Raw genomic sequence first — 46,959 nt, forward strand, 5'->3', positions numbered from 1 at the left:
GTTGAACGGTAACGATACCCTGGACGGTCAGGGCGGTAACGACACAATGGTGGGTGGCAGAGGCAATGATCTGTATATTGTAGATTCGGTCTCCGATACCGTTACAGAACAGGCCAGTCAAGGCATCGATACAGTTCAGAGTTCAGTGACATTCTCGCTCAGTTCTTCAATTAATGTGGAGCGCCTGACCCTGACCGGAGCCAACGCAATCGACGGTACCGGCAATAACCGACTCAATACGCTCATCGGCAACGATGAAGACAATACGCTGACCGGGCTGAACGGGAACGATACGCTCGATGGGCAGGGCGGTAACGATACAATGGTGGGTGGCAGAGGTAATGATCTGTATATTGTAGATTCGGTCTCCGATACCGTTACAGAACAGGCAGGTCAAGGCATCGATACAGTTCAGAGTTCAGTGACATTCTCGCTCAGTTCTTCAATTAATGTGGAACGCCTGACCCTGACCGGAACCAACGCAATCGACGGTATCGGCAATAACCGATCCAATACGCTTATCGGCAACGATGGAGACAATACCCTGACCGGACTGAGTGGTAAAGATACGCTCGACGGTCAGGGCGGTAACGATACATTGGTTGGGGGTATGGGTAGCGATATTTATATTGTTGACAGCGTGACCGATACAATTATCGAATTATCAGCTCAGGGTGCTGACACGGTTCGCAGCAGCGTGACCTTTACGCTGGGTCTGACATCGAATCTTGAGCATCTCACTCTGACCGGCTCGGACGATATTAATGGCACAGGTAATAATAGGCGCAATATCGTCACTGGTAATGATGGAGACAATACATTAACAGGAAACGGTGGTCCTGACACGCTCAGTGGCGGTCTTGGCAACGATACCTTGATCGGTGGTGGGGCAAAAGATACCTTAACCGGTGGCGGCGGAAACGACACCTTCCTGTATCAAGCACCAGTCTTTCACTCCAATGGCGGATCGCGCGATACGATTATGGATTTTGTGAGTGGCGTAGACACCATTGATCTCAGCGCGATTGATGCCAATAGAACTGTGGGTGGTAATAATGCCTTTGTCTTTATCGGTGCAACAGCATTCAGCAGCGCCGGTCAGGTGCGTTACGTTCCCGCAACGGGTTTGTTGGAAGCTAACGTGAATGCAGGTCTGGCTGCAGATTTCCAGATTTCATTACTGGGAGTGCCAACACTCGTTGCAACTGATATCGTGTTGTAAAGAGTAGTAAGCAAGAAATGACACTCATAACTAACTGCTTAGTTTAATGAGTGCCATCATTAGCTCTCTATCGTCCAAAGTTTCATAAAATAGAGGAGATAGAATCCGGTCGCAAGTAAACGAATTTTAACTCGGAGGTAAGCTCGCGAGATTCATACTATACGATTTAAATAGTTTGTTCAGGATTAGAAACCTATGCCGACATAATCTCCCACCGTCATGCGGCCATATTTTGCACCATCCAGAGAGCCAAGGGTCAATATAGGTAATGGACTCAGAGGGCGGACTGATGACATGTATTGCTAAACCGACAGGAATAATCCAAGGTCTTATTTTATAGGCCGCAAAATGCTTGAATTTAATCTTAGGCGATGCGTTCAGGGTGAATTGATTAATAACTCTGTCACACCCTGAGGATTGTTAGCGTCGCCCGCCATTTACGTAGATGCATTTGCCAGCACATTACCCTGAACGCCATGGCCATATCTGCAGATATTCAAACATCAGCTCCGCATGGATTTCGGTTTCGGGTATACAACCCCAGGTATCTTTGGTCAATTGAAAATCAAACCCTGCGCCGGTATACCAAGCAGGCCGGCATGCTTGTTTCTGTGCGCCAATCGGTGCGACACGTCTTTCGATTGATACGCCATTACGATGCTCATCACTTCTGCCATAGCTGCCGCGAAAAAACAACATGATATTTTATTACTCATGCCCTCTTCTCTAGCCTTTTCTCTGGTGGCTCTGGCTTCCTCAATCTGTTCAATTTTCTGCGTGGTTCCAGCCGATTCTACCCTTACTCTATTCAATTCAAATTGCATTTCTTGCGTCCGGGCCGACTCCGTTTTAATCCTGTTCAATCCATTCTGAATTTCTTGTAGTGTGTGTTTCAACTGTTTAATGCGTTGAGCTGCTGCATCCTAGGCATACGCCTGTGATACGGCCGTACCAGTTAAACATGCGCAAATAATAAGTTTAAAAACGCAGTTTCTCTTGAATGAGTAGTTCATATATATTCCCTTGTCGTTTAATTGACGTGCATTCATGAAAGAACTCGGGGAATGCGACAGAAAATCAATAAATTAACATAACAGTCAGCAAAATATTGTTGATTGGCGAGAACGGAACAATGTATTCGAAGCCAGAAAAAGTGATGGAAGAGCCCTGCTCCAATCGTGGCGGCATAAACTGTGAGGGTTTAGGGGTTTCTTCCCAGAGTACAGGCAGGAAACCTGTCGGGCTGTTGTTTCTTTGGGCCGGCGCTAAATAGGCATTGAATAACTTGAATATGTTCTCGGTTTGATAAGCTCAATCAGAACGAAATCAAATTTCCTTGTTCTTCATGAGCTTATCGATATACTCGAGCTAGCAAATCACTTAACTCATTACACTGACATCATCCCAGCTGATTTGATCAGACGCGACGCCAACCAGCGTGACTGATGCGGTAGAACCAAAATCCACTATGAAATCTTGACCATCATCACTACGATGGATATCCGTGACGAAGCCTTGCAAATGTTCTTTTGAAATAAGGCCCAGACCGGTATCAAATATAATGAAGTCATGTTCGCCTGAATTAAAGTCTGCAATGCGTAAATGCGCAGCTTCGCGGATCACGAAATCATCCGCGCCCTGCCCGCCATGGCAATCTTCACCACCACGTACTCCAATATGGTCGTCACCGTCAGTTGGAGCATAGACGAGTCTGTCTTCAAACTTAAACGGACCGGCTCCCGGTGAATCAGGAGTCCATTGTTCTGAAATTCTAAAATAGGTACCATCACCATCTGCATCTGCGTAAACAGTGATTTCTGAGCCAAGGCCAAGTTTATGTTCGGTTCTGACCACCTCGCCATTATCGTTGACTACATAGGTCTCCGTGCCGTCATCATCGATGGGTTTTAGTTCGGGTACACCATCTTTAATTTCAAATACTTCGACTACCTCATTACTTTCATTTATTGTAAATTGAAAGCCTTTGTGGTTTCCACTGCTTGGTGAATCGTCATTTGAATTGTTATGTCCTGAGCTCATTTTATTTCTCCTCATATCATCAATGAAATTAATGCTACATTTGGTTACAGAAATTATGCCTGCATTTAATAAGACTATTTACAGACCTGAAAAATCCGTCGTAGCCTATTTAATTGGATTCAATTGTGCTGCAGTGAGCTGGCTCGACCAAGAAGCCGGCAGATTCTGAACCCAACCGTTATACACTAGCGGAATCGGCAGTATGCCTTGCCCACCCATGCCTGGATTAGCTGATACGGTGTCATCGTGCTGAGTTGTGCTCGCAGAAAACAATCCTACTGTACCCGCAATTTTTGCATCGGATGGATCGCCATCATTGTTTGGATCAGGATCCACGATCAACAATCTGTTAGAAAATTTGCTGGATACATACGCGTAATAACCACCACCTTGTTTCGCACCGTATTGCACCCCGTGACAACCGGGATCGCATGGTAGCATCGCTACCAACTCATCCGTGATTGTATTGACAATGGTTATCGTCCCGGTGAGCGTATTGGCAGTGACCATATTCTTACCATCCGGGGACACCGGGGTTTGGATTGGTAGCGCGCCCACAGGACCGGTAATGGTTCCTGCAACCGGATCATAATTTTCAATCAGGTTGATGTGTTTGGTTACCGTGTGGGTATCCATATTCACAACCGCGAGAGTGCTATCGAGAAAGTTAGCCGCGTAATATTTGGTGGCATCCGGCATCATGCCCGTTGCTATAGGGTGGCCGAAAGGACTGCCCACTGGGACAATGGCCTCAATCGCATTGGTATGAAAATTGTACTGTGTGGAATCACCCGAAAAGACATTGGGTGTTACCATGGTTTTGCCGTCATGGCTCATCCAGTGTGCGTGCGGGTTGCCGCGTCCAATATCCACTCTTCGCAACACTCCGTCTGCCAAGGGCGCTAATTCCATTACAGAATCAGTCCGCGTGTCTCCATTATTCGTAACGTGAAGACGATCAGAGTCAGTCAGTGTCATCACATGTGCAGGTGATTCACCCACGGATACATTGCGTATCAGCGCACCCGTTAAACGATCAAATACAGTCAGTTTACTGTCAAACCATTGGGTAGCGTAAATTACAGTCTGATCTTTATCGGTCCACATATTGTGTGGATTGTTCATCTCAATGGAAGGTAATGCTACTTTCCGGGTCACCTGCCAGGAAGAACCATCTATCGCTGATATCGTACCCGGTTTTTCTTTACTCTGAGTGTTTTCAAATTGCGTGGCAACCCATATTTCACCGACAGCAGAGGTTTTAGGGTTTTCAAGTGCGACTAATGGAATGTCATTGCCATAACGTGCATTAAGAACTGCTGGCAGATTGACAACACCGATATCTACGCGCACATCAACATCCGGATAGGTAATATGCCATGGCTGATTACTTGCATAGTTCTGCCAGTTAGCAGGGTTGGTAGCAATAAAGAAAGTGCGTAAGAGTCGTGTCGCCAGATCGCTGCTGGTTGGAACGGTGATTCCGTTGATCAGGCTGATTGATGTGCCCAGATCCAGTCCGCTGGTTTTAGGATCATCAACAATCACTGCGCCAAACATGTAGGGATGGATACTGCAGGTAAAAACATACAAACCCGGTGTTGTCAGTATTACATCATCTCCGCCTTTTCTGGGCTCCGTATTGAAGGGCATGTTGGCGGCACCGGTTGGGAAAATTAAACTGGTTCGGGTATGCACCGTATTGGAATTACCGGAAAACTTAACCCGCACGCCGGGTGTAGCAATGGCAATTGAGCGATTCCCTGCAACAGACGTTCCGGTGTCAAACCATCGTCCGGGGTTATCCGTAAGTTCAAATTTGATTTCGTTATCACGTGCAGAGACACTGCCTACTGATAACATCAGCAGCACAGTGGAACAAATCCCCAATTGTACTGCGTGCTTTAAAAAAGTTTTCGTAAACATCGAATATTCTCCTCGGAGCAATTAACAATAATGGTTTTTTATATTATTTTTTCACTCAGTTTGGCCTTTGGCGGGCGTCATTGAATTTTACTGCTTTACATTATTTAACGTTGCGGCCTCCTTGTGCACGGTCATTTTTCATAATAATTTCAGATTCGCCTGACTTCGCGATCATCGGCATTTTGCCCAACGCGAGCGGTGATTGAAGCAGCATCCTTATTGTTTTCTGAATGCGCAGTTCTGTTAGAATCATTGATACTGCGGTCATACCGAATCTGGTCGAGCTGATGGTTCATTTTATTCGAGGATTCAAGATAGTCTTCAGCTGTTTTTTCCGCAGAGAAAGACGTAAATGCAGACCCCATGCTAAACATTAGAATAGTGATAATTGAGAGTCTTTTCATGATATTTCTCCTTAATTTGGATTGATGCACCATCAGTAAGCCTCCTAATGCACGTGTGAATTATCCTCGCACAAAACCAACTATACGTGGGATTTTTTCCCATGTCAATATATTGTGTGATTATTTCCCACGATATGCTACAATGGCTTGTATTCATTAACTTTCTGACTAATTTATTCGTGGATAGGCTTTATGCCCAGTATTCAAACACCTAATTCAACGCTCCCGCCCGTGCTCATCACTGCACTCCGGCGCGTACTTCGCCCAATAATCAAGTTAATGCTTGCTAATGGAATTACTTATCCTTCTTTGTTGGAATTACTGAAGGAGTTATTTGTCGAGATTGCAGATAAAGATTTTAAGATTGATGGAAAATCTTCGACAGACAGCCACTTAAGTCTACTGACAGGTGTTCATCGTAAAGATATCAAGAGATTGCGACATGAAAATCATTCCGATGCCGAAACAATTCCGCAAGCAATTTCGCTGGGCGCTCGACTGGTGAGTCTTTGGACCAGTGACACACGCTATCTAGATGAAAACAATCAACCTAAACCGTTACCTAGATTTATCAAAGAAGGCGGTGAAATTTCTTTTGAAAAACTCGTTGCTAATGTGAGTTGTGATATTCGCTCGCGGGTTGTATTGGATGAGTGGCTGAGACTAGGCGTGGCGCATTTTGATGATCAGAAACGAGTATGCCTTAATACTTCGGCATTTGTTCCGGCAAACGGTTTTGATGAGAAAGTATATTACTTTGGCCACAACTTACATGATCATGCCGCCGCTGCAACTAACAATTTATTAGGAGAAAAGCAGCCTTTCATTGAACGAAGTGTTTCTTATGATGAATTGACCTTTGACTCGGTGCAGAAGTTGGCCGAGAAATCTAAACATCTTGGGATGGAGTCATTGCTTGCCATAAATAAAGATGCGATGGAATATGAAAAAAATGATGCATCTGGAAGCGAGTCGCGTTATCGTATGACATTCGGTATTTATTTTTACAGTGAACCGGCAGAATTGGAGGAATTGCCAAAGAAAGATAACGATTTGACACACAACTAACCATTCAAGATATTTTTTAAGCGAAATGACAAAAAATTCATTGGTCGCCCTATGCCGTTACGGTGCTTACATATTGGGTGTTATCGCTCTGATGTTTCTCTATTCTGCCAGCCTGCTCGCTAAAAACAATTGCGATGTCAGAGCTTCGCTGATCAATCCTTTACTACAACCTCAATCTGGAATCGGTGGCACAGGCGTGCACGATGGAGGAATGGGTGGTACCGGCATTTCAAAAGGCGGCATTGGTGGAACTGGTGCGCCATTAGCTGAATCAGGTATGGGTGGCACAGGTGTGGTCGATGGAGGAATGGGTGGTACTGGTGCTCCGGAAGGCGGCATTGGAGGAACTGGATATGTCGCTCACGATGGGGGCCTCGGTGGAACGGGAATTATCGGTATCATCACCGGATTTGCGAGTATTTGTGTCAATGGCATCGAGGTTCACTATGATAGCAACACTCCCGTTTTCATTGACGGCAGACCTGCTACAGTACGTGATCTTACAGTAGGTCAGGTAATTGCGGCACGTGCGCAGGACACTGGTCACGAACTTATGGCTCGAAACATTGCGGTAGTGCATGCAGCTATTGGGCCGATCAGTAGTTTTAATTCTGAAACCGGAGAAATGCGTGTATTAGACCAGACTGTGCATATTGGAACATCTACCGATCAGAACTATGTTTCAAACATGAAAGAAGGCGATTGGGTGCAAGTCAGTGGTCACAGGCTATCCAATGGTACGATTGTAGCATCGCGAATTGAAACTACGCCGTTGCATGCACAAGCCCAAATAAATGGTCAGGTTACCCAAATTGATCGACAAGGTTTTGTCGTTAATGGCACGCGCGTTCAACATGATGCTAAATCATTGCCAACGGATATTTCTCAAGGTATGGAAATTGAGGTTAGGGGACAATGGGATGGCACCCATCTACACGCACAGCAAATACAGGTTGAACCAATGCTTCGGAGTATTGGCAATGTAGAACATCTTGTGATCGAGGGGTATATCCATGCCCTGGGTGGTAAAGAATTAAACGTAAGTAACCGGATAATTACCATTGAACCTAATACGCATTTAACGGGAACTGCGAAAGATGATCTCAAGTTGGATCAACGTGTGCTGATCAGTGGAAAGCTTGGTGCAGATCAGCGGATTACTTCCGAACGCATTGAAGTGAGAAACATACTGCCCATTCAGATACAGGAAGGAAACGATAGGGCTTTTATTGATAACAGCGGCAAAGGTAGAAATAATACGAACAATGAATCGGAAGTCAAACCTTCCCAGAATGGTAAGAATAGTCATGGTCACGGCAGTGGCCATGACGGCATCAAGCAGAATCCTAGCGATTTAAATAGAGGACGTGACCGTGACCCAGGCAATAATCAGTCGCCCGGCAAGGATTCACGTACCGAGCATTCGCCCCTTATTGGAGGCGAGAGAAGAATTGATCATTCTGGCTCTGCAGGACGGGATCATATAGAAAAATCATCCGATATGCGCGATACGAATGCATCAGATAATAAGCTTATAAGGCTTGAGAATCCGAGAGATTCCGTCTCAGATGTGCGGGACAGGGCAAGTGATCATAAAGATGGTGTGCGTGATACTGATCACTCAGACAGACTGCGTGATCATGCGGAACGTTATGACAAGCACTTAATCATAGACAGGCACGAAAGACCGGACGGATTAGATTTTGACTCGAGGGATCGGATCGGCGACCATAGAGAAAGCATACGGGATATTGATATTCCAGATCGCGCTGGTGACCATAGAGAAGGCATACGACACATTGATGTTCCAGATAGAATTCGCCATTAGCTTCTCAAATTTTTAGAAATCAAAAAAACTAAGTATGGCAATAATTTATTGCCCAGCTGTAAAATTTATCCTACATAAGGAAAAAGAAGAATAATCCGTGAGCTCCGAACATAAAACAAGATGTGTCCGCACAGGGAATCAGCATTAACTAAAAAGGACATGAGCCGTAATTTATTAATTCGCACAATTGAATCAGATGATTGCGCTGAATTTAGTTAATACAAAAAAGGCTCTCATGTATCCATTTTTTTCTTTCAAACAAAAAAGCTTAGCGCTGTTGCTGCTAACGCTTGTCATCAATTCTCCCGATGTCCTTGCCAATAGATTAAGCTTCAGTACCACAACTGATTTCACCACAGGCAAATACGGCGGGACTAGTTCAACGGATATCTGGTATGTACCTTTCACAGCTCGCTACGACAATGGTCGAGCATCTTTCAGGGTGATTGTTCCTTATCTCAATATCACCGGACCAGGCAATGTACTCGGTCCGGGGATTGGAGGTATTGTTGACGGTGGAGGCCCCATTGTCGGAGGAGGTTTTGGTGGCGGTAGTCCAGGGAGTTCTAGCGTCATAGTTGTTTGCGATGAAAATACGCAAAATTGCTCAGGTGTTAATCCAGGACGCGAAGGAAGTAATTCAGGTTCAGAAGGCGGAAGGGGAAGTGGCGGCGGCGGTGACAACAGAGGGAGTGGTGGTGGTGGCGGTGGCGACAACAGCGGGAGCGGTGGTGGCGGTGGCGACAACAGCGGGAGCGGTGGTGGCGGTGGCGACAACAGCGGGAGCGGTGGTGGCGGTGGTGACAACAGCGGGAGCGGTGGTGGTGACAACAGCGGAAGTAGCGGTGGTGGTGGCGGTGACAACAGCGGAAGTGGCGGTGGTGGTGGCAACAACAGCGGAAGTGGCGGCGGTGATGACAACAGCGGGAGTGGCGGTGGCGGAACTGGCGCTGACAGCTTAAGCGATGTGATAAATTCATTGAGATTGAGTAAAACTAGCGCTGCTGGTTTTACAGGCGGCATTCCATTGGGTGGGTCATCGCTGAGCAGTACAACCAAATCTGGGTTGGGGGATATCGTAGCCGCATTCAGTTATAATTTGATTGATCATGCGCCTACAGGCATTGCCTTTGATATTACAACCCGTATAAAAATACCGACTGCCAGTGCTAAGCAGAATATGGGAAGTGGTCAAGTCGATTATGCTATTCAAGGTGATTTGTTTAAAACAGTTTCCAAGTTCACACTAAGCGCAACTTTCGGCTACAGAATATTGGGCAACCCGTCAGGGATTATTTTTCATAATGTGCTCTATGGTGCCGCAGGTGCTGGATATCAATTGTCCCCCAGTATCGCTATAGGGACAAATTACACAATGGGACAATCGCCTGTGCGCTTGGAAGACAGTAGAGACCTCACTTTATATCTTTCGCAGCGAATTACAAATAGTTTCAGACTGAATGCCTACGGGATAAGAGGTTTTTCCGATCGCAGTCCTGGTTGGGGAGGTGGTATCAATATGCGTTATATCTTTTAGAAATTAGGTGCTTGCCAAGTTATCGATATCGAAACTCGATGCCAATGACAATCCTCAATGATTTATTTTCACAAGTATTGTCATTTTTTCATTTATATTTTTGCCAGCAAACATAGATGATCGCGAGCAACATGAACAGCAGTCATTGCAGTAATCTGACTAGGGCTCAATGCAAGCGTGACTTCTAAATATCCATTTCGATCAGCATACCTCAATGTGTCTAGCCATAAAGTCGCCGTTCCAAGGGTGAATCCCAGTTTGCATTGAATATCAGTGATCAATAATCCATCTATTTGATCCTATAGTAGTAGAATGCTCTCATATCGCTTACAATATTCCTTTGTCTATAATCAAAACATTAAAATCCCGTGATAATATGATGCGGGTTACAACAGATTCAGGTATTGTCAATTAATTAACATATGCGACAATTGATCTTTGCAGGCAGATCCGATTATCCTCAGATGCAGATGCAAATATAAAATTAAGCTGTGTTTTAAAAACGCTATGCAACCGACAGTTTATTGCAAGCAAGTTAGTATGATGATGTTGATCGCTGTCTTGATCAGCGGTTGCGCTTCAATGTTCTCCGGTCATCCGTCGCGCCCCTCAGGGGTTTCTATTCAGCGTGCGCCCAATCTTGCTGCGCCGTACAACAAGCCATATAAAGTACGCGGAATCACCTATTATCCGATGCGATCAGCAGTTGGATATCGAGAAGTTGGCCATGCATCCTGGTATGGTACAGAATCGGGCAATCGCACGGCAATGGGAACACGCTTTGTTCCGCATGGTCTGACTGCTGCTCACAAAACACTGCCCCTGCCATCTAGAGTCAGAGTTACTAATCTGAAGAACGGTCGTCATGTTGATGTACTAGTTAATGATAGAGGACCTTTTAAGAAAGGCAGAGTCATTGATCTATCACATGGTGCAGCAAAGAAAATTGGCTTGCATGGGGTAGATAAAGTAAAAATCGAGCATCTCAACGACAATATCAGCAAGAAGTAGGTAATAACCCGAAATTATTCCGATCCGGTGGCTTAATCGCCTCTTTGCAAACGCGCGCATCAATCTAAATCTGATATATCATTACCTTTACATGAAGAGGTAGAATCTTAGAGAATGATCGGATACTGTCAACCAAGACTATTTTGAAAGACAGCAAGAAATGACCACACGAAACATCTCGACTGACCGTGCAATCGCCATGCTGTCTGTGATTAAAGGATTTCAATCTCTTTCGCCGCGAGATATTGAAATAATTGCAGCTGTTTGTCACTGGCACCGCTATGAAGCGGGAAATGAAATTGTGCGTTATCACGATCAGACCAACAGCGCATTTTTTATTGTACAGGGTGAAATTCGAGTAATGTTTCACAGCTTATCGGGGCAGGAAGTTATCTTGTGCGATTTGCCAACGGGTGAAATGTTTGGTGAATTGACAGCAATAGATGGCCATCCCCGTTCGGCTACTGCAATTGCCAAGAGTAGTGTATTGCTGGCATCAATGACTGCACCGGAATTCCAGAATCTGGTTTATAGCAATCGTCAACTCGCGGAAATCATTCTAAAACGCCTAACCGGGCAGGTGCGACGCCTGACCGAGCGTGTTTATGATTATAGTACGCTAGCGGTACGTAATCGTATTCAGGTAGAATTGTTACGCTTGGCGAGGAATCACATGATATCCGCAAATGCCGCGGTTATTTCTCCGGCACCCACCCAAACTGAAATCGCCAATCTGGTTAGCACACACCGTGAAGCCGTTTCGCGCGAACTGAATATATTGATCAGAAGTAAATTGATATTGCGCCAAGGTCATAATTTGCATGTGCTGGACATTGCAAAGCTAACTGAAATGGTCAACGAGGCGCGTGGCAGCTTTTGACGGAAACTCTTGCAGCAATAGATCCTAATCACAATTTCAGATTATTTTGTTAAGCTGCTTGTAAATGTGGCAAACTTCATAGTCAAACTTATTACAGGTATTATCATTTGTGTCTCCCTATGAACTTTTCATTGGTTTGCGCTATACGCGTGCCAAAAAACGCAATCATTTCATTTCGTTTATATCTTTAATCTCCCTAATGGGCATAACACTTGGGATGACAGCATTAATTACTGTGATGTCAGTGATGAACGGTTTCCAAAAAGAAGTGCGTACTCGAATTTTGGGTGTTGCCTCGCACGTTCAGATTGGTAGCATTCACGGTAATTTGAGCCATTGGCAGCAAACAGCAGAAGAAGCAGCCAAGCATCCAGCGGTAGAAGCCGCCGCACCCTATGTCAGTGCGCAAGGTATGCTGTCACACAATCAAGTTGTACAGGGCGTCCTGGTGCGCGGCATCTTGCCTGCAATGGAAGATCAAGTGGCCGATTTCTCGAAAACAATGATAAGTGGCGATTTAAATCATCTGGTACCAGGAGAATTTGGTATCGTGATCGGTATGGAATTGGCTCGTGCGATGGGTACCTTCCTCGGTGATAAAATTGTTCTGATCTCACCCCAAGGACAAGTTACACCTGCAGGCATTCTACCGCGTTTGAAACAATTTACTGTCGTTGGAATCTTCGAAGTAGGACATTTTGAATATGATTCCGGATTGGTTCTAATTCATATGTTTGACGCACAAAAATTGTATCGTATGGAGAACGACGATGTTTCGGGTGTACGCTTGAAACTGAAGGATTTGTTTCAAGCGCCCAAAGTGGTGCAAGAGTTGCCTGCAATGTTGACGATTGACAGTTATATCAGCGACTGGACCAGACAGCACGCTAACTATTTTCGTGCGATTCAAATCGAAAAACGCATGCTGTCCTTAATTCTGGCCCTAATTATTGCAGTTGCAGCATTCAATATTGTTTCCACACTGGTAATGGCTGTGACTGACAAAGAATCTGACATCGCAATTTTACGCACACTCGGCGCAAGCCCACGCAGTATTATGAAGATATTCATCGTCCAAGGAACGTTTATTGGGGTCTTTGGCACTATCCTCGGCGTAGCCGGCGGTATGCTGTTAGCTTATAATGTAGGGGAAGTGGTAGCATTTATTGAAGGTTTGTTTAATATTCAATTCCTTTCGCGGGAGATTTACTACATCAGTAAGATCCCAACCGATCCGCAGATGACGGATATCACAACCGTTGCCGTAACTTCCTTTGTTCTCAGTTTGCTGGCAACGATTTACCCCAGCTATCGTGCATCCAAAGTGAACCCGGCGGAGGCATTGCGCTATGAATGATGTGGTTCTTTCCTGCCGTAATCTGATCAAGCAGTTTTCGCAAGGAGAATTAGCCGTTCCGGTATTAAAGGGTATTAATCTGGATCTGGTCAAAGGAGAAATGCTGGCGATTGTCGGCGCGTCAGGTTCGGGCAAAAGCACTTTACTGCATGTGCTTGGCGGGTTGGATGCACCGACTAGCGGGAGCATTCGGATTCTCGGGCAAGATATCGCCCATATCACCGAAGAAGAACGTTGCCGGTTACGCAACGGTTCGCTTGGTTTTATATATCAATTTCATCATTTACTGATGGAATTCAGCGCATTGGAGAATGTAGCCATGCCGCTGCTGATTCGCCGTTTGCCGAATCGAGAGGCCTATGATCGCGCAGCCGAAATGTTACGGCTGGTTGGTTTGAGCCATCGCTTAACACATACCCCGGGCGAATTATCTGGCGGCGAGCGCCAGCGCGCAGCTGTTGCGCGTGCCTTGGTTACACAACCTGCCTGCATTCTGGCTGATGAGCCGACAGGAAATCTTGACCGGAAAACGGCTGAGCATGTATTTGATTTGATGCTGGAGTTGAATCGTAAGATTAATGCCAGTCTGATCATAGTTACACATGACACAAGTTTGGCTAATCGCGCACAGCGTATCCAGCAACTAATAGATGGAGTTTTATGCGATGTGCCGAATGCATAATGTTTATCTAAGCGAATCTATGTTTTCTGATCCTTTTTTATAACTGACTTATGCGTACTTTATTCACGTATATCATGGTCTTTCCCCGCCGCAGTACGTTTGTTCTGTTCGCATTATTGATTGCGGGTATCGCTGAAGGATTGAGTCTGACTGCATTACTACCGCTGCTATCAATTGCTGTTGGCGATTCAAGCGGATCAGGTGATTCCGGCATCGGTAAATTTATAGAAAACACACTGCAAGACATCGGTATTGAACCAACATTGGATACGATCTTGATCATTATCGTCGGCGGCATGTTTTTTAAGGGATTGGTGCTGTTGCTGGCGAATCGCCAGGTAGGCTACACCGTTGCGCATGTCGCTACAGCATTACGACTGGATTTGATTGAAGCTTTGCTAGCTAGTCGCTGGTCGTATTATTTACGGCAGCCTGTCGGAGCACTTGCAAACTCGGTTGCAACTGAAGCCTACCGTGCTGCTAATGGTTTTGAGCACAGTGTGAACGTGTTGGCGTTAGCCATTCAAGTGCTGGTATATTCAATTGTGGCACTATTCATCTCATGGGAAGCGACGCTGGCTTCGCTAGTGATCGGTTTTTTTTTACTGATTGCGTTGAATCGCTTAGTCAGTGCAACCCGTCGTGCAGGCACAAAACAAACTCATTTGTTGCGCAACCTACTTACTTATTTATCTGATGTGCTCGGCTCTGTGAAATCGCTAAAAGCTATGGCGCGAGATAATGTGGCCGATGCCATTTTGCATGAACAGACGCAGCATCTGGAAAAAGCAACGCGCCGGGAGGTAATGAACCGAGCAGCTCTGACTGCATTGCAAGAGCCCATACTTGCTGCGCTGACCGCAGCCGGTTTGTACTTTGCGTTAGTGGTGTGGGAATTATCGCTACCAGAAGTGATGTTGATGGTATTTTTGCTAACCCGTATTCTGGGACTGTTAAACAAGGCACAGCGCAGACATCAGCAGCTTGCTGCACAAGAAAGTGCATATTGGGCATTGCGCAAAGCTGCCGAAGAGGCACGCGCAGCGGCGGAAAGATCGACCGGAACAAAACAACCAACACTGCAGGAGGGCATTGTCTTGCAGCATGTAAGATTTAGCTATGGACAGAAAACCATTTTCAATGATTTGAATATCGAAATTCCGGTCAATTCATTTACAGCTGTGATGGGCCCATCCGGTGCTGGCAAAAGTACCTTGCTGGATTTGTTATGTGGATTGACCGAACCACAGTCCGGTGAGGTCCGGATTGACAACACATCCTTACACGATATTAATCTGCGTCAATGGCGCCACATGATCGGCTATGTCTCACAAGACACGGTTTTATTGCACGATACTGTCATGAATAACATACTGGTTGGAGAACCCACCTTAACAGTCGATGACGCAGAGCGGGCGCTGCGTCAGGCCGGAGCCTGGGATTTTGTAAGCGCTTTGCCGGAAGGGTTGCAAACGGTTGTGGGTGAACGCGGCGGCTTACTTTCAGGGGGACAACGGCAACGTGTCGCGATTGCGCGAGCATTGGCTCATAGTCCGTCTTTCTTGATTCTCGATGAACCTACCAGCGCATTAGATCCCGAAAGCGAACGTGCTATCTGCGAAACGTTACAAGACCTGGCCAAGAATCTAACCATTATTGCTGTTTCACATCAACCAGCGGTCATAAACGCAGCAGATCGTGTTTTTATACTTTCGAATGGAGTCGCAGAACCTTTATCGCAAGAATCTCAGAGTCATTAGCGCGCAGAGCAATAAGTCGATCTGAGAGGGTTTTCTAGACGAAAAACCCGAACTCAGGTGATTGATTATTTCTGTCTCCATTGTCCGTTGATTTGAATCCAGGTTCCGGGCGGAACTTTCTGGATAATTTCTTCAGCATATACTTTGCCTACCTGGTTAATATCAACGCCCTGTGCAGCTGCTTTTTCCTGATAGATTGCTTTGCGTTTAGCGTTAATTGTATTGACTTCAGCCTGAGCACTTGGCTCTCTGGCGACGACATAGCCAGTAACGCTTTCACCAATTGCACCGGAGGCGCGCAAACTTTCCAGACTCTCGGCCCATGATGGTATTGCATAAAGTGCAAACGTCAGAAAAACAGCTCCAAAAAATCTGGGTAGAGGGTTCTTAGTAATCATCTTTAGAATACGCTGCATAATGTTTTCCTTGTCTCGTGAACTATTAGAAGATGTCAGGATTGGCGACGATATCTTTTTTGGCTTCTTCTTCTAGTTTTACCCGAATATCAGCGTCAAGCTTAATATTGAGATTTATTGTAATTGGTTCCTTGGGTGATTCCACTTTAACCGTGGGCGCACACGATGCGATTGCCACGCAATAAAAAATTAAGATTGCTTTGATAAGTAGAGCGTTTGATACTCGATCAATTTTACACATGATAGCACTCCTTTTTTCTGGTAAATTTCCGAGCTTCATTTAAGCTGAAAATCTGGTAATGAGCATTACAGTGCCCTGTATCTACAATCTAGCGCAACCAAACTTAATGGAGTCTGAATGAGCCGCGCAGAATTTCATGGGATAAATTGTAACCGTAATTAATTTCTTCCAAGATTTTGTCTATATCAGTTTCAAGCCTAATATTCAAACGAAAATCCTGTCCCTCTTTGACCATAGGATTATTCCCCAATAAAGAAAGTTTGGCTACCAAATTATGTGTAACCGATTTATCGAGATTCAATGATAGTTCAGTGTAATGAAAATCCTGCATAGCTTGCAGCAATAAATTCATCTCTTCTCCGGCGGAAGCAAGCCATTGTGAAGCTTTTGCGGATTGGAAATGCAGGGTTCCTGGCGCCTTGGCAGTAAGCTGGCCGTTCTTTATCGTTAATTGATTACTTTCTACTGACAGCGGGATCTGACCATCAAGATGACCGCTTCCAGTAAGTCCCTCGACTTTGATTAGGTTAAAGAATGACTCCAAGTCGATATTACTAATGCCTATCAGCATGTCGGAACGTTTAGCTACAGGATCAATGATGACGGGCGCAACCGATACCAGCCCATTCATCAAGGAGAATTGTACTTTTTCAAGTGCGACCTGAGGGGGAATCGTATCCAGGATTTGAAAGGAAACCAATAAATTTTCCAGCGGAATTCCGTAATCAATCTGCCGGGCCGTGATTTTTTGCCCGGGAGAACTGCTGAGAGATATCAAATTATTCAAACTCAGCGCGATATTCAGATCCATTATTTTTGTTTTTTCCCGTGCAAACGAAATATTGCGCATCTCAAATGAGCCCTGGCTGCTGCGTATGCCTTCTGTGGACCATTTTAATTGGGCCATTGCACTAGCCTGACCGCTAACATTATCTAACTGTGCCAGCAATGGGAAGAGAGTACTGGGTTGCAAACCGCCTGCAAAGAAATTTAACGGAATTATCTCCGCTTTGAGCGCTCCATTACCGCTATTCAGCGCATGCGTGCCTTTAATTTTTAGAAACTGTAAACCTGGAATACCACCTGTAATTCTTAGTGCATACTCTGCTGATTCCCCCTGTTTGGCTCTATTTCTGATGTCACCAGTGATGGATAGAGCTGCAAACAGAGGCTCAGGCACCTGATGTCGCAGTTGGCCTACGGCAAAAACAGCGGCATTACCAATTTCACTATCATTCAAGTGTAAAGTGGCTGAAATATCCTTCAACTGTATCTGAGAGTTTGGCAGATTAAAGGAGGTATCACTAATAGTCACCTGTCCTTGATAATTTCCGTCCGCATCAATTTCTCCCGTTGCCGTTATTTTTCCCGGATGAAGGTTAATTTCAATTTCAGGAGATTCCTTGCGCTTAACCAGCAGAGTAAGGTCGGCAGGCATCACCGTGATATCGTTTTTAAGTACCAGACCTTGTGGGCTTTTTATTAGCTCCAGATCAGCTTGAGGAATAGTAAAGGCTGGAGAGGTGCGGAAACGTAAGGGATATTGGGTACTGATCTTTCCCAGCGAGACCTTTCCATGACTTCGCAATCCGATGTGCCAGTTATCCGAATTGAACTTAACCTGCATCGGTAAGTTTACGGATAACTGCTTTATTTTTACAGGTCCAGCAATCATTTTTACTCCATCAATGCCAAGATCAATCTCCCCTTCCCAGTAATTCGATAACTCGCGAATGACTCCTTTAAAGCTAATGTGATCAATGGCTGCATCTCGCAGTGCCAATGCATCCGGCTTCTCACCAATCAGCTCAGGCACTGGTTTTGCTGATGTTTTTCTTGGAAGTTTAATACCTGATAGCGCGAATTCAGTCTGGACATGTTGCAATTGCAATGCTGCAAGTGCAAAAGCGGTTTGACCTGAGAAGCTCGAAATTTTGGCCTCAGGGAGGCTCAGCATGCCATTCGTAACAGTAAGTGTGCCTTGTATTTTCCCCTGCGCATCCAGGGTTGCAGTCAATCCGGTCTTAGCCCGACCCAATGAACTGGAGATCATGGTATTGAGCTGTATCAACTGAGTACCCGGTAGGTCTTGCGCGATGCTGCCCGACAAGACAATTGTCACACTACCCGCAGCCAATTGGAGTTGAATCGCTGAATCTTTCAGTTCGAGTAGAGGCAACCACGGTATGTTGAAGTCTTTTCCAGGTGACGCAGTCACGAGTTGCATGGAATTCAAAGCAGAGCGTTCTCCAGCCAAATCGAGTGCCACTTGCAAGCCGCTGATTTCAACCGAAACAGGTTTTCCAGCGAGCAGATCACTCATTTGCCAGGTCACCAGAACTTTGCTCACATGCAATTCGTCATTTTTACCCGCCTTTAGATCCCTCAGGTGGAAGGAGTTGAGCGAAATGTCGAGAAACGAAATAGACTGTAACGGAAGATCTTGTTTACTTAACTGATCATTGATAAGCATTTCCAATAAGGAATTGCGGAAAGCATAAAGACCCACCCCAGCAAATATGATGAGACTCAAGAGAACCAGCAATCCTGTTTTTAATTGCTTTGCCATTGGAGCAATCGATAGTCTTTATATTGGCTCATTCTATTTCTTAATTGGTATTATGAAGTTAAAATAAACTAAAACATAACCACTCAGATCTTTCAAAGTAGAGGTTATCACGCCAGCATTTAAAACGAAATTCAGTTTTTCTCGAGCACAAATAAAAAACACTTTTGAGCCTAACAACCTCACTTGTTAGTTTTCCTTATATTTCAGGTTTGCGTAGCAGTAAAATAATTAAGATTAGTCATGCGATTCGACTATTAGTAAATACCGCCATTAGCATTCAAGAGGAGGTCTCTCATGTCTCTAATAATTGTGATATTTGGAGCCTCAGGATCTGGAAAGTCAACTCTCATGGAGTTGTTGATGCGATCTGGTGTGCAATATTCGTTGCATTTCAAAGGAACCGATCGTCCTCCTCGTCAGTTCGACGGTATCGAAATACGCTGTGTCGATCGTATCGAATGTTCAGAATATGACTACATTTATCAGTCATATGGCTTCCACTATGGGATTCAGCGATCCCAGATAGATTCAGCCATTAGAGAAAATCGTCATCATTTCATTATCTGCAACAACGTGGTAGTAATTCGAGCGCTCAAGCATGACTATCCGAATCGTGTTCGCGTGATCTTCCTTGACTTCGATGCCTCCAGTGAAACACTGCATGCGATACAGACAGCTCGAAAAATACCTGACAACGAAATTAAGCTGCGATTGTTAAAAACAGAAGCTCTCTACAAGACTTTTTTACAAGAGCGGGAGCTTTTCGACGATGTTCTCTTCAATTGCTATGGCGATAAACCGGAGAAGTTACAGTTCAAGATCGAACAAATTATTGGACATCTTGATGTCCCAACTACGTCACGCTCACCCTATGCGCTAAAGCGACTCGACCAGCTCGCCAAAGAAATTGACACTCGATTGTCGACGTATATAGAGCTTACTCAAAAAGTATAAATATCTTATTTAATTATATAATTTTGGTAAAATAATGCACGTGAATATGTGAATTAACCCCAATAGCCGTGCACTATGTTTTGTTATATCAGTCAAAAACACCTGCCACTCGAAGGATTTGATACACCGCCGGGCATGATACTTGATTCCAATAAACTCTGGGTAAAACTGACAGATTGCCTACGTGGGATGAGATGTCCGCGAGTTACTATAAGACGGTATGCTCAAGATTAGGTCGCCCAGAAATCTGATCAAGCAACCCTGTCATCCGGCCAGATGACCATAATCCTGAATGAAATTGCCACCGTGATCATTAAAGAAATAGCAGACTCTGACGGAAGATTTATGAAGTGAAGGAATCTGAGTTGGGATAATAGGCATTCATTCCTTTCTAATAATCAAAGATCAGGATTTAGTCGCCTTTTAGGTACATATAGCTGTGCCATTGCATCTTCAATTGCTTTTCCCGGCAATAACTGATGAATACTGTTCCGATAGAAATTTCAAACATAGCAGCACCTCATTAAATACTGGTCTCTCAATGCAGCTCAGAACATACTACACGCACACTCAACCACCCGCCACAGTCATACGATCAATTAGGATAGAGCCGCACTGTTTTGATCCGCGCACGATCACGTCGCCTCCAATTGCCAGAATTCCCTGAAACATGCCTTTCAAATTACCCGCAATGGTGATTTCCTCGACCGGATGGCTGATTACACCGTTCTCAACCCAGAATCCGGATGCCCCGCGTGAGTAATCTCCGGTAACTGCATTGATGCCATGTCCGAGTAATTCCGTAACCAGTAAGCCGGTGCCCATTTTTTGCAGCAAAGCATCAAAACTTAAGGCAGTATCGTCTTGCATGATCAGGTTATGTGTGCCTCCTGCATTGCCGGTTGTGCGCATACCCAGTTTACGCGCGGAATAGCTGCCCAGAAAATAGCCTTGCACCACGCCATTTTCCACTACATTACGCTCAACCGTGGCAACGCCGTCATCGTCGAATGCGCTGCTAGCCAGACCTTTGTGCAAATGTGGCAATTCAAGAATCTGAATATTGGGCGCAAAAACCTGTTGACCGATACTGTTCAGCAGGAAAGATGATTGACGGTACAAATTACCCCCACTCACCGCAGAAGCAAAATGCCCGATCAAACTGGAAGCGATCGGTGCCTCAAACAGCACTGGTACTTCACAGGTATTGATCTTGCTTGCTCCCAAGCGTGCAACGCTGCGCTTGCCTGTTTTCTGTCCGATATTTTTTACGGCTTCCAGATCCATGGCGTCGCGCGCGATGCTATACCAGTAATCGCGCTGCTTGCTGTCACCTTGCTCGGCGATCATGGCGCAACTGATGCTATGACGCGAAAGCGGATATCCGCCCACGAAACCCAGGCTATTGGCATAGATGAATTGCGATTCACTGACCGAAATCGTCGCACCTTCTGAATTGGTAATGCGTTTATCCACTGCATACGCCGCTTGCTCGCAGGTTTGCGCCAGCTCAATAGCTTCTTCAACCGAGATTTGCCACGGAAAATACAAATCTAAGTTCGGATAGTCTCTTGCCAGTAATTCTGCTTCCGCCAGTCCTGCACAATCGTCATTCGCAGTATAACGCGCGATCGACAGCGCGGCTGCGACCGTATCACTGATGGCTTGCGGCGAAAAATCGGAAGTACTGGCATGGCCACGTTTCTGTCCAATATAGACGGTCACGGACAATCCTTTATCGCGATTGTATTCAATCGTTTCCACCGCGCTCTGGCGCACTGTGACGGTTTGGCCGAAACCATCGGAGACATTGGTTTCGCAGGCAGTGGCACCGCCTTTTTTCGCATGTGCCAGAATATCCTGGCTAATTTGCTGTAGGGTGCTGATAGGATATGAGAATCTGGTTTCGGAAATGGTTAAATTATTCATGACTTGCACTATGGAAAAAATATTAGCGAATTTCAAATGAGATAAAGCGCTATGATAACAGCTTATTGATACCGCATTACACAGGTTGCCGTGCAAAAAGAACTGGAAAACGAGATCGAACAAGATACCGCGCCAAGCAAAACGAAGCGCAAGAAAGATATGCATGCATTGCAGGAAATCGGCGAGCAACTGATAGAACTCGACTCCAAAAAGCTGGATGAATTTGATTTGCCGGAAATTCTGAGCGAAGCGATTAAGCAAGCCAAGGCTATACACAAACACGGTGCACGCCGGCGCCAGCTGCAATATATTGGCCGCTTGATGCGCGAAGTGAACGCACTGCCGATCCAGGAAAAGCTCGACTCCTGGCGTCAAGTATCGGTACACCAAACTGCCCGGTTGCACCAGATGGAACGCTGGCGCGAACGACTTCTGAGCGATGAACACGCCCTCACTGAATTTGCCCAGAAATATCCGGCTGCAGACTTACAGCGTCTGAGATTGTTGATACGTAATGCGCACAAGGAAAAAACTGCTGAAAAGCCACCCAAAAGTTTTCGTTTATTGTTTCAGGAATTGCAAGGGATCATTACTGATGTTTGATTAGCTATGTAGCAAGCCGTTGAAAAACTATCTGTGCTGCGGCTACGGGGCTAAAAACAGACTCAAAATGCTCATTTATTAAGTATAAACTACACTTTTTCGCCTGTTTTTGCATTGTATCAGCTGCCTCGAGAACGTTTTTCAAAAGCCTGCCAGGTAGCGTTATGGGAGAAATTGTTAGTTTATTGAGCTTCCTTTCAGAAATTCTTTTTTTTGAGCGCCTTAAGAGGTGATAAATGGCTATTCTAGAATTTAAAGGCTTGATAACCATTCTCGGCGTTCTGATCGCTGCAACCTCGCTCGTGTTCACCGCTATTAACACGCGCATCAACATGAGAACGAATCGTGCACGTTTCTGGCTGGATTTGCGCGACCGGTTCGAGCGGCATGATGAGGTGCATCACCAGTTACGGCCGGGTGGAGCATGGACTGGCGGAAAAGGTCCGGAAACTTCGGAGGAATGGGCCAGCCTGGAAGCATATATGGGGCTGTTTGAACACTGCGAAGTGATGCTGGCGCAGCATCTGATCGATGAAGCCACTTTTCGCGATATCTATGCCTACCGCTTGCGCAATATCGTGGCTAACGTCATCGTTCGACGCGAGAAACTGCAACGGTTGGCATCTGGTTGGATGCGATTCCTGTCGCTGCTAAAGCGTATGGATATTGAATTTACAACGTGATGCGAAGCACTGCCGAGTTCATTAGGCAGAGTTATATCACACAAAAATAATAGAAGGTTGTGTCGAAGAACTTTTAGCCTATTCGCATTATAGTGAATGATAGTAATCCCTAATTTTTAGACACATGAGTTTACGCCTCAAGATCAAAAAATCTTGATAGTCGTCTGCATCCATTGCCATTAATTCTGTCGGAACGCAATTCATCTTTAAGTTGTTTAAAAGATCTTGTTCTGTTGATAAACCAGTAACTTGTTTATGATTCTCCTGCATTTGATTTCTTATCAATTCAAAGTAATCTTTGGGTGGCTTATTGCCAACCTTGATGTTTATTTCTGATTGCATATAGACATAGTTAGCAATTTGGTTATATCTGCTTCGGTCAAGCCCATTTTTCTTCAGGTAGCCTTTCGGAAATAAATGATGGATACCTCCACGTAGTGAAATCAAATCACTTACTAGAATGTCTCTTGATAAAAACCCCTTGTCATGAGCCTTTACTTGTGAGGCAAGAAACACATGAAAATATGGACTACTTGCAACGGATGTATCCAAACTTTGAGGAAGCGAAGCATTCCAATAAGCTTCTGAAAGGCTATGTAGTGATGTAGACAAATAAAAAGATATCTGAGATAAAGCAAAATAATCGTTAAAGAAAACTCTGGAATACCGCGACAAGATTGTATTTATCATATCAATCAATAAACCCATCGCCCGATTAAATGTCCATACGGAGGCAACAGCCGCAACCGTGGATCATCTATCGGTCCACCGACAGTAAAGTGATACAGCGATTGCCAAGCATGACTGGATAAGCCCAGCATTTCATGTAGAGCATCGTCGAAATAGCAGCCGATGCCAGTACCGCGTAGTCCTACGGCTTCAGCTTCCAGGTACAGCACTTGCCCCAGCAGGCCTGCTTCGTAGAACAGTTCGCGATAATGCCAGGCACCTTCGTTCAATGCGACCCCGAATTCGGCCAGCATGCCGAGCGAAAAGCAGCTATCGGCGGCGATATTTTGATGGCAACTGATCTGACGCGCCACATCCCGGGCATCGGCGGCAAATAATCGATACAAGCCAAGATGCTCGGGTGCATCGGGTACGGTAGTCCATTCAGCGTCCGCACGGATTGCCTGCTGTAATTTGGATTTGACGGATGGGTCTCGCACCAGTAGGTAGACGCCGGGTGTTATCCCATTGATGCGATGCACGAACAGCACCGGATGAATACACGCTGGGCGCTGCCAGGATTTCCAGGGTGGTAGCTCGGAACGGGGTAGCAGCGCATCGAGCAATGCAAACCAGCATTCAATCGTGATACTGGTCACTCTATCAAAATCAACCGCACTGCGGCGTTGACGGATTAGCGCGCTTGCGTCTTGCGGGCAATCAATCCCTGCTAGCGGCGGCCATGATATTGACTGAATCAACCCTGCAGCAGGTGGAGAAGGACGCTCTGTTGCATGATGCACGGCATTGATTCCGGTCCAAGGAACATACTGGGCACTTAAGCGATTGGCTTGCCCGGTAAAATGCAAACCGTTGGTGAGAGCCACTGCAGCCTGTAGTGAATCCAAATATTTTGGAGGATTGGCGCAACCGACCCATAGCGCGACATCGACTGCCTCGGTTTCTTGTTCGGCAAAATCACTACTGCGCGCAACTCCCGTTAGCGCAGCAAGTAAGGTATCGCCCCAGCTTTCCAGCAACTGCGCATGCCAGCCCAGCGCAGCGGCGGCATAACTGACTGCCGCAATGGCATGACCGCAATCGTGTTGACAGTAGCGGAAGGCACGCAGACCGTATTTCCAGGCTTCACGCCAGTAAATCGAGGTGAGGATCAGCACGAAGCCACCCGTTAGCTCGCTTCCCCAAGTGGCATTAGCCTCGGCGCGGTGTTCCAGGGTGTGATCGTGACTTACGTAATGGTACACGCCGGTGCGAAGGCCGTCGCATGTGGGAGTGAGTACATAGCATTCTGTAGGATGCAGATTGCCACTGGAAGGATTGCAGCGTAACGCCCAGCGCGATTCCCCATGTTCTTTCCATGCCGATAAACCAAAACTTAGCTCCAGCAGCGTCGCCAATCCGGTCAGATTCATTGCTGCCGGTGTTCCCCGCTGGCCGCAGCGGACCTCTGCAAACGAAATTTGTAACGGGCTTCTGCGTAACGGTAATTCACAAATGGATGTGCCTGGGTAGCGACGAAACGGATCCGGTTGATTGGCCCAGTCCAAGCCACCGGGACCTGGCGCGTAACGATCCAAGCGGTGTTTACTGGCTTCGTGGTAGTCGAGAACTACTGACAATGTGTTCTTATTCATAAATGCTTAACAAAATTAATTTGCATCGCAGACTCCTGCTTCGAATGTATCAACATTAAATCCAGCAGAGGTGGCTCCAAACAATGTAAATGGCGAATCACACGATTAAATCACAATTCATTCTATATTTCTTTTCCTTGCAAAACACGTATATGCGCTGCCACACAGCGAGCCAATGAATGCAACTCATACCCCCCTTCCAGGACGGACACAACACGACCTTGCGAGTATTGATCCGCAATCGATACGATCTGCTGCGTGATCCAGACATAATCATCGTCGCTCAGATACACTTGCGACATGTCATCATCCCGATGCGCATCAAATCCGGCGGAAACAAAAATCATTTCAGGCTTGAATCGATTCAGTGCTGGGAGCCAACTATCTTTCACCGCCTGGCGGAAAACTGCACCATCGGCATCACGTCGCAGTGGCGCATTGATCATTCGATCACTGCCACTATTAGCACCGCTGTACGGATAAAAAGGGTGCTGAAAAGTAGAGCACAGCATGACGTGCGGATTATCATGAAAAATTTCTTCGCTGCCGTTGCCGTGATGCACGTCAAAATCCAGAATTGCAACGCGTTGCAAATGATGATGTTCGATCGCATGCGCCACCCCCACTGCAACATTATTGAACAAGCAGAAACCCATGGCGCGATCGGACTCTGCGTGATGACCGGGTGGACGAATGGCGCAAAATGCATTATTAACTGTTTCCGCCAGAACCAGATTAGTCGCCAGTACAGCCGATCCGGCTGCGCGCAATGCAGCATTGAGCGTAAAGGGATTCATCGCAGTATCCGCATCCAGAGCAATCAATCCAGCGGTTGGAGCAGCTTGCCGGATGCTTTCGATATAACCCGGCGTATGCACGCGCACCAATTGGTCCATTGTTGCCAACGGCGCATCATAGCATTGCAATTGCGACAGCAGGCCAGTGGTCAGCAGTTCATTCTCGATCGTAATCAATCGCTGCGGGCATTCCGGATGCCCCATGCCCATGTCATGTTTGAGACAATCCGGATGGTAGATATAAGCAGTTTGCACGTTATTTCCTCCTTCGCTGCAATCTAAGATTGCAGCATCATTATGCTTCTCAAGGCAGTTGGCACCAAAAACTAAAGTTTATACAATCAACCGGCTATACCATGATAAATTATCAGCATTGAAAAAGCTGTTACGTTTAATTGCATGTTTTCGTCATATGGGGAGTTACGGATGAACGAGTTTACTAACACGATGTTAAAATTTGTTTCGATTGAAATGCTGATAGCAAGAGGGTGGCTGGAAATAGTGCAAATTTTAATGCCGATTTTCACCTTAGTATTAGTATTTCTTGGATTGAGTTTTTATATCCAACACAAATGGCGGAAAACCATAGCTTCTGTAATATGTGCCACCCTGGCCTTGGTTTATTTGCCCTATGAATTCTACCGACAGTCTTTGATATTAACCCGAGCGGATGCCAATATCAGTCAGATTCAAGGCAATTTGCAGAACTTATTGGATTCCGCCAACTTAACGCATATGAAAAGCATTGCGGATAAAGAAGCAACTGCAAGTATTTTAGATGAAATGATTCATGGTCTAAATGAGCAAAAGAAAAAGGAGCTGGTACTGATTTCCTGGTTGGTTGCGGAAAATGAAAAAAACGCGCTCGAGCAAATTGACGGCAAGCAAAAGTTGCTTGCGGATGATCTCAAATCCAGCTTAACCGATGCTAAAACCGAAATCATCGACTCGCGCCCGCCGGTGGAGAAAATTTCGGATACGATTGTGAAAAAACTGGACGAGGATGTCAAAGTCCTGGTTGAAAGGAAAATGGAAGGATTCAAGGACGAAATTGACGGTTCATTGGAGGGCTTTAAAGACGCTATCAATACTTTTGTTCAGGATGAACTTAATAATTACCAAACAAAATTAGCGAGCATCACGCAGCAAAATGTGGATGAATTAAGAAACTATTCCACTCGAGCCAACCACGCGTTTGCAGCGCAAGCCAAAAAAATCAATCAAGAATCCCTGCTTAGGCTGGATGCCACCAAAGAAAAAATAGAAAGCCTGAGTGCCGCATCGACTAGCGGTTTAAAGAATGTTGCCACACAAGTAAAGCAGCTTTCAGTCTCATTAGACACTGCACAAAAAAAGAATGATATCCTGTTTGAATATAATGAATGCATGAGAACTACCGGTGTATTGGATTTGGGTGGCAAGAGTGAACAGTGCAAGGCTAAATATCAAGAGGATATGAGCAACCAGAATTGAGCGGAATGACACAAAGTGTAACGCTGAATTTTTGAGAAATCGGCAGTAACTATTCAGTTAGCGTGATGGTAATTAGGATGTCACGCCAACTGAATCGTAAAGGTTGAACTGGGGCCAATCAATTCTGGGAATGAACGAATATCACATAATATGCATAATGCGCACTCTGCTGCAGTCGTTTTGGTGGACTGTCACATCTGCGATTGCAGGTAGTTCTGTAATCCTATTTTTTCTATCAAACCCAATTGCTTTTCCAGCCAATATGCGTGGTCTTCCTCTGTTTCCGCCAACAGGGAAACGAGAATCTCCCGAGTCTGATAATCCTGCTCCTGCTCACAAGCAACAATAGCGTTTCGCAATGAAGTCATCACATCACGCTCCAAATCCAAATCGTTTTTCAGCATTTCCGGAACGTTACTACCAATCCTCAACGGGCTACGATTGCCAACAGAAGGTATACCCTCGAGAAACAGAATCCGTTTGATCAGATGATCTGCATGCTGCTTTTCATCATCCATTTCATGATCAATCCGCTCATAAAGCTTGTTGAATCCCCAATCCTCATACATCCGTGAATGCGTGAAATATTGATCCATCGCCGTCAGTTCACCCGCCAGGAGTTTATTCAGGATATCGATAATTTTAGTATTGCCTTTCATAAGAATTCTCCTTTCATAATGTATCAGATTGCAGGCAGACCATACCCTCACCCTTTCAAGCAAAATACATTATAGCAGCACACATCAGAAATACAACAGCAAATCATTGATAATAAATGATAATAATTCTTAATGCCGTTCTCATTCTAGCTTATTTTGCGTACTTTGATTGGCTTTGACTCATTGATGCAAAGAATTACGAATTAGTTCGCTTCAGGTGTGATGCTGAGATTCCTCATGTCATCCCAACTTGCTGAGTTAAATCGAAGTGCATGGATTAAGTAAGTTCGAAATATAATTTTATCCAAGCAAAAATGATAATGACCGGTAGCAATCCGGAATTTGCTCGCCCCATCCATCTCGCCAAGCCTGCCGCACCGAAATCTTTTCCAATATCTTCCGCAGCTTTAATTAAAGGGCGGCGAATCTCGTGCATGTGCATATAAGCGCCGACAATGCCAATAAATGCCAGCAGACCAGCCATGGCGCCAAGCAACGGAATTGTGTTAAGTAGAACCGAGCGGATATGCGCATCTGCGCTGGTATTTGATATGATTGCCAACGAGGCAAACAAGAACCCCTGAAAAGTCAGCATCCAATGAATCCGGTTATAAATCATCAACTCTTCATGTCTGATTCGCTTCCGGATTGATTGCGCCTCAGTGTCGCTAAATTGACACATAAAATATCTCCTTTTCATTCCTAACATAACGCTAAAATCAATTTGCGTCGCAACATAACTCAACGGCCAACTCAGTGCGTCAAGACCTTATCATTAATACATTTTCTAACTTAACACAGATTAAAAAATATTGAGTGCAAATGCCAGTTACAAGGCCTGTCACGGCTTGCGCTAACAAGAACAAGGGTCAAGCATAGTCTTTGAGTTGTTTACGAGCCGCCTGATAATCTAAGTAAACGCCCCCCACCAGCTTCCAAAATCTCGCTGAGTGATTCATCTCAATCAAATGTGACAACTCATGCACCACGACATAATCAACCAAATGCAACGGCATTTGAATCAAACGCCAATTCAGGTGTATGAGACCACGGCTGTTGCAGCTGCCCCATCGGGTTTTGGCTCGTGACAAACGGAATGGCGGGACAGAAATATTCAAAGCTTGCGCATAGATTACGATACGCTGCTTAAAGCAGATAATCGCTTGCTGACTGTACCAGGCCATGACAAATTTCTCGATTTGATGAGGATCGAGTTGCGGCATGGATTGCTCAGCAATTGTCATATTTGCAGTTTCATTGGAGAAATGTCGTGCCATCTCAATTTCACCCGATGAATTCAACGCGATACGCCACGGCTCACCAAGTAATGGGTAGATCGCATCTCGCGTCCATGATATTGCCAGGCTCTTTTTGTTTTCCCATTGTTCCAGCTTTTTCGTGATCCAATCTGCTTTTTCCTTAAGAATGATTTCGACATGAGGAAGTACGGTTTGCAGCGGCACACTGACACACAAACCCTGATGATCAATTTTTAAACCAATGGATTTGCGCTTACAGCGCTTTATGGAATAAGTTATTTCCCGACCATTTAAAATGGTTTGCGTAAGCACTTTTATGATTTTCGCTGATTTCTCTGGTTGATACGCAGCATTTCGAACTCAATCCAGGCTTCCACTTTAGCATTCAATTCCCCTGGCTCCATCCCGGTAGGGTCGATCGGCTCACCAATACTGACAGTGATGGTGCCGGGGTACTTAATGAAAGAATTTCTTCCCCAGAATTCGCCGGCATTGTGTGCGACTGGTACCACGGGCGTATTTGTATGCGTCGCCAGCCATGCTCCGCCGATACGGTATTTGCCGCGTTGGCCGGGTGGAATGCGCGTACCTTCTGGGAATATCACAATCCAGAATCCTTGTTTTAGCCGGTCTTTGCCTTGTTCGACAATCTGTTCCAATGCTTTCTTCTTGGCGCTCCGGTCGATCGCAATCGGACTGGTCATCGCCAAGCCCCAACCGAAGAACGGGATGCGCAGTAACTCTTTTTTCAGCACCCATACCTGGGGCGGGAAAATTTTCTGGAAAGCTAATGTCTCCCACGCCGATTGGTGTTTGGAAAGCACGATACTCGGAGAGTTCGGGATATTTTCCTTGCCAATGATTTGATAGCGGATGCCGCACAAGTTACGCAGCAAGAACAACATAATAAAGGTCCAACTGGAAGTAACGCGATACCGATTATGCGGTGATAACGGAAAGCAGGCCAATGTCAGCAAAGCATATGGCGGTGTAATGATGATTTGCAGCAACATATACAGTGCTGAACGAAGAACAGGCAGTATCATGTATTTTCAATCAGTGCATGAGCCACCGCCGCCAGATTCTCAAAAATCTGTGTATTGACGGGAATCTCATTATTAGTGCGTGTAACTTGCCCATTGCCGGTCAACACCAGCATAGGCATTGCACCAACGGCCGCAGCAGCTTGCAAATCCTTTAATGAATCACCGACAACCGGAATATTTCTTAAATTGACACCATAACGTTGCATGATTTCATCAAACAAGCCGGTCGCCGGTTTGCGGCAGATGCATTTGTCTCCATCCGCATGCGGACAAAAGAAGATCGCATCAATGCGTCCGCCCACCTGATGTATTGCTTTGTACATTTTGTCATTAATGGCGTTGTAAGTCGTCATATCGATTAAGCCTCGTCCAATGCCCGATTGATTGGTGGCGATGACCACGCGATAGCCGGAGTGCGTCAACCGAGCGATCGCTTCCAGGCTACCTGGGATAGGAATCCATTCCTCCGGCGTTTTGATAAAAGTATCACTGCATTGATTTATCACACCGGTTTGGTCGAGAATGATCAGTTTCATGTTAGGTCGCCAATTTTGAAAGATCGGCTACACGATTCATCGTTTGCTGAAGTTGTTTCAATAACGCGAGTCGATTATTGCGCAGTGACTTATCTTCAACATTCACCATCACATGATCAAAAAACGTATCAACGGGTAGCTTGAGCTTAGCAAGAGCTTGCAGCGAAGCAATATAATTACCTGTTGCAAAAGCTTTTTCTGTTTCCGGCAATAAGGTTGTCAATGTTTGGTAAAGCACCTGTTCGGCCTCTTCCTGTAATAGCTTGGTGCTCACCTCCTCGTGGATGCTACCTTCCGATTTCTTGAGGATATTGCTCACCCGCTTGTTGGCAGCCGCCAGGCTGATGGCTTCGGGCAATGCTGCAAAAGCGCGCACTGCAGCAAGCCGTTTGGGAATATCGCTTAACTGTTGCGGATTCAAACTGAGCACAGCGTCGACTTCCTGAGCGGTGTAGCCTTGTTCGCGTAAATTGCCAGCGAGTCGTTCATAAATGAAAGCCAGCAATTGTTCATGCGATTCTCTTGGAATACGCCGATGAGCAACTCCTACGAACTCTATTTTTTCTCCAGATCTTCTTCTGTTTTCAATATTATCGTCTGTCCATTGGTTCCTGATATTTTGATTATCAATAACACCAGCAACCTCTCCAATCAAAGCATTCAACTCAAATGGCAAGTCTTTTTCAATTAGTATACGAATAACACTCAAAGCATGGCGACGCAATGCAAACGGGTCCTTATCGCCAGTCGGAATCTCTCCAATGCCAAACATATTCATCAGTGTTTCCAGCTTATCTGCCAGCGCCACACAAATACCAACCTGATTTCGTGGCAATGCATCACCGGAAAAACGCGGCCTGTAATGATCCTCGATAGCAAATGCAACCTCGCCGTCCAATCCTTCATGTTGCGCATAATAACGCCCCATGATGCCTTGCAACTCCGGAAACTCACCGACCATGCCGGTGAGCAAATCCGCTTTGGCTAGTGTAGCGGCTTCGTAGGCTTGATTAGCCAATGCGTCACCGCCTAATTGCTCGCCAATCAATTTTGCGATGGCTCGGACATAATGTATGCGCAGCCCTTGAGTACCTAATTTATGGTGGTAAATCACTTTATCCAATTCTGGCACGCGCGATGCCAGCGTTTTTTTTCGATCTTGATCAAAGAAAAACTTGGCATCGGCTAAACGTGAGCGGATCACGCGTTCATTTCCAGCGATCACTTGCGCAGGATTGGTAGGGCGGATGTTGGAAACCAACAGGAACTTGTTGGCCAGTTTTCCCTGCGCATCCAACAACGGAAAATATTTCTGATTTGCTTTCATGGTCAGAATCAAACATTCCTGCGGCACTTGCAGAAATTCCACATCGAATTTGCCAACCAGCACATTAGGATGCTCGACCAATGCGGTCACTTCGTCCAGCAAAGCATCATCGTCTATCAGAGTAAGCTGTTCCTGTGCGATCGCTGAAGTAAACTGACGCGTAATTTCAGTGCGGCGTTCGGCAAAGCTGGCAATCACCGCTCCTTCGGTACTTAGTTGCTGCGCATAGCTATCGGCATTGTGCAATACGATGGGATTGACTTTCGCTTCAAAACGGTGCCCCTGTGTTTCGCGTCCGGCTTGCAGACCCAGAATATTGATGGAAACAATATCGGCCCCGTGCAATGCGACCAGTGCATGCACGGGGCGCACAAAGTTGACGCTTTGCCAACCATCAGCGAGCTGATACGCCATTACTTTTGGAATCGGTAATTTGGCAATCACTTCTTGTAACGCTTTCTGCAAACCCTCGGTCAATGGAATGCCTGTGGCAATGCTATCCCAAAACAGTGTTTCTGTTTTACCGTCCAGCGCGTGCTTGAGTTGTGGCACCACTGAAGCATTCACACCAAGGCTCCCCAACTTTTTCAATAAGGGCGGTGTTGCCTGACCTTGCGCATCCAGGCCGACGGCTACCGGCATTAGTTTTTGAGTAACCGCTTTATCGGCAGCTTGCGCAGCGACGTTGCTGATATGCACTGCCAATCTCCTCGGAGTTGCATAGGTGGTGACAACCGCATCTTGATTCATCAAACCTTGCGTCTTGAGGCTGGCAGCCAATAATTGCGCAAAACTGTCGCCAAGCTGCTTTAGCGATTTAGGCGGCAGTTCTTCCACCAATAGTTCAACGAGCAGGTTCTGAGTCATCATGCAGATTTCGCTATATCCAACATTTGCGCAACCCATTCGCGCGGTGCCATCGGGAAAGGAGGATTCAGGCTTGCACGGCTATCATAATACGTCTTGGCGACCTGCCGCGACAGATTACGGATACGCCCGATATATGCGGCGCGCTCGGTGATTGAAATAGCACCGCGCGCATCAAGCAAATTGAACGTATGTGCGGCTTTCAGCACTTGTTCATAAGCCGGCAAAGCCAATTGCTTTTCGATCAGGTAATTGGCTTGCGCTTCGTGCTTGTCGAACACCAGAAACAGAAACTCGACGTTACTCTGTTCAAAATTATAAATTGATTGCTCCACTTCGTTTTGATGATACACATCATGGTAAGTTAAGCCTTTGGTCCAGGTCAGATCAAACACACTTTCCACGCCTTGTAAGTACATGGCCAAGCGCTCTAATCCATAGGTGATTTCGCCCGTAGCCGGTTTGCAATCAATACCACCGACCTGCTGGAAATAGGTAAATTGTGTCACTTCCATGCCATTGAGCCAAACTTCCCAACCTAAACCCCAGGCACCCAGCGTGGGGTTTTCCCAATCATCTTCAACCAGACGCACGTCGTTTTGCGTCAAATCAAATCCCAGTTCGCGTAACGAGCCGAAATATAAATCCAGAATATTCCTCGGTGCCGGTTTGAGCACCACCTGAAATTGATAATAATGTTGCAAACGATTCGGATTGTCGCCATAGCGCCCATCTTTGGGTCGACGCGCTGGCTGCACGTATGCCGCTTTCCAAGGCTCAGGGCCGATGGCGCGCAGAAAAGTAGCGGTATGGCTGGTTCCGGCGCCGACCTCCATATCATAGGGCTGCAAGATCGCACATCCCTGCTTATCCCAATACCGTTGCAAGGTCAGGATGATTTCCTGGAAAGTAAGTGTTGACATGAAGAATCTGGTTTAGACCGCTCTCAAATGAAGTAATGTGGATTTTACCGGGTTTTTCGTGCGGTGCGAAAGGCGGATAGCAATCCAAAGCATATTAGCAAACCGGCGAGCCCAAGTGCCGGATAATTTCCCATCCGTACATAGGGCGTAACCCCGGTAAAACCTTGCGCCAATCCGTGCAACGCTGCGGTAGTAAAAATTTCAATGGTTTGCAATACTCTGCCGCGCTCGTCGATGATTGCGGTTACGCCAGTGTTAGTGGCTCGCAGCATGTAGCGTCCGGTTTCCAGTGCGCGCATTTGCGAGATCTGCAAATGCTGCTGCGGTCCGATCGAACGTCCGAACCAGGCATCATTGCTGACATTAACCAGCATCGTAGCTTGTGGTAACTGATTAATAATCTCTTCGCCAAACACATCTTCATAGCAGATATTAATCGCTACGCTCTGACCTGCCAGATTCATTGGCTGTTGATCCAAGCTACCGCGCGAAAAATCCGATAACGGAATTTGCAATACATCGATAACCCAACCGAATATCGGCTTTAGCGGAATAAATTCACCGAAAGGCACCAGGTGATGTTTGCGGTAACTTTGTTCTGGTGCGGAACCAAAGCTGAACATGGTGTTGTAATATTCACTACTATTTTGGGCGCCACGTTCGGCCAGCCCGATCAACACATCACCATTATTATTTCTGGCATGCTCCGCCAGATGCGATAGATAGGATTTCGGTACTACATCGCTGAACAAGGGGATAGAAATTTCTGGTGTTACAATCAGTCGACTGTCGCTTTCAAGAATCAGCCGGGCATATGTTTCCATAGTATTTTCCAAATGATCTTCACGCCACTTCATATCCTGGGCGATATTGCCTTGCAGCAAGCTGACTGTAACCGGTTCACCTTGCGGCTTTACCCAATTAATCGCCTGCAAACCATATCCGCCAAACCAAATCAGCATTAAAGGCAACCCGTAACGCCATTGTCTACCACCTTTATCAATCCAGAAAAAGAGCAAAGCTGCGCTGAATACCACGACTATTGAAATACCATATACACCGATGACCGGTGCAAAGCCCGCTAAGGGACTGAAGGGTGCCTGTGAATAACCCATCAACAACCATGGAAATCCGGTAAACAAGGTACCACGCAGCCACTCAAACAGCATCCACAGCGCAGCAGCAAGTGCTGCCCAGAGATATGATGAAGTCAGACGCAGCTTAGTCAACAGCCACATACTTAAAGCAGGAAAGAGCGACAAATAGGCACAGAGTATAATCAACGCGACAACCGCGACGGGCATCGGCATTGCACCAAAATCGTGCAAACTGACATAGATCCATGTGACTCCGGCGCTGAACAATCCCATCCCAAAAAAGAATCCCAAAGTTGCGTTTCTGATCGGAGATAAGCTGCTGCGACAATAACCGAACAATACGGCAAGAGTAACAATCGGAACCGGAAAGAGATAAAAAGGTGCAAAACCAAGAACTGTCAGTACACCCAACAAATAAGCAATAATTAATTTAACGTAAGAGTTATTCAAGAGAATCAAAATTGGAATTATCGATAGATAAAATTTATGTAGCAGTATGCTTGAATTTTAGCGCAGTCGGTACAATTATGAACTTTCATGTTTTAATGTCATTCTCAGCATTTCCTAATCATAAATTAATCGACATCCCTTTGCGTACAAATTCTTATTTTTCATGATGACATTCGACTCTACTTATGCTAAATAATTATTTATTCACTTTATTGCAAGTAAAAAAGTAGAATATGCGCATTATGCTAAGAATGATCGAACAATGAATCCGAAGCACTGCTGAAGAAAAAGTAAAAAGAACCAAGGTTCCTAGGTCTCATTATGGACCATAAAAATGAACAGGCTGTACGATTTATCTTATTTTTGAAAATCAATCGGATTTCTCATGAAATTTAAACTTCTATGTGTATTATTGCTATCTGGACTGACTGCCTGTGCGCAGATACCTGCAAACAAGGAAATAGAAAATGCAGGAGAGTCCAATGAGCAAGAAGACATCAGTGAGCTTAATTTACCCAAGCAAGAACTGACAGCACCTATTTTATTTGATTTTTTAATCGGTGAAACCGCTTTACAGCGCGGCAATCTGGATATTTCAGTAAACCGATACCTCAAGCTGGCCAGAACCACACGTGACCCCAGAATCGCTAAACGGGCAACCGAAATTTCTCTGCACGCTGGAAACTCTTTTGCTGCTGAACAAGCAGCAGCCATGTGGATTGAACTTGAACCCGATTCAGTGGATGCTCGCCAAACCATTGCAGCGCTGTTGGTCAATCTTGGCAAGCTGGATGCCGCACGACCTCATCTGGAAAAATTACTGGCTTCGGAAAAAGAAGGATTAGGCAACGCATTTATGCAGCTTAACCAATTGTTGTCACGGAACCCGGATAAAACAGCAACGTTACTATTGATACAACAATTGTCTCAGCCTTACAAAGATCTTCCTGAGGTCCATTTTGCCATTTCTCAGGCAGCATGGTATGCCAATCAGCATCAATTGGCATCCGATGAAATGGAACGCGCGCTTGCGTTGCGCCCGGATTGGGAAATCGCCGCAATTCATAACGGACGAATATTGCAGCGCATCTCAATTAACGATGCGAGTGATTTCTATCGCGATTATCTAAAGAAATACCCAACGAGTAATGAAGTACGGATCGCATATACTCGTGCATTAATAAACGGCAACGAAATTGATTTGGCACGAGAACAATTACAATGGTTAATGGACAAGAATTCAGACGATGCCGAAATTATGCTGGCTGTCGGCCTTCTAGCTACAGAAATGGGCGATTTTGATGTGACCGAAACAAGCTTCAACAAAGCTTTAAGTCTAGGATACAAAGATACCAATGCTGTGTATTTTCACTTAGGCCAGATTTATGAGGAAACAAAACGTCCTGAAATGGCGATGGAATCCTATCAGATGGTAAAAAGCGGGGGACGCTATTTGCCTGCACAAATACGCTACGCAGACCTATTGGCAGTTAAGGGTTATCTGAAAGAGGCGCGCGAGCATTTACAAAAGCTTCCGGCTGCCAATGATCAGCAAGCTGCCCATTTAATTCTGGCAGAAGCGCAAATTCTACGTAGATCAAAAGCACATCAAGAAGTATTTGATCTGCTTGACGCGAGTCTGAAGAAGCTACCTGATTATCCTGAGCTACTCTATGATCGTGCGCTGGCCGCTGAGAAAATCGGCAAATTTAACATTCTCGAACAGGATCTACGTAAACTGATACAACTTAAGCCTGATAATGCTCATGCATACAACGCATTGGGCTACAGTCTTGCCGAACGCGGCATTCAATTGCCTGAGGCACTCCAACTGATAAGAAAAGCGGTTGAGCTTTCACCGGAGGATCCGTATATCATGGATAGTCTGGGTTGGGTGTACTACCGCATGGGCAACCTAGCAGAGGGGCTAAATTACTTGAACTTAGCTTTTGCTGCTCGTCCGGATGCAGAAATTGCAGCACACTTGGGTGAAGTACTTTGGGTGCACGGTGCTAAGGATGATGCCAAAAATATTTGGCGATCCGCTTTAGAAAAAGAACCTGACAATGAAGTTCTGCTTGAAACATTACAGCGTCTTACAAAAAAGAAAATCGTTGATTAAACCTACATACAGATAGAACCTGAAACCAACCGCATGATGCAAAAGATATTCTTGCATAATTAATGAATCCAATGGGAATCCCATACTGCTACAATGTATTCTAATAAATGTTAAACACTCCTCCAAAGCTTGAATTTAAAAGCAGCACTTTTTTTGCACCTATACTTATTCTTTATACGAATGACATGGTTGCGATAGAGCAAGCGCTGCACGATAAAATTAGTCTGGCACCGGATTTTTTTAAAGATTCTCCTTTGATTATCGATTTACGTGAGGTGAATAAATTAAATCTGGATTTGGATTTTGTTGAGCTCATGCAGTTATTGCGCAGGATTGGTTTTTTTCCTGTTGGAATTCGTGGAGGCAATGAGCAGCAAAACAAGCAAGCCCGTGCTCTGTCGCTTCCAATAGACACAGTGCGTGAGTTAGGTAACTCAATTGTTATTGGAGAAGTGCAAAAACCTGAAAATACCCAGCAGCCTCCCGCGCAACCGGAAGTAATCGCTGTCAAAGAACCCGTGCAACCAGCTGCAATTCCACCGATATCTGCGGCAACAATTTTAGTTACTCAGCCAATTCGCTCCGGGCAGCGTATCTACGCATCCGGAGACCTGATCATCTTATCTCAGGTCAGTGCAGGCGCCGAAATTATGGCCGAAGGTAACATACACGTCTATAATACTCTGCGTGGTCGCGCTCTGGCCGGTGTACATGGCAACACAGCTGCCAGAATATTTTGCTTCGATTTGCAGGCAGAGCTTATCTCTATCGCGGGAGATTATAAAACCAGTGAAGATTTGAATAAGCAAACATACAATCATCCGGTACAAATATATTTACAGAATCATGCATTGATCATAAAAGAGATTGCTTAAAACTAATAGCAAAGGAGACTCAATTGGCAAGAATTATAGTCGTGACGTCGGGCAAAGGTGGCGTTGGTAAAACAACAACAAGCGCAGCAATTGCCATGGGACTGGCGAAAAAGGGCCACAAAACAGCGGTGATTGATTTTGACGTGGGCTTGCGGAACCTGGATTTGATTCTCGGCTGCGAGCGTCGGGTTGTTTATGATTTTATTAATGTTATCAATGGAGAAGCAAGCCTCAATCAAGCACTTATTCGCGACAAGAACTGCAATCTACTCTATATCCTGCCAGCTTCGCAAACGCGCGATAAGGACGCGCTGACACATGAAGGCGTAGGTAAGGTATTAGATGAATTATCCAAGGATTTCGGATACATTGTTTGCGATTCGCCTGCGGGTATCGAAAAAGGCGCCAATTTAGCGCTTTATTTTGCCGACGATGCTTTTGTCGTTACCAATCCGGAAATTTCTTCGGTCAGAGATTCGGATCGCATGTTGGGTATCTTGTCGAGCAAATCACGGCGCGCTGAAAGAAATGAAGAGCCTATCAAGGAATATTTATTGTTGACCCGATATGATGCCGACAGAGTAAAATTAGGTGAAATGCTGAGCCTTGAGGATGTGCAAGAAATCTTATCCTTGGAATTGTTAGGCATTATACCTGAATCAAAATCTGTCTTATCCGCATCAAATGCTGGTATACCGGTGATTCTGGATGAAAAAAGTGAAGCAGGCCAGGCTTATGCCGATGTCGTTGCGCGGTATTTAGGAGAGAAACTACCACATCGATTTATAGATGGTAAGAAGGGGTTTCTCAGGAGGCTTTTCGGGGGAAGAAAATGAGCTTACTGGACTATTTCAGATCATCAAAACCTAAGACCGCTTCGCTTGCCAAAGAAAGGTTACAAATTCTTGTTGCGCATGAACGCACTTATCGCAATCAACCCTCTTATTTACCGCAATTACAAAAAGAGCTCTTAGAAGTTATCCGTAAGTACGTTAATGTGGATCAAGATGCCATATCAGTTAATTTTGAACAAGACGAAAACCAAGAAACACTGGAACTCAATATCGTTCTGCCCGATTATCACCCAACCAATAAGACCATAAATAATTAGAATCTTTTATACACTCCTTGCGCATTGGTAATTAATGAATTGAAATCAATTAATCTTGGTATTGAATTTAGAGATTCTAAATTACCAGTGAATGGGATCAAAGCTCATCAAATGAATGTTATTCTGGGATTTTTGATAGGCTGCATCATTTTGCTATCTTCAGGTTGTAGAACACTACCGAGTCAGCCTCCCTCTGATGCGGTTGCAACGACTATTTTTACCGAACCTCTCCTTGCTAGTGCTCAGACTATTCCTGCCAATGATTTTAATATTCTAGGCAGAATCTCCATTCAAGATAAAAATCAAAGTTTCTCCGGCAGCTTTCGCTGGCAGCATATGGCAGCCAGCGATGAGATTCTGCTATTCACTCCTTTAGGTCAAGCAGTCGCAGAAATTACGAAAGATCTCGAAGGGGTGCGCTTAATCACCTCAAAGCTAGAGGCGTTTTATGCACCAGATGCCGAGAGTCTAACCGAAGAAATTCTGGGGTGGCGTTTACCACTGAATGGTTTACAATACTGGATACAGGGCACACATTTACCATTAACCGCAGCAGAAAAGGATCTGGATAGAAAAGATCAAATTATCAATATTCGTCAAGACGGCTGGCATATTCATTATGCCAGTTTTACGTCCTCGCAGTTAAATTCTCTTGCTCTTCCCAGAATAATCAATTTGTTCTATGACAACTTAAGAATCAGATTGGTAATAGATAACTGGAAGGTTGAATAGTTTTTTCCATATAATTCATAACCACTTTTTTCTCATACCTTTATTCATGTTTACATTTTCTGCTCCTGCCAAGCTGAATCTTTTTTTACATGTGATTGGCCGCAGAGAGGATGGATACCATTTACTGCAAACAGTTTTTCGTTTTATCGATTATTCGGATCAGTTAAGTTTTAGACTGCGGACAGATGGCATAATCAAGCTGCACAATCCCATTGCTGGTGTACCAGAAGAAAAAGATCTATGTGTTCGCGCAGCTATATTGCTAAAACAGGCAACAGGAACACAACAGGGTGTTGATATATTTTTGCAAAAACAAATCCCCATGGGAGGCGGTTTGGGTGGCGGTAGCTCGGATGCAGCTACTACACTGCTGGCACTGAATTATTTATGGAAGGTTAATTTGAGCAAACAACACTTGCTCAAATTAGGGCTTCAGCTAGGTGCTGATATTCCGATCTTTATTTTTGGAGAAAATGCTTTCGCCGAAGGAATCGGTGAAAAATTAACCAGCATTAAATTGCCACCTGCCTGGTATGTAGTTCTAGTACCGCCAGTGCAAGTATCAACTGCCGAGATTTTCGCGAGCAAAGATTTGACACGCAACACGATTCCGATCAAAATACCGCCCTTTTCTGTCTGGCAAGGCCATAATGATTTGGAATTGCCTGTTTGCCGATCATACTCGGAAGTTGCACAAAGTTTAGAGTGGCTAAAGCGGCAGGAAAATACTACAATAACGGCGATGAGTGGGTCAGGTGCTTGCGTTTTTGCTGAATTTGCATCTGAAGCAGCAGCTCAGGCTGTTTTTGAACACATTCCTGATAGTATGGCAGGCTTTATGGCAAGAGGCTTGGATTATCATCCGATGCAGCAGATAGTGAAATAAAAATATAGGGGAGTCGCCAAGTGGTAAGGCACCGGATTTTGATTCCGGCATTCGTAGGTTCGATCCCTACCTCCCCTGCCAGTTTATATGGATTTCACTGAATCTCTTAATGAATAAGTGAATGAACTATTGGTTAAACTTGACAGCAAATTGCTGAAAGTAACTCGTTTAACTAAACAAATCAGTGCTCCTTTTTCCAGCTAATTAGCTCAAAGAACGAAGAAAAAACATGTCTTATGACAGTTTGATGGTTTTCACCGGTACAGCCCACCCCAAATTGGCCCAAGATGTTGTCAGGCATCTCAACATCCATCTTGGACGCGCAACTGTAGGGCGTTTTAGTGATGGCGAGATCATGGTGGAAATCCTTGAGAATGTACGTGGAAAAGATGTTTTTGTGCTGCAATCCACCTGCGCACCGACTAATGATAACCTGATGGAAATACTAGTCATGGTCGATGCCTTGAAACGTGCATCTGCTGGTCGTATTACTGCTGCGATGCCGTATTTCGGTTATGCGCGGCAAGACAGAAGGCCTCGTTCAGTGCGCGTACCGATCACTGCTAAAGTAGTAGCAAATATGCTGACTACTGTTGGCATTGACCGATTGCTGACTATGGATTTGCATTCTGATCAAATTCAAGGATTTTTTGATATTCCTGTTGACAATATTTATGGCATGCCAATTTTGCTGGGAGATATCTGGAAACATAATTATCAGAATCTGATCGTGGTATCACCGGATGTTGGTGGAGTGGTACGCGCCCGGCATCTGGCCAAGCGTCTGGAATGTGACTTGGCCATTATCGACAAGCGACGTCCCAAACCCAATGAGGCTAAGGTGATGAATATCATCGGCGAAGTCAAGGATCGTACCTGTGTCATAATTGATGACCTGGTAGATACAGCAAATACTCTTTGCGAAGCAGCAAAAGCATTAAAAGAGCATGGCGCACGAACAGTGTTAGCCTATTCGACGCATGCCGTTCTGTCAGGCAATGCGGTGGAGCGTATCCAGAATTCAGCTTTGGATAAGCTAGTGGTCACGGACACAATACCGCTGCGCAGCGATGCAATCGCTTGTGATCGAATTTGTCAGCTAAGCATTGCCAATCTGTTGGCGGAAACTATGTTACGCATCAGTAATGAAAGCTCATTAAGCTCCTTATTTATGGAATAAATTGAGTCATTTTTAAACCGGTTTGTTTGGTCGCGAACAAACCATCAACATGGAGTAGTCAAGATGAAAATAGAAATCAGTGCCGATAAGCGCACTTTGCAGGGAAAGGGTGCGAGCCGCCGCCTGCGTGGTTCTGGCAAGGTGCCAGCAATCATTTATGGTGGTGACCAAGCATCGCAATCAATTGAGATGGATCATAATGATTTGTTTCACAAGCTCAGACTGGAAGCATTTCATGCATCCATTCTCACATTAAGTGTTGCAGGAAAAAAAGAACCTGTGTTATTGCGCGATGTACAAATGCACCCTTTCAAGAAACAAGTGCTGCATGTGGATTTTCAAAGAATCGACAAGAATAAGAAAATACATATGAAAGTTCCATTGCACTTTATCAATGCCGAAATTTCGCCAGGTGTTAAAACTTCCGGTGGGATTGTTTCTCACATCTTGACTGAAGTAGACATCAGCTGCCTACCAAGTGATTTGCCAGAATTTATATCAGTTGATTTGGCGGAACTCACTGCGGGACATACATTGCATCTGAGTGACCTGGTATTGCCTAAAGATGTCGAGACAGTTGCTTTGGTAAAAGGCGATGATTTACCAGTAGCAACGATTGTAATCCCAAGATCGGTGCTCTCTGAAGAAGCTTCCAGTGAGGAAGCAAGCGCCGAAAAAGAATAGCCTAAGTAAGAAAAAACACTTAGGCTGCTTTGGAAATTTAACCAATCTGCCGGGATTGAGCTTTTTACCGGCAGATTTTTCGTTTCTAAATCCATATTCCAATAATCCAAAAAATTCACACTGCACTTTGACATCATTTCATGAAACTTATTGTTGGATTGGGTAACCCTGGCAGAGAATATGCAGGAACACGCCATAATGCCGGTTTTGAGTGGGTGGATCGATTATCTCAGATGCTGCACGCACCACTGAAGCCGGAAGCTCGGTTTCATGGCTTGTGCACACAGATTCACCAAGAAGATATTGATTTATGGCTACTGGAACCGCAAACCTATATGAATAGAAGCGGGCAATCTGTAGCTGCATTGTGTCAGTTTTATAAAATCCAGACGGATGAAATGATCGTGATCCATGATGAGCTGGACCTATCTCCCGGTATCGCCAAACTAAAAAAAGGCGGCGGCATGGGCGGGCATAACGGTCTCAAGGATATTGCAGTAAAATTAGGCACTCAGGATTTCTGGCGACTGCGCATTGGCATTGGTCATCCGGGTGATCGCGATGCAGTCGTGAGTTATGTATTAAGCCAGCCGAGAAAGGAAGAGGCACCGCTGATCAATGAAGCTATCGCAAGAAGCCTGGAAGTCTGGCCGCTTATCGCACAAGGCGACTGCGAAGCTGCAATGATGAAATTACACACAAAAGTATAACCATACCGTAGTAGTTTCACACAATCGTTTTTTAATCCATTTTAATGAGAACCAGGTCATGAGTCTTAAATGCGGAATCGTGGGTCTTCCCAATGTCGGTAAATCTACCTTGTTCAATGCCTTGACCAAGGCGGGTATTGCCGCAGAAAACTATCCTTTCTGCACCATTGACCCCAACGTCGGCATTGTCGAAGTACCAGACCCACGATTGCAGAAACTAAACGAAATTGTCAAACCGCAGAAAGTGCAACCGGCCATTGTCGAATTCGTGGATATTGCCGGATTGGTTGCCGGCGCATCCAAAGGAGAAGGGCTGGGTAACAAGTTCTTGGCCAATATCCGCGAAACCGATGGCATCGTCAATATGGTGCGCTGTTTCACCGATGATAATGTAGTGCATGTTACAGGCAAGGTCGATCCTATCTCGGATATTGAGGTTATTCAAACCGAGCTAGCGCTGGCCGATCTGGCCACAATCGAAAAAGCACTGTTACGCGAAGCCAAGATCGCTAAATCAGGCAACAAAGATGCAATCAAATTATGCGCTTTATTGGAGCAGACACAATTACATCTGAACCAGGGTAAACCCGCCAGAACACTAGATTTGGATAAAGAACAAAAGCTCTTGCTGCAGCCGCTTTGTTTGTTGACCGCGAAACCGGCCATTTACGTAGCAAATGTGAATGATCACGGCTTTGTTAATAATCCGCTGTTAAGCCGTGTGGAAGAATGCGCGGCTACAGAAGGTGCACCGGTCGTAGCGATATGCGCAGCGCTTGAAGCAGAAATCGCGGAATTGCCCGATGAAGACAAGAAAATCTTCTTGGCGGATCTTAACCTGGAAGAACCGGGGCTCAACCGCCTAGTACGCGCTGGCTACGAATTGCTCGGATTGCAGACTTATTTTACTGCGGGCGTCAAGGAAGTCAGAGCATGGACCATCCACAAAGGCGATACGGCACCACAAGCAGCTGGAGTCATCCACACCGATTTTGAAAAAGGATTCATTCGTGCCGAAGTAACCAGTTATGAAGATTTTATTACTTATAAAGGGGAACAGGGTGCCAAAGAAGCGGGTAAGATGCGCCTCGAAGGCAAGGAATATATCGTCAAGGACGGCGATGTGATGCATTTCCGCTTTAATGTCTGATTGACATGTCGCAAAAACATTAAATTTGCGACATATTTGATTGACCTGTCGCTGCGGACGACATAAACTGACGACGTGTCGCAAAAATGTGAAAATTAAATCATGACTGCTTGGCGTCCGGATCAACCTTACAACAACCTTCCGCCGTTGCCGCCCGCAGCCGATCTGGAAACACGTACGGTACTAAAGCCGTGTATCGCCGCCCGTGCCGCATTGGCAGAACTCAAGCAAGCTGCTGAACTTATTCCCAACCAGGGTGTTCTGATCAATGCTCTACCGCTGCTCGAAGCCCAAGCCAGCTCGGAAATCGAGAACATCGTCACGACGACGTACCGATTGTTTCAGTTCCAAAATACCAAAGAACACGCCGACCCAGCCACGCGCGAAGCCCTGCGTTATAGCAGTGCACTGCTGGAAGGATTTCGAGCACTAAAGCAACATCCGCTGAATACCCGCACGGCGGAACAAGTATGCACCCGCATCAAGGGCATGGACATGCAGGTGCGGCGGGTTTCTGGAACAGCACTGGCCAACCAGGCGACCGCTGAAGTAATTTATACACCGCCCGTCGGGGAAAACCTACTGCGATCCAAATTAGCCAACTGGGAGCGTTACTTGCATGAGGCGCACGATGTCGACCCGCTGATCCGCATGGCAGCCGGGCATTACCAATTCGAAGCGATTCACCCGTTCACCGATGGCAATGGCCGCACCGGGCGTGTGCTGAATAGCCTATTTCTAATCCAGGAAGATTTATTGACACTGCCGATTCTTTACCTCAGCCGCTACATCATCAGGAACAAAACCGAGTATTACCGCCTGCTGCTCGATGTCACACGCAACCAGGCATGGGAACCGTGGATTGTCTACTTGCTGCACGGCATCGAAGACACGGCGTGCTGGACTACCGCTAAGATCGCCGCGATCCGTACCCTCTCAGGCTTGACAATTGATTATGTGAAACAGAAAGCGCCGAAAATCTACAGCCGAGAACTGGTGGATTTGATTTTTGATCTGCCCTATTGCCGGATTCAGAACCTGGTTGAAAAAAACATCGCCGGACGCCAAGCCGCTTCGCGCTATCTCAAACAGCTTGTGGAAATCGGCGTGCTGGAAGAGCGAACCGTCGGACGCGAAAAGTTGTTCATTCATCCCAAACTGATGCATTTACTGACGCGTGATGAAAACACCGTGACGGCCTATCCATAATGCGAATGCGTGATATGTTTGCGCTAAAAAACTACTCGAAATAGCTTCCATTCAATCAATATCAGATTGAATAAGTACGGTTCGGCGGACTCGCTGGCGCATCCTGGGTAAGACCATATTGCAGATTTAACCATTTCAGTCACTAAATTCAATACAAGCCGCTAAGAACCGCCGATCCAAGACCGAATCCATCCGTCCAACGCATCAATGCGCACAAATTGTGAAGGTACTTCGTATGGTGAATTTCTCATCCACCAGTAGATGTCCCGACTTACATATACCTCAGTAAATGAAGGTGGCTCAGCACACCTTGGCGCAGGCCAATCTACAAGTACTCGCAATTGATCGGTGCGTGAAACAAGAAATGCGCGGCGCGCCTCAATCTTGGCAAATTGTCCCCTGTCTATTAGACGACAATTAATCTGTCCGGTC

The 46,959-nt window shown here is 45.5% G+C and carries 44 protein-coding genes and 1 tRNA gene; 25 read left to right on the forward strand and 20 right to left on the reverse strand.

From position 1 onward, the window contains the following. A partial coding sequence (locus tag C7H79_RS09755; RefSeq protein ID WP_147383580.1) for a calcium-binding protein occupies positions 1-1,222 on the forward strand: 1,222 nt, incomplete at its 5' end. Positions 1,223-1,684: 462 nt separating this feature from the next. Here C7H79_RS09755 and C7H79_RS18870 read toward each other — a convergent pair. From C7H79_RS18870 to C7H79_RS09775, 4 genes are all read right to left on the reverse strand, one after another. After that, positions 1,685-1,921: a hypothetical protein gene (locus C7H79_RS18870; protein ID WP_242447231.1), complete on the reverse strand. Its 237-nt coding sequence runs from the start codon at positions 1,919-1,921 to the stop codon at positions 1,685-1,687. A gap of 681 nt (positions 1,922-2,602) precedes the next feature. Continuing rightward, entirely contained in the window at positions 2,603-3,262 is a 660-nt protein-coding gene (locus tag C7H79_RS09765) for a hypothetical protein (RefSeq protein WP_106707093.1), read from the reverse strand. A 105-nt stretch (positions 3,263-3,367) separates the two neighbouring features. Beyond that, entirely contained in the window at positions 3,368-5,188 is a 1,821-nt protein-coding gene (locus C7H79_RS09770) for a beta-propeller fold lactonase family protein (RefSeq protein WP_106707094.1), read from the reverse strand. Between the two features lie 149 nt (positions 5,189-5,337). Then, positions 5,338-5,592: a hypothetical protein gene (locus C7H79_RS09775; RefSeq protein WP_106707095.1), complete on the reverse strand. Its 255-nt coding sequence runs from the start codon at positions 5,590-5,592 to the stop codon at positions 5,338-5,340. Between the two features lie 192 nt (positions 5,593-5,784). On the opposite strand from C7H79_RS09775, the gene C7H79_RS09780 reads away from it, so the two are divergent. The 8 genes from C7H79_RS09780 to C7H79_RS09820 all read left to right on the forward strand — a co-directional run bounded on the left by C7H79_RS09780 (position 5,785) and on the right by C7H79_RS09820 (position 15,715). Next, complete coding sequence (locus tag C7H79_RS09780; RefSeq protein ID WP_106707096.1) at positions 5,785-6,660, forward strand: DUF6502 family protein; 876 nt, start codon at positions 5,785-5,787, stop codon at positions 6,658-6,660. A gap of 25 nt (positions 6,661-6,685) precedes the next feature. Further along, a complete protein-coding gene (locus C7H79_RS09785; RefSeq protein WP_106707097.1) occupies positions 6,686-8,488 on the forward strand; it encodes a DUF5666 domain-containing protein in 1,803 nt (600 codons plus the stop codon). 235 nt (positions 8,489-8,723) lie between these two features. Further along, a complete protein-coding gene (locus tag C7H79_RS17950) occupies positions 8,724-10,025 on the forward strand; it encodes a hypothetical protein (RefSeq protein ID WP_172592405.1) in 1,302 nt (433 codons plus the stop codon). Positions 10,026-10,565: 540 nt separating this feature from the next. Next, positions 10,566-11,036, forward strand: a complete 471-nt coding sequence (locus tag C7H79_RS09800; protein WP_242447232.1) for a septal ring lytic transglycosylase RlpA family protein — start codon at positions 10,566-10,568, stop codon at positions 11,034-11,036. Between the two features lie 160 nt (positions 11,037-11,196). Next, a complete protein-coding gene (locus tag C7H79_RS09805) occupies positions 11,197-11,916 on the forward strand; it encodes a Crp/Fnr family transcriptional regulator (RefSeq protein WP_106707100.1) in 720 nt (239 codons plus the stop codon). Positions 11,917-12,025: 109 nt separating this feature from the next. Further along, positions 12,026-13,273: a lipoprotein-releasing ABC transporter permease subunit gene (locus tag C7H79_RS09810; protein WP_106707101.1), complete on the forward strand. Its 1,248-nt coding sequence runs from the start codon at positions 12,026-12,028 to the stop codon at positions 13,271-13,273. Continuing rightward, the gene (gene lolD, locus C7H79_RS09815) at positions 13,266-13,955 is read left to right on the forward strand and encodes a lipoprotein-releasing ABC transporter ATP-binding protein LolD (RefSeq protein ID WP_106707102.1); all 690 of its coding nucleotides are present in this window, start codon (positions 13,266-13,268) and stop codon (positions 13,953-13,955) included. Before C7H79_RS09810 ends, lolD begins: the two co-directional genes overlap by 8 nt. Before the next feature lie 50 nt (positions 13,956-14,005). Continuing rightward, on the forward strand, positions 14,006-15,715 hold the full coding sequence (locus C7H79_RS09820) for an ABC transporter ATP-binding protein (RefSeq protein ID WP_106707103.1): 1,710 nt from the start codon (positions 14,006-14,008) through the stop codon (positions 15,713-15,715). A gap of 65 nt (positions 15,716-15,780) precedes the next feature. Here the strand turns inward: C7H79_RS09820 and C7H79_RS09825 are convergent, their stop codons facing one another. The 3 genes from C7H79_RS09825 to C7H79_RS09835 form a co-directional block, all read right to left on the reverse strand. After that, a complete protein-coding gene (locus C7H79_RS09825; protein WP_106707104.1) occupies positions 15,781-16,131 on the reverse strand; it encodes a YdbL family probable chaperone protein in 351 nt (116 codons plus the stop codon). A gap of 25 nt (positions 16,132-16,156) precedes the next feature. Next, positions 16,157-16,372, reverse strand: coding sequence for a YnbE family lipoprotein (locus C7H79_RS09830; protein ID WP_106707105.1), 216 nt, complete (start codon positions 16,370-16,372; stop codon positions 16,157-16,159). A 103-nt stretch (positions 16,373-16,475) separates the two neighbouring features. Further along, positions 16,476-18,941, reverse strand: coding sequence for an intermembrane phospholipid transport YdbH family protein (locus C7H79_RS09835; protein ID WP_106707106.1), 2,466 nt, complete (start codon positions 18,939-18,941; stop codon positions 16,476-16,478). A 294-nt stretch (positions 18,942-19,235) separates the two neighbouring features. Here C7H79_RS09835 and C7H79_RS09840 point away from each other — a divergent pair, with 294 nt between their 5' ends. Then, positions 19,236-19,895 (forward strand): hypothetical protein, encoded by a 660-nt coding sequence (locus C7H79_RS09840; RefSeq protein WP_106707107.1) that lies wholly within the window; start codon positions 19,236-19,238, stop codon positions 19,893-19,895. A gap of 570 nt (positions 19,896-20,465) precedes the next feature. On the opposite strand, the gene pmbA is transcribed toward C7H79_RS09840, so the two are convergent. After that, positions 20,466-21,824 carry a metalloprotease PmbA gene (gene pmbA / locus C7H79_RS09850; protein WP_106707108.1) on the reverse strand — a complete coding sequence of 453 codons (1,359 nt, stop codon included), beginning with the start codon at positions 21,822-21,824 and terminating at the stop codon, positions 20,466-20,468. Positions 21,825-21,914: 90 nt separating this feature from the next. Here pmbA and yjgA point away from each other — a divergent pair, with 90 nt between their 5' ends. Then, positions 21,915-22,427 (forward strand): ribosome biogenesis factor YjgA, encoded by a 513-nt coding sequence (yjgA, locus tag C7H79_RS09855; protein WP_106707109.1) that lies wholly within the window; start codon positions 21,915-21,917, stop codon positions 22,425-22,427. Positions 22,428-22,663: 236 nt separating this feature from the next. After that, positions 22,664-23,110 carry a hypothetical protein gene (locus tag C7H79_RS09865; protein ID WP_106707111.1) on the forward strand — a complete coding sequence of 149 codons (447 nt, stop codon included), beginning with the start codon at positions 22,664-22,666 and terminating at the stop codon, positions 23,108-23,110. A gap of 87 nt (positions 23,111-23,197) precedes the next feature. Here C7H79_RS09865 and C7H79_RS09870 read toward each other — a convergent pair whose 3' ends face one another. From C7H79_RS09870 to C7H79_RS09880, 3 genes are all read right to left on the reverse strand, one after another. Beyond that, positions 23,198-23,818 carry a hypothetical protein gene (locus C7H79_RS09870; RefSeq protein ID WP_197714620.1) on the reverse strand — a complete coding sequence of 207 codons (621 nt, stop codon included), beginning with the start codon at positions 23,816-23,818 and terminating at the stop codon, positions 23,198-23,200. Continuing rightward, positions 23,806-25,434, reverse strand: a complete 1,629-nt coding sequence (locus tag C7H79_RS09875) for a SagB/ThcOx family dehydrogenase (protein ID WP_106707112.1) — start codon at positions 25,432-25,434, stop codon at positions 23,806-23,808. The genes C7H79_RS09870 and C7H79_RS09875 overlap by 13 nt, the downstream gene beginning before the upstream one ends. 122 nt (positions 25,435-25,556) lie before the next feature. Beyond that, complete coding sequence (locus C7H79_RS09880) at positions 25,557-26,486, reverse strand: histone deacetylase family protein (RefSeq protein ID WP_106707113.1); 930 nt, start codon at positions 26,484-26,486, stop codon at positions 25,557-25,559. Between the two features lie 171 nt (positions 26,487-26,657). On the opposite strand from C7H79_RS09880, the gene C7H79_RS09885 reads away from it, so the two are divergent. Next, positions 26,658-27,704: a hypothetical protein gene (locus C7H79_RS09885; RefSeq protein WP_106707114.1), complete on the forward strand. Its 1,047-nt coding sequence runs from the start codon at positions 26,658-26,660 to the stop codon at positions 27,702-27,704. Positions 27,705-27,895: 191 nt separating this feature from the next. Here C7H79_RS09885 and bfr read toward each other — a convergent pair whose 3' ends face one another. The 8 genes from bfr to lnt all read right to left on the reverse strand — a co-directional run bounded on the left by bfr (position 27,896) and on the right by lnt (position 35,868). After that, complete coding sequence (gene bfr / locus C7H79_RS09890; protein ID WP_106707115.1) at positions 27,896-28,363, reverse strand: bacterioferritin; 468 nt, start codon at positions 28,361-28,363, stop codon at positions 27,896-27,898. A gap of 277 nt (positions 28,364-28,640) precedes the next feature. After that, positions 28,641-29,045 (reverse strand): hypothetical protein, encoded by a 405-nt coding sequence (locus C7H79_RS09895; protein WP_106707116.1) that lies wholly within the window; start codon positions 29,043-29,045, stop codon positions 28,641-28,643. Positions 29,046-29,232: 187 nt separating this feature from the next. After that, positions 29,233-29,934 (reverse strand): M48 family metallopeptidase, encoded by a 702-nt coding sequence (locus C7H79_RS09900; protein ID WP_106707117.1) that lies wholly within the window; start codon positions 29,932-29,934, stop codon positions 29,233-29,235. 2 nt (positions 29,935-29,936) lie between these two features. Further along, a complete protein-coding gene (locus C7H79_RS09905) occupies positions 29,937-30,668 on the reverse strand; it encodes a lysophospholipid acyltransferase family protein (RefSeq protein WP_172592406.1) in 732 nt (243 codons plus the stop codon). Beyond that, a complete protein-coding gene (gene gmhB / locus C7H79_RS09910; protein ID WP_106707118.1) occupies positions 30,665-31,204 on the reverse strand; it encodes a D-glycero-beta-D-manno-heptose 1,7-bisphosphate 7-phosphatase in 540 nt (179 codons plus the stop codon). The genes C7H79_RS09905 and gmhB overlap by 4 nt, the downstream gene beginning before the upstream one ends. A gap of 1 nt (position 31,205) precedes the next feature. After that, positions 31,206-33,401 carry a glycine--tRNA ligase subunit beta gene (gene glyS / locus C7H79_RS09915; protein WP_172592407.1) on the reverse strand — a complete coding sequence of 732 codons (2,196 nt, stop codon included), beginning with the start codon at positions 33,399-33,401 and terminating at the stop codon, positions 31,206-31,208. Then, the gene (gene glyQ / locus C7H79_RS09920; protein ID WP_106707120.1) at positions 33,398-34,321 is read right to left on the reverse strand and encodes a glycine--tRNA ligase subunit alpha; all 924 of its coding nucleotides are present in this window, start codon (positions 34,319-34,321) and stop codon (positions 33,398-33,400) included. The genes glyS and glyQ overlap by 4 nt, the downstream gene beginning before the upstream one ends. 44 nt (positions 34,322-34,365) lie before the next feature. Then, the gene (gene lnt, locus C7H79_RS09925; protein ID WP_374058006.1) at positions 34,366-35,868 is read right to left on the reverse strand and encodes an apolipoprotein N-acyltransferase; all 1,503 of its coding nucleotides are present in this window, start codon (positions 35,866-35,868) and stop codon (positions 34,366-34,368) included. Between the two features lie 385 nt (positions 35,869-36,253). Between lnt and C7H79_RS09930 the strand changes: the two genes are divergently transcribed. The 12 genes from C7H79_RS09930 (at position 36,254) to fic (ending at position 46,527) form a co-directional block, all read left to right on the forward strand. Then, on the forward strand, positions 36,254-37,990 hold the full coding sequence (locus tag C7H79_RS09930; protein WP_106707122.1) for a tetratricopeptide repeat protein: 1,737 nt from the start codon (positions 36,254-36,256) through the stop codon (positions 37,988-37,990). Between the two features lie 107 nt (positions 37,991-38,097). Then, positions 38,098-38,865 (forward strand): septum site-determining protein MinC, encoded by a 768-nt coding sequence (gene minC, locus C7H79_RS09935; RefSeq protein ID WP_106707123.1) that lies wholly within the window; start codon positions 38,098-38,100, stop codon positions 38,863-38,865. Between the two features lie 23 nt (positions 38,866-38,888). Beyond that, positions 38,889-39,701 carry a septum site-determining protein MinD gene (gene minD, locus C7H79_RS09940; RefSeq protein WP_106707124.1) on the forward strand — a complete coding sequence of 271 codons (813 nt, stop codon included), beginning with the start codon at positions 38,889-38,891 and terminating at the stop codon, positions 39,699-39,701. Beyond that, positions 39,698-39,976, forward strand: a complete 279-nt coding sequence (gene minE / locus C7H79_RS09945) for a cell division topological specificity factor MinE (protein ID WP_106707125.1) — start codon at positions 39,698-39,700, stop codon at positions 39,974-39,976. The genes minD and minE overlap by 4 nt, the downstream gene beginning before the upstream one ends. A 39-nt stretch (positions 39,977-40,015) precedes the next feature. After that, the gene (lolB, locus tag C7H79_RS09950) at positions 40,016-40,708 is read left to right on the forward strand and encodes a lipoprotein insertase outer membrane protein LolB (protein ID WP_242447233.1); all 693 of its coding nucleotides are present in this window, start codon (positions 40,016-40,018) and stop codon (positions 40,706-40,708) included. 46 nt (positions 40,709-40,754) lie between these two features. Continuing rightward, on the forward strand, positions 40,755-41,594 hold the full coding sequence (gene ispE / locus C7H79_RS09955) for a 4-(cytidine 5'-diphospho)-2-C-methyl-D-erythritol kinase (protein WP_106707127.1): 840 nt from the start codon (positions 40,755-40,757) through the stop codon (positions 41,592-41,594). A gap of 6 nt (positions 41,595-41,600) precedes the next feature. Beyond that, positions 41,601-41,675 (forward strand) — tRNA-Gln (locus C7H79_RS09960). Positions 41,676-41,823: 148 nt separating this feature from the next. After that, positions 41,824-42,774: a ribose-phosphate pyrophosphokinase gene (locus C7H79_RS09965; protein ID WP_106707128.1), complete on the forward strand. Its 951-nt coding sequence runs from the start codon at positions 41,824-41,826 to the stop codon at positions 42,772-42,774. Positions 42,775-42,837: 63 nt separating this feature from the next. Beyond that, entirely contained in the window at positions 42,838-43,458 is a 621-nt protein-coding gene (locus tag C7H79_RS09970; RefSeq protein ID WP_106707129.1) for a 50S ribosomal protein L25/general stress protein Ctc, read from the forward strand. Between the two features lie 140 nt (positions 43,459-43,598). Next, positions 43,599-44,168 carry an aminoacyl-tRNA hydrolase gene (gene pth / locus C7H79_RS09975; RefSeq protein WP_106707130.1) on the forward strand — a complete coding sequence of 190 codons (570 nt, stop codon included), beginning with the start codon at positions 43,599-43,601 and terminating at the stop codon, positions 44,166-44,168. Between the two features lie 58 nt (positions 44,169-44,226). Further along, entirely contained in the window at positions 44,227-45,318 is a 1,092-nt protein-coding gene (gene ychF / locus C7H79_RS09980; protein WP_106707131.1) for a redox-regulated ATPase YchF, read from the forward strand. Between the two features lie 102 nt (positions 45,319-45,420). Further along, on the forward strand, positions 45,421-46,527 hold the full coding sequence (gene fic, locus C7H79_RS09985) for a protein adenylyltransferase Fic (RefSeq protein WP_106707132.1): 1,107 nt from the start codon (positions 45,421-45,423) through the stop codon (positions 46,525-46,527). A 161-nt stretch (positions 46,528-46,688) separates the two neighbouring features. On the opposite strand, the gene C7H79_RS17955 is transcribed toward fic, so the two are convergent. Beyond that, a partial coding sequence (locus tag C7H79_RS17955) for a hypothetical protein (protein ID WP_172592408.1) occupies positions 46,689-46,959 on the reverse strand: 271 nt, incomplete at its 5' end.

The sequence above is a fragment of the Nitrosomonas supralitoralis genome, assembly GCF_003011925.2.
Lineage (GTDB): Bacteria > Pseudomonadota > Gammaproteobacteria > Burkholderiales > Nitrosomonadaceae > Nitrosomonas > Nitrosomonas supralitoralis.

Coding starts and splice junctions, on each gene's coding strand:
- C7H79_RS18870 (WP_242447231.1), bottom strand. CDS start 1,921: ATGTTGTTTTTTCGCGGCAGCTATGGCAGAAGTGATGAGCATCGTAAT.
- C7H79_RS09765 (WP_106707093.1), bottom strand. CDS start 3,262: ATGAGCTCAGGACATAACAATTCAAATGACGATTCACCAAGCAGTGGA.
- C7H79_RS09770 (WP_106707094.1), bottom strand. CDS start 5,188: ATGTTTACGAAAACTTTTTTAAAGCACGCAGTACAATTGGGGATTTGT.
- C7H79_RS09775 (WP_106707095.1), bottom strand. CDS start 5,592: ATGAAAAGACTCTCAATTATCACTATTCTAATGTTTAGCATGGGGTCT.
- C7H79_RS09780 (WP_106707096.1), top strand. CDS start 5,785: ATGCCCAGTATTCAAACACCTAATTCAACGCTCCCGCCCGTGCTCATC.
- C7H79_RS09785 (WP_106707097.1), top strand. CDS start 6,686: ATGACAAAAAATTCATTGGTCGCCCTATGCCGTTACGGTGCTTACATA.
- C7H79_RS17950 (WP_172592405.1), top strand. CDS start 8,724: ATGTATCCATTTTTTTCTTTCAAACAAAAAAGCTTAGCGCTGTTGCTG.
- C7H79_RS09800 (WP_242447232.1), top strand. CDS start 10,566: ATGATGATGTTGATCGCTGTCTTGATCAGCGGTTGCGCTTCAATGTTC.
- C7H79_RS09805 (WP_106707100.1), top strand. CDS start 11,197: ATGACCACACGAAACATCTCGACTGACCGTGCAATCGCCATGCTGTCT.
- lolD (WP_106707102.1), top strand. CDS start 13,266: ATGAATGATGTGGTTCTTTCCTGCCGTAATCTGATCAAGCAGTTTTCG.
- C7H79_RS09820 (WP_106707103.1), top strand. CDS start 14,006: ATGCGTACTTTATTCACGTATATCATGGTCTTTCCCCGCCGCAGTACG.
- C7H79_RS09825 (WP_106707104.1), bottom strand. CDS start 16,131: ATGCAGCGTATTCTAAAGATGATTACTAAGAACCCTCTACCCAGATTT.
- C7H79_RS09830 (WP_106707105.1), bottom strand. CDS start 16,372: ATGTGTAAAATTGATCGAGTATCAAACGCTCTACTTATCAAAGCAATC.
- C7H79_RS09835 (WP_106707106.1), bottom strand. CDS start 18,941: ATGGCAAAGCAATTAAAAACAGGATTGCTGGTTCTCTTGAGTCTCATC.
- C7H79_RS09840 (WP_106707107.1), top strand. CDS start 19,236: ATGTCTCTAATAATTGTGATATTTGGAGCCTCAGGATCTGGAAAGTCA.
- pmbA (WP_106707108.1), bottom strand. CDS start 21,824: ATGAATAATTTAACCATTTCCGAAACCAGATTCTCATATCCTATCAGC.
- C7H79_RS09865 (WP_106707111.1), top strand. CDS start 22,664: ATGGCTATTCTAGAATTTAAAGGCTTGATAACCATTCTCGGCGTTCTG.
- C7H79_RS09870 (WP_197714620.1), bottom strand. CDS start 23,818: ATGGGTTTATTGATTGATATGATAAATACAATCTTGTCGCGGTATTCC.
- C7H79_RS09875 (WP_106707112.1), bottom strand. CDS start 25,434: ATGAATAAGAACACATTGTCAGTAGTTCTCGACTACCACGAAGCCAGT.
- C7H79_RS09885 (WP_106707114.1), top strand. CDS start 26,658: ATGAACGAGTTTACTAACACGATGTTAAAATTTGTTTCGATTGAAATG.
- bfr (WP_106707115.1), bottom strand. CDS start 28,363: ATGAAAGGCAATACTAAAATTATCGATATCCTGAATAAACTCCTGGCG.
- C7H79_RS09895 (WP_106707116.1), bottom strand. CDS start 29,045: ATGTGTCAATTTAGCGACACTGAGGCGCAATCAATCCGGAAGCGAATC.
- C7H79_RS09905 (WP_172592406.1), bottom strand. CDS start 30,668: ATGATACTGCCTGTTCTTCGTTCAGCACTGTATATGTTGCTGCAAATC.
- gmhB (WP_106707118.1), bottom strand. CDS start 31,204: ATGAAACTGATCATTCTCGACCAAACCGGTGTGATAAATCAATGCAGT.
- glyS (WP_172592407.1), bottom strand. CDS start 33,401: ATGATGACTCAGAACCTGCTCGTTGAACTATTGGTGGAAGAACTGCCG.
- glyQ (WP_106707120.1), bottom strand. CDS start 34,321: ATGTCAACACTTACTTTCCAGGAAATCATCCTGACCTTGCAACGGTAT.
- C7H79_RS09930 (WP_106707122.1), top strand. CDS start 36,254: ATGAAATTTAAACTTCTATGTGTATTATTGCTATCTGGACTGACTGCC.
- minC (WP_106707123.1), top strand. CDS start 38,098: ATGTTAAACACTCCTCCAAAGCTTGAATTTAAAAGCAGCACTTTTTTT.
- minE (WP_106707125.1), top strand. CDS start 39,698: ATGAGCTTACTGGACTATTTCAGATCATCAAAACCTAAGACCGCTTCG.
- ispE (WP_106707127.1), top strand. CDS start 40,755: ATGTTTACATTTTCTGCTCCTGCCAAGCTGAATCTTTTTTTACATGTG.
- C7H79_RS09965 (WP_106707128.1), top strand. CDS start 41,824: ATGTCTTATGACAGTTTGATGGTTTTCACCGGTACAGCCCACCCCAAA.
- C7H79_RS09970 (WP_106707129.1), top strand. CDS start 42,838: ATGAAAATAGAAATCAGTGCCGATAAGCGCACTTTGCAGGGAAAGGGT.
- pth (WP_106707130.1), top strand. CDS start 43,599: ATGAAACTTATTGTTGGATTGGGTAACCCTGGCAGAGAATATGCAGGA.
- ychF (WP_106707131.1), top strand. CDS start 44,227: ATGAGTCTTAAATGCGGAATCGTGGGTCTTCCCAATGTCGGTAAATCT.
- fic (WP_106707132.1), top strand. CDS start 45,421: ATGACTGCTTGGCGTCCGGATCAACCTTACAACAACCTTCCGCCGTTG.